Genomic DNA, 55,667 nt, shown 5'->3' with positions numbered 1-55,667 from the left:
CGAACCCGTTGATACAGTTCGTTTTCGGCGAGGTGGCTCGGCGCCAGGTTCCCGAGGTGCTGGTACACCCAGTACGACGCCAACGCGCCGACGATGCGCTCCTCCCACCACGACGTGGCCTCGAGTTCGTCGCGCCAGGATTCCGAGGTGTTCCAGTCGTCCCGGACGTCGTGGTCGTCGAAGATCATCGACGTCGGCACCGTGGACATCAGCCAGCGCACCTGGGGGTCCGACCACGACTCGGCGTAGAGCCAGGTGTACTCCTCGAAATTGCGCACCTGCGGCCCCGGCGGCTCGTTGATGTCGTGGATCTCGGCGACCCGGGCCTCGGTGTCGGGGGAGAGTTCGTCGGCGTACACCTGATCCCCGAGCAGCAGCAGGGCGTCGGGCCACCGATCCGGGGACTGTTCGGCCATCCGCACCGCGTACGCGTCCAGGGCGTCGGCGCCGAGGTGCCGGTTGTCCTCCGTCGTGGACATCGTCGCGAATCGGCACGACCCGAATGTCAGGACGAGCGTGTCGTCGTCCTCCCGGAGGGTGCGGATCATCGACGGGACTGTATTCGGCAACGGCCACACCGGGCGGCCGTCGAGGGTCACCTCGTACGGAGTGGTCGACCCGGGCTCCAGACCCTCCACGACGACGAGTGCGTAGTGGTGGCCCGACACGTTCCACGTGCGTTCCTCGTGGCCGAGGACCCTGACGGTGCACGCCTCCGACGTCTTGACCCACACCGTCGCATCGCACGTGCCGACATGTCTCAGCAGCGGTCCGAGAATCAGCTCCGCCACGACGTCACCCTGCCGGATTCTTCGCGCGTGACAGATACATGCGATCAGCCTACGGACCCCTGCGCGCCCGCGAGGACGCTTCTGCACGAGGAAGAACAATCAAGTCTACGAACTCGGTATCGTGATCGGCATGGTCCTGATCCTGCGACTCACGGACGAGCAGGAGCGTGCGCTCACGCTCCTCGCCGAGGCGCAGGGTGTCGGCAAGCGCGAGGCCGCAGTGCGCGCGATCAGCGAAGCCGCGGCACCGCATATCCATGATGCGCGCGTGCGAGCGCTCGCACGGCACGGCCGCGACCGGTTTGCTGGACCGCCTTGCGAGGTGACGGTGTGCTTGGCTCGCCTGAGCGCCGTCACCCCCGAAGATGCTTGTCGGACAGTATGTGTCGGCGGGTGCCGGTAACCTGTCGCGCATGGCTGAACCAGTGAAGGGTCCCGCGTCCTATTTCCCGTCGATCGAGAAGAAGCACGGTCGGCCGATCAGTGAATGGCAGACGCTCATCCGGTCGTCCGAGCTGACCAAGCACATGGAGTTGGTGAGCTGGCTGAAGTCCGAGCACGGCCTCGGCCACGGTCATGCCAACGCGCTGGTCGCGCACACCCTGAAGGAAGACGCCGCCGGCTGACGGTGTCGGTCCAGGTCGGCGCCGGAGGTGCCTCGCCGGCCTGGCGAGGCGGGATCCGGACCTCGCGCCGCGATGAATCGGGTATTCGGCCGCGGGCTATCATTCCGACGACGAATCTGGTGTCGAGGGTTCTGCTGTCGAAGGGAATCGAAGTGAGCACGAAAATCGAACAACTGGAGTTCCAGGCGGAGACCCGCCAGCTCCTGGACCTGATGATCCACTCGGTGTACTCCAACAAGGACTCGTTCCTGCGGGAGCTCATCTCCAACGCGTCGGATGCGCTGGACAAGTTGCGGCTCGAAGCCTTCCGCAACAAGGAGCTCCACGTAGACACGTCGGATCTGCACATCGAGATCGAGGTGGACGCGGAGCAGCGCACGCTCTCCGTCCGCGACAACGGCATCGGCATGTCGCACGAGGAAGTCGTCGACCTCATCGGCACGCTGGCCAAGTCCGGCACCGCAGACCTGCGCCGCAAGTTGAAGGAAGCGAAGGACGCCGCCGCCTCCGAGGAACTGATCGGACAGTTCGGTATCGGCTTCTACTCGACGTTCATGGTCGCCGACAAGGTCACCCTGCTGACGCGGAAGGCCGGCGAGAGCGAGGCGACGCGCTGGGAGTCGAGCGGCGAGGCCACCTACACGATCGAAGCGGTCGACGACGCCCCGCAGGGCAGCTCCGTCACCCTGCACCTCAAGCCCGAGGACGCCGAGGATCACCTGCACGACTACACGTCGGAACGGAAGATCAGGGAACTCGTCAAGCACTACTCCGACTTCATCGCGTGGCCGATCCGGATGAACGTCGAGCGCACGGTTCCCGCGGAGGGCGACGGCGAGGACGAGGTCACCACGACGTCCGAGACGATCAACTCGATGAAGGCGCTGTGGGCGCGCTCGAAGGACGACGTCTCCGAGGACGAGTACAAAGAGTTCTACAAGCACATCGCCCACGCCTGGGACGATCCGCTCGAGGTCATCCCGATGAAAGCTGAGGGCACGTTCGAGTTCCAGGCACTGCTGTTCATCCCGTCCCACGCCCCGTTCGACCTGTTCATGCGGGACGGGAAGACGGGTGTGCAGCTGTACGTCAAACGCGTCTTCATCATGGACGACTGCGACCAGCTGATGCCGGAGTACCTCCGCTTCGTCAAGGGTGTGGTCGACGCTCAGGACCTGTCCCTCAACGTGTCTCGTGAGATCCTGCAGCAGGACCGGCAGATTCGAGCCATCCGGCGCAGGCTCACCAAGAAGGTCCTCACCACGATCAAGGACCTGAAGGCCGAGCGGCCTGACGACTACCGCACGTTCTGGGCTGAGTTCGGCCGCGCGGTCAAGGAAGGCCTGATGTCGGACACCGACAATCGGGATGTGCTGCTCGGTATCTCGTCGTTCGCGTCGACCCACAGCGAGGAGGAGCCGACCTCGCTGGAAGACTACGTGGCACGGATGAGGGATGGTCAGGAGCAGATCTTCTACGCGACCGGCGAATCCCGGCAGCTGCTCGAGAGCTCACCGCACATGGAGGCCTTCCGCGCGAAGGGCTTCGAGGTGCTGCTGCTCACCGATCCCGTCGACGAGATGTGGGTCGGTGCCGTGCCGGAATTCGACGGCAAGTCGTTCCAGTCGATCGCCAAGGGTGAGGTCGATCTCGACACCGAGGAAGACAAGAAGGCGCACGAATCGGAGCGGGAGGAGCAGGAGAAGGACTTCGCAGGCCTGCTCTCCTGGATGGCCGACGCGCTGAGCGATCAGGTCAAGGAGGTGCGGCTGTCGACGCGGCTGACCACGTCACCGGCGTGCATCGTCGGCGACGCGTTCAGTATGTCGCCGGCACTCGAGCGGATGTACCGGGCGTCCGGGCAGCCCGTCCCCGTCACCAAGCGCATCCTCGAGCTGAACCCTGCCCACCCGCTCGTCACCGGGCTGCGGGAGGCGCACGGCGAACGCAACGAGGATCCGGCGCTGGGGGAGACCGCGGAGCTGCTCTACGGGATGGCGTTGCTGGCCGAGGGTGGCGAACTCGAGGATCCCGCCCGGTTCACCACCATGCTCGCCAACCGCCTCGCCAGGACGGTGTAGTTCAACTTGCTGGTATTGGTCACGGGGGGAACAGGTTTCGTCGGGGCGTGGAGCGCGAAGGCGGCGGTGGACGCCGGTCATCGGGTGCGCTTCCTCGTGCGGGATCCTGCTCGCCTCGTGACCAGTGCCGCGGCGCTCGGACTCGACACGTCCGATCACGTCGTCGGTGACATCACGGACGCCGAGTCCGTGCGCCGCGCGCTGGATGGCTGCGACGCCGTCATCCACGCCGCGGCCGTGGTCGCGGTCGACCCGCGGCGCGCGGAGGAGATGCTGCAGACCAACCTGGCCGGCGCGCAGAACGTGCTGGGAACCGCGGTCGAGCTCGCCCTCGACCCGATCGTCTACGTCTCGAGTATCGCCGCGCTGTTCCAGCCGGGGGCCCGGCTGCTCACTCCCGAACTGCCGGTGTGCGGGCCTCCCGACGCCTACGGCCGGAGCAAGGCCCGGGTGGAGCAGTACGCCCGCGACCTTCAGGCCGACGGCGCACCGATCGCGATCACCTATCCGGGCATGATCGTCGGTCCGCCCGCGGGGAACCAGTTCGGCGAAGCCGCCCAGGCCGTCGAGGCCGCCGTCCACCTGCGGGGTCTGCCCGGGCGGAGCGCCGCGTGGACGATGGTCGACGTCCGGGAGGTGGCGAGCGCGCACGCCGCCCTCCTCGAGCCGGGACGCGGAGCCCGCCGATACATGCTCGGTGGTCCGCGGATTCCGATTGCGGGGATCGCCGAGATGCTGGGCGTGATCACCGGCAAATGGATGGGGGTGTTCCCGGTTCCGGACGCCGCGTTGCGCCTGGTGGGCAGGCTGGTCGACGCCGTCGACCGGTTCGTCCCCATCGCCACCCCGATCTCGGAGGCCGCGATGGAGTACTACACGCGGATGCCGGACACGGACGACCGGCCGAGCGAGGGCGAACTGGGTGTGAAGTACCGCGATTCGGCGGAGACCTTGGCCGACACCGTCGCCGGGCTGACGGAGGCGGGCCGACTGTGAGTACGGAGACGGGCCGACTGTGAGTACGGAGGCGGGCCGACTGTGAGCTTTACTCGTGCGGAGTTGGAGTCGTTCCGCGACGCGGAGGTTGCGGACCTCCTCGGACCGGGCTGCCGACTGTTGTTCGTCGGTATCAACCCGGGACTGTGGACGGCCGCGACCGGGGCGCATTTCGCGCGCCCGGGCAACCGTTTCTACCCGGCCCTGCTGGCCGCCGGGATCATCGAGCGTCCGATCGATCCGACGGCAGGGATGTCGGACGCGGATCGCGATCACCTGATCGAGCGGGGCGTCGGCATCACTAATCTGGCCCCGCGCGCCACGGCAAAGGCGGACGAGTTGACCGGTGAGGAACTGGCCATCGGCGCCGAGCGCCTGCGCGCCGTGGTCCGCGACACGGCTCCCCGGGTGGTCGCCGTCGCCGGAATCACCGCCTATCGCACGGCTTTCGGGGAGCGTGCCGCGAAGAAGGGCAAGCAGCCGCGCGACCTCGAGGGCGCGGAGTTGTGGCTGGTGCCCAATCCCAGCGGGCTCAACGCCCACGAAACCGTCGCCACCCTGGCCGCGTCGTACCGGGAGGCGGCCATCGAGGCGGGAATCGTATCCGGCTGACCGGGCAGGTCGCTAGGCTGCGGAGATGACCGTCGTCTACAACCTCCTGTTCGTCTGCCACCTGCTCGGCATGGCTGCCCTCGTCGGCGGCTATTTCGCGGTGCTTGGAGCGCCGCGGATCTCCGAGGTGATGGTGTGGGGTGCGCGGCTCCAGTTCGTCACGGGACTGATCCTGGTCGGGCTCGGCGAGGCCGCACTGGACAAGGACTACAACCACGTCAAGATCGGCGTCAAGCTTCTGCTCTCACTGGTGGTGGTCGCGCTCGCCGAGATCGTGCGGGGCAAGCAGAAGAAGGGGCAGGAGAATCCGAACCTGGTCCACGTGGTCGGCGGGCTCGGCATCGTCACCGTGCTGGTGGCCGCCCTCTGGACATGACCACCCTCGGGTTTCACTTCTTCGGTGGGGCAAGGAGTTTCATCGCAAGTCGCTGCGCGGACTCGGGCATCCGGTCCTTCATCGACATCGCGAACTCGCCGGCCTTCGTGCGCACGGACGTGCCCCTGCCGAACCGCCTGTTGAAGGCGGATCCCTCGGTCGGCTGATCGAAGTGGAGGGGCGGGGCGCCGTCCGCGGCGCCGAGGGCACGCCCGATCACCATCCGCTGAATCTCGCTTGTGCCCTCGAAGATGGTGTAGAGCTTGGCGTCCCGGTACCACTTCTCGACGGGATGGTCGCTGATGTACCCCCACCCGCCCATCGTCTGCAGTGCGCGCTCCGTAGTCTTCACCGCGACCTCCGACGCCGCGAGTTTCGCCATCGAGCCCTCGCCGTGGCGGAACTCCACGCCCGCCGCAGCCATCCACGACGCCCGCCACGTGAGCAGCCGCGCCGCGTCGATCTGGGTCGCGAGGTCGGCCAGCGGAAACGCGATTCCCTGGTTGTCGATGATCGGACCGCCGAATGCCTCCCGACGGTTCGCGTACTCGGTGGCGTATTCGAGCGCGGCGCGGGCGATGCCCAGCGCCTGGGCGGCGACCATGGGACGTGTCTGCTCGAACGTGCCGAGGGTGGCCGATTTCCGCCGCGGCGCGCCGGTAGCCGCCTCCTCCTGCACCTCACGGGCCTTCCGCATACGGTTCTGCAGCTTGTCGTCGCCGCCGAGCAGATGGTCGGCGGGCACCCGGACCTGATGGAACTTCAGCTCCGCCGTGTGCGACGCGCGGCAGCCCAGCTTGTCGAGCTTGCGGACGAGTTCGATACCCGGACTTCCGCCGGGGACCACGAAGAGCGCCTGCCCGCGATGGCCCAGATCAGGATCGACGGTGGCGTTCACGACGTGCACGTCGGCGATGCCCCCGTTGCCGATCCACATCTTGTGCCCCTCGATGACCCACTCGTCGCCGTCGCGCGTCGCGGTGGTCCGCAAGTTGCGGACATCGCTGCCGCCCTCGGGTTCCGAGATGCACAGTGCGGCGAGTTTCAGGTTGCCTGGCTCGCCGAAGCATTCGGGCGCCCACCGCAGCATCTGCTCCGGCGTCGCGGCCTGCCCGATCGACGACAGCGCCAGCGCGGGCATCACGACGGCCAGCCCGATTCCGGCGCAACCCCAGAACAGCTCCTCCATGAACAGGGGGAGGGACAGACCGGTCGGGTCGCCGATGAGGTCGCGGTAGAACAGCGGACTGTAGAAGCCCTCCTCCGCGGCCTTCTCGAGAACGTCCCACGGAAACTCCTGCGCGCGGTCGTGCTCGGCCGCCACCGGCCGGATCACGTTCTCCGCGAAGGCGTGTGTTCGTTCGACGAGATCCCGCTGAGCCGGGGTGAGAGCGAGGCTGAAGGTCATGGCAGTCCCTCGGTTGCGGCGTTGCTGTGCACCAACGTAACACTCACGGGCTGATGGGACTCGCGATCCCGGTATCCTGATAGGTGAGATGATTGTCCCATTATCTGGTAGAGGTTGCTAGCGTCGGAGGTATGAACGGCGAGGAGACGGTCTACACCCACGGTCATGACGAATCGGTGCTGCGCAATCACCGATGGCGTACGGCGGAGAACTCCGCCGCGTATCTGCTCCCACACCTGCGCGAAGGCATGACACTGCTCGATGTCGGATGCGGGCCGGGCACCATCACCGCCGACCTCGCAGGACTCGTCGCACCCGGAGTCGTCACTGCCGTCGAGATGAACGACGAGGCGCTCTCCCTCGCCAGGAGCGAGTTCGCGAAGCGCGGAGTCCCGAACGCCCTGACCGTGGTGTCCGACGTCCACGCCCTGGACTTTCCCGACGACAGCTTCGACGTCGTGCACGCGCATCAGGTCCTGCAACACGTCGGTGATCCGGTGCAGGCACTGCGCGAGATGAAGCGGGTGTGCAAGCCAGGCGGGATCGTCGCCGCCCGCGACGCGGACTACGGCACCTTCACGTGGTTTCCGGCGACACCGGAACTCGACGACTGGCTGGCGCTCTACAAGGACATCGCGCGGGCGAACGGTGGCGAACCGGACGCGGGCCGTCGCCTGCGGGCGTGGGCGCACGAGGCGGGCCTCGGCGACGTCGCGAACACCGCGAGCACCTGGTGTTTCTCCTCCGACGAGGATCGCGAGTGGTGGGGCGGGTCCTGGGCCGATCGCTCGCTGCAGTCGAACTACGCGGACCGGGCGCTCGCGCTGGGGCTCGCCACCGAGGCGGACCTGGAACGCATCGCGGCGGGCTGGCGTTCGTGGGTGGGGCAGGACGACGGCTGGTTCGCGCTCCTGCACAGCGAGATCCTCTGCAGGGTGTAGCAGCGCGGAGGGAAATCTCGCGACAAGTGCCCGAGGATGGAACACTCGCCCCATGACGACGTTACGGGTGGGTCGACTGTGGTTGGCGGGATTGATGGTGGCGCTGATCGGGCTGGTACTCGCTCCCGGCGCCTCTGCGGCCCCGGACCGAGCGGTCTTCTCCAGCACCTCGGACCAGGTGATCACCGTCTACGCCCCGTCCGCGGGGGCAGTCGTGGCCGAACTTACCGCCTGGGAACGGAACGCGGACGGCACGTGGCAGGTGTTCGCGGGCCCCGTCCCCGCCGACGTCGGCGCGGAAGGACTCGGTGCGGCGAACGAATTCTCCACCCGCACGCCGACCGGTGTCTTTCCGCTGTCACAGGCGTTCGGCCGACAGCCCGCGCCCGAGTCGGCGATGCCGTACTTCCAGTCCGATCGACGTGACTGGTGGGATTCGAATCCGCTCTCGCCGACGTACAACACGCACGTACGGCAGGACGCGAGCCCCGGTGGTAACAGTGAGAACCTCTACGCGGCCGGACCGCTGTACGACTACGCGGTCGCGATCGGCTACAACGCCGCCCGCATTCCCGGCCTCGGTTCGGCAATGTTCCTACACGTCACGGACGGCACCACCACCGAAGGGTGCGTCGCGATCGACCGCGACACGCTGACCTCACTCCTCGGCCGGCTCGACCCGGCGAAGAATCCGGTGATCGAGGTCGCCGTAGGCGCGTAGCGCCCGTGCGCCTTTCTGGTAGCTGGAGCTACCAAAAAGGCGCACGGGCGGCGGAGCCGCCTAGAGGCCGGGGCGCTTGCCGATGGTGAGGGTGGGTGTGGAGACACCGGCGAAGAAGTCCTCGCCCTTGTCGTCGACCACGATGAACGCGGGGAAGTCCTCGACCTCGATCTTCCAGACCGCTTCCATGTCGAGCTCTTCGTACTCGACTATCTCGACCTTCTTGATGCAGTCGAGGGCGAGGCGCGCCGCGGGACCGCCGATGGACCCGAGGTAGAAGCCGCCGTACGACTTGCATGCGTCGGTGACCTGCTTGGAGCGGTTGCCCTTCGCGAGCATCACCATCGAGCCGCCCGCGGCCTGGAACTGCTCCACGTAGGAGTCCATGCGACCGGCTGTGGTGGGGCCGAAGGAACCGGACGCCATGCCGTCGGGGGTCTTGGCCGGACCGGCGTAGTACACCGGGTGATCCTTGAGGTATGGCGGCATGTCCTCGCCGGCGTCGAGCCGTTCCTTGATCTTGGCGTGGGCGATGTCGCGTGCGACGACGAGCGGGCCGGTGAGCGACAACCGTGTCTTCACCGGGTGCTTGGACAGCTCGGCGAGGATCTCGGGCATCGGCTTGGTGAGGTCGATCTTCACGGCGGCGCCCTTGCCGGTGCCGGAGACGCCGTCGGTCTCGGCGTCGAGCTGGGCGTCGGTGACCTCGGGGAGGAATCGGCCGGGGTTGAATTCGAGCTGCTCGAGGAAGACGCCCTCGGGGGTGATCTTCGCCTTGGCTTGGCGGTCCGCCGAGCAGGACACGGCGAGCGCGACGGGCAGCGACGCTCCGTGGCGGGGGAGACGGATGACGCGGACGTCGTGGCAGAAGTACTTGCCGCCGAACTGTGCGCCGATGCCGATCTGACGGGTCAGCTCGAGCACCTTCTCCTCGAGCTCCAGGTCGCGGAAGCCGCGGCCCGTGATCGCACCCTCGTTGGGGAGTTCGTCGAGGTAGTGCGCGGACGCGTACTTAGCCGTCTTGAGCGCGAACTCCGCGGACGTGCCGCCGACGACGATCGCGAGGTGGTACGGCGGGCAGGCTGCGGTGCCGAGGGCACGGATCTTCTCCTCGAGGAACCGCATCATGCCGTCCGGGTTCAGGATCGCCTTGGTCTCCTGGAACAGGTAGGACTTGTTGGCGCTGCCGCCGCCCTTGGCCATGTACAGGAACTTGTAGGCGTTCTCGTGGCCGGTTGCCGTGTCGGCGTAGAGCTCGATCTGGGCGGGGAGGTTGCTCCCGGTGTTCTTCTCGTCCCACATCGTGATCGGCGCGTTCTGCGAGTACCGCAGGTTGAGCCGGGTGTAGGCGTCGTAGACGCCCCGGGCGATGGCCTTCTCGTCGTCGCCGGGGGTGAGGACGTGCTGGCCGCGCTTGCCCATGACGATCGCGGTGCCGGTGTCCTGGCACATCGGCAGCACGCCTGCGGCGGAGATGTTGGCGTTCTTGAGCAGATCCAGAGCCACGAACTTGTCGTTGCCCGACGCCTCGGGATCGTCGAGGATGCTTGCGAGCTGCGTCAGATGGTCGCTGCGCAGGTAGTGCGAGATGTCGTGGAGTGCGGTCTCGGTGAGCAGGCGCAGCGCCTCGGGCTCGACGGACAGGAAGGTGCGGCCGTCGGGTCCTTCGACAGTCGACACCCCCTCGGTGGTCAGCAGCCGATACTCGGTGGGGTCCTCACCGATCGGCAGCAAGTCCTCGTAGAGGAAGTCGGCCATTCTATCTCCTGGACAGCGGGTTGTGTGAAGTTCGTATCCAAGGCTAGACGCGGGCTACGGCGGCCCTGTGACGCGGGGGCATGCTTCGACCTGCGCAGTGGCGTGGCTCACAGAGGTTTCGGCGGCGAATCCGTACACTTGACTTGATGCGTGCATACGAACCAGATCGGCCGGCCGAATGACCCTTGAAGTCCAGTACGCCGGAGCTGTCGACGGCGAGAAGTCCGGTGTACGCGCCAAGCGGCCCGTGCTCCACGCCTACCTCGACATCGCGATTGTGGTGGTCGTCCTCGCGGCCACGAATCTGATCGCGCACTTCACCACCGCGTGGGCGAGTATCGCGACCGTCCCCATCGCCGCCGTCGTGCTGCTCGTGCTCACCCGACGCCGAGGACTCGGCTGGGCCGAACTGGGGCTCTCGCCCCGGCACTGGCGAAAGGGTTCGCTGTACGCGCTGGCCGCGATGGGACTCGTGATCGGCGTCGTGGCGATCGGCGCGGCCCTGCCGATCACCCGCCCCTTCTTCATGGCCGACCGGTACGCCACCCTGTCCGGTGCGCTCATCGCGTCGATGATCGTCATCCCGTTGCAGACCGTCATCCCCGAAGAACTCGCGTTCCGCGGTGTGCTGCACGGCACCCTCGACCGGGTGTACGGCGCACGCGGTGTCTTCGCGGCCGGATCGCTGATGTTCGGTCTCTGGCACATCGCGTCTTCGCTGGGACTGACGTCGGGCAACAAGGGGCTGTCCAGCTTCCTCGGCGGCGGCGTCCTCGGTCAGGTGCTCGGCATCCTCGCGGCGGTGGTCGCCACCGCAGCCGCGGGCGTCGTGTTCACCTGGCTCCGTCGCCGCAGCGGCAGTCTGATCGCGCCCATCGCGCTGCACTGGTCGCTGAACGGCGCCGGTGCGCTCGCCGCCGCCATCGTGTGGCACACGACCATGGCCTGAATCCGGAAGTCAGCCGGCTTCCGGGGTGCCGAGCCATTCGAGCAGCTTCTCGTACACCGACTCGTGGTTGAGCATCGTGAAATGGTTCGCGGGCGCGAGGTGCATGCCGTCCTCGTCGCGGAAGCCGATCATCCGCGTCCTGTTCCGGCCGGACGCACTCGGCACCAGCACCATGCCGTCGCCGAGCAGGCGACCCAGCGGATGCCTCGGGCTGCGCGTGATGGTCGCGGAGACGAAGCAGTACATCACGCCGTCGAGGAGCGGGACCTCATTGCACGCCGCGGCGCGGAGCGCGTCCGGATCGCGATCGCGCCAGTCCTCGTCGACGAGCGAACCCTGGTTCAGATCGCGGATGCCGGCGCTCCTTCGGCGCAGGAGCCCGGAGATCGCGCGCGTCTCGGGCAGCGCGGCAAGGCCGGCACTCGCGTAGTGGACGGCCTGCTCCAGCGGGGCGCCGAGGTGGGGTGAGCCGAGGCTCACGACGTGCCGAACCCGCCTCACCCACGGGCGGTCGTCGAGGAAGGCGATCCGGCAGGCGCTGCGGGCGACGAGGCCACCCATGGAATGCCCGACGAGTGCGATCGACTCGACCTCGACCGGCCAGTTCTCGGTGACCGCGTCCAGAAGTTCGGACAGGCTCCTGCCGTTGTCCGAGATGTGCCTGCCGGAGTTGTACCGGATCTGCAGCGCCGTGTACCCGAGGTTCGCCCCGAGTCGTTCACCGTAGGTGGGACGGCCACCCAGCGTCCACGCGTCCTCGGTCTCGACGAGTCCGTGCAGGAAGACGACGATGCGGCCGCCGGCGCGCGGGAAGGCGTCGGCGAGCGTGGACGCGTCCGGCGCGAGCGCGACACCGTTCACCCGTATCGCCAGGGGCTCGGCGAGCGGCGACCCCTCGGATTCCAGTACGTCGCCGATCAGCCCCTGGATCGCGGCAATGGCCCGGGCTCCGCGGCGTGTCTGGGACGGGGCGACGTTCTCCGACGACGGGAGGTCGAGAAACCGTCCTGCGAGGGAACCACCGAGACGTGCGGTGTCGGCGACGAGTGCGTACACGGCGCCCGAGATCTCGTCGTGGAGCACCTTGGCGGGAAGGGCGCGGGGGCCGACGCCGAGCCGGATGCCGGCGAAGACGCGATCCGAGATCGCGCGGTGGATGCTGCCGATGCCGGTGGTGGCGCCCCCGATTTCCTCGAGGGCCAGCCGGGCGAGGGCCCGCACCTCGGAGCGGCGTCGGATCTGCGGGTCTGTCACGAGATTTGAGTGTACGCGTGTGCACTGAGATGCGCGCATGTTACGGAAGTGCCGAAAATGCGCACCGCAGTCGATTATTTCGAGAATAAATCAACGGTGAAGCGGAAAAGTTGATCTTCGAGGGTCGACTCAATTGGTCGACCGACCAATTCCGGAAAAATGCTGGTAACGCGGATTATGAACATGTTCACGTCAGGAAATTACTCATCGTGATAGATACGTGATCGAGTCGATCGAAGGGTGCTCACAACGCCGTGACGAGGTCCGCGCGCCTGAGCGTGCGAACCCCGTCACGGGTGTTCAAGTCTTGTGCCAGCGAAAATGCTAGCCAATCGTGGCCGCGGCCGCGGTTGCGGCGTCTGCGCCACCGCCCAATGCGTCGGCGGAACCCGAGAAGAAGTCCAGGGCACCGGCGAGGTCGGAGAAGGCGGAGAAGAATTCGGACAGGAAGGCGAGATCCATGCTTTTAACTCCTTGCTCGGTTGTGGGCATTTATGTCGGCGCTGAGCGGGCGCCGGATTCATTCCTACCGTTATTGAAATGAGATCGCAATCCGAGGGTTTAACCGAAATGAAACGCAGGACGAATTACCGGGTTCCGACCAGGTGAGAAGCCCGTGTCTGGATTCACATCCGACGCGCAGGATCCCACGATGTGGGAGCCGGGCAGTGCCCGAATACCGCCGTCGACGGGCGTCGGCGGGGCTATCCTCGTCCCACGACGTGTAGCGCCTTCCGGACATACCGACGTATAGGGGAATCCATCATGCGCAAGACCATCGTCACCGGTATCGCGGTCGCGGCAATCGCGCTGCTCGGCGCGGCCGGCTGCTCGGACGACAGCTCGAACGAGGCTCCGATCGCGACCACGACGACCTCGTCGGCGTCTGACCGGGTGGAAGGCGCGATAAGCAGCGTGCAAGCCACGGCGTCGTCCGCCGTGAACACCGCGCGCGAGGCCACGAAGAACGCGATCAACTCGGCCATCGCGGCGGTCCCGATCGGATTCGAGTCGGGAACCGCCGAGCTCAACGCTGTCTCGGACGTGACCGTCAAGGCGGTGGCCGCCGCGATGAAGGCCGGCGACAGCAAGATCGAGATCGAGGCGTACGCCAGCAACACGGACGAGGCGGCCGCCGAACTACTGGCCGATCAGCGCGCCCAGGCCGTCGCGAACGCACTCGAGGCGCAGGGTGTCGACAAGAGTCGCATCTCGGTCGACGGAACGGCCAACCCGCCCGAAGGTGTCAACGTCGATCAGGTGGAGATCACCGTCGAGGACAGCTGACCGGCCCGGTCAGCGCAGGACCGCCCGGTGCTCGTTGCTGTACGGGATGTGCTCGGCGGTTCGGCCTTCCCGGAGTTTGAGCACCCACTCGGGGTCGGACAGCAGCGCGCGGCCGACGACCACGAGATCGAACTCGCCGTTCTCGTACTGCGCGAGCAGGCGGTCGATACCGGCGGTGTTCGAGGCGCCGTCCGAGGTGAAGGCCGTCGTGAACACGTCGTCGAGACCCACCGAACCGACCGTGATGGTGGGTAGTCCGGTCAGCCGTTTGGTCCAACCGGCCAGACCGAGTGCCCCGTCGGCACCGGCAAGCTCGGCGAACGCCGGCTCCCAGTGCCTGCGGGTGGACGGGTGCAGCACGTCGACGCCGGCGGCGACGAGGGGCGCGAGCACGGCGGCGAGTTCGTCGGGGGACTGCGCGATCCGTGAGTCGTAGTGGTTCGACTTCCACTGGCTGAAGCGGTAGACGATCGCGAAGTCCTCGCCGACGGCCTCGCGGATCGCTGCGACCACCTCGGCGGGGAACCGGGTGCGGGCCTCGAGCGATCCGCCGTAGCCGTCGGAGCGGACGTTGGTGCGGTCCCACAGGAACTGGTCGAGAAGATAGCCGTGCGCACCGTGCAGTTCGATGCCGTCGAAGCCCACGTCGCGCGCGTTGACGGCGGCCGCCACCCAGGCCTCGCGCAGCGCGTCGACATCGGACGCGGTGAATTCGCGTCCCAGGCGGGTCCCGTCCAGGGCGATTCCGGACGGGCTGGCGGTGGTCACGTCGGGATTCATGCGGGGTTGCGGGCCGCGTTCGACGCCCAGGTGCCACAACTGCGGGATGATCTGCCCGCCCTCGTCGTGGACGGCGTCCACCACCGATTTCCAGCCCGCGAGACTGTCCTGTCCGTAGAGGAGCGGCACCCGGGTGTGGGATCCGGCGGCCGGGTCGGGAATGTACGTTCCCTCGGTGATGACGAGTCCGACCCCGCCCGCCGCGCGCCGGCGGTAGTACGCCGCCACATCGTCCCCGGGAATGCCGTCAGGGGAGAAAGCCCTGGTCATGGGCGCCATCGCGAAGCGGTTCCGGAGCTGGAGGGATTTGACGGCGAACGGCTCGAAGAGCCCGTCCACGGGCAGCGGTGTTTCGGTCATGCCTGTCTGCAACTGATCTTGGTTACGCACTATTCCTGCATACGACCTGTCGTGTAGTTGTAATCTGAAGTCACAGTCGACACTCGCTGCCGGCGCGTGGGTTCTCGCCCGCGCCCGGTCTGACGGGAGGGTGCACTGATGGGCGCGAACGACGGAAAACCTGCCGATTTGGTGCTGTTCGGTGACGTGGTCACCATGAACGACGCCGCGCCACGCGCTCGGGCGGTCGCGGTGCGCGACGGGCGGATCGCCGCCGTCGGCAACGATGCCGCGGTGTTTCCGCTGATCGGGCCGGCAACGATCACGGTCGACGTGCACCGCGCATGCATACTCCCGGGCTTCATCGAGGCGCACGGCCATCCGCTGAACTCCGCAGTCTTGCTCGGCGAACCGGTCGTGGACATCAGGCCGGTGACCATCGCGGACGCGGGGGAGGTGGTCGACGCCGTCCGCCGCGCCGTCGACGAACACCCAGACGGCGCCGTGCTCAACGGCTGGGACCCACTGCTCCAGAAGGGGCTGCCCGAACCGACCCGCGAATGGCTCAATTCCGTCGCTCCCGACACGTCCCTGGTGATCCTGCACAACACCGGCCACGTGGCCTACTTCAACGACGTCGCCGCGCGAGATTCCGGATTGACCAAGGACACGCCGGACCCCGAGGGCGGCAGTTTCGGCCGCGACGAGTCGGGTGAACTGGACGGTTCGGCGTTCGAGGCGCCCGCAGTGATGGCGGTGGCCGCCACGATCCTCGCCGGAGCCAGCACCCGGCTCCCCGAGCTCCTCGCAGCGGAATGCGCGCGGATGAACGCGGCAGGGATCACCACCGCCAGTGAGATGGCATTCGACCCACGCTTCCGGAGCGCCCTGACGGCGTTCGCCCGGTCCGGCGCTCTCACCACCCGACTGCGGCTGTACGAGATGTCGAACCCGGAGCGCACCTCCGAAGTTTCACCCGGAGTGGGCAACGACCTGCTGCGCCAGGTGGGCATCAAGATCTGGTCGGACGGCTCGCCGTGGGTGGGCAACGCGGCCACCAGCTTTCCGTACCTCGACACGGACGTCACCCGGTCACTCGGCCTTGCCGGAACCCGTGGGGAGGCCAATTACACGGAGGACGAGATTCTCGAGATCAGCAAGCCGTATTTCGAGAACGGCTGGCAGATTTCGTGCCATGCCAACGGTGACGCCGCGGTCACCCTGGTACTCGACGCGTGGCAGCGGATGCTCGCAGACTCCCCACGCGAAGATCACCGACTCCGACTCGAGCACGTCGGGGCGATGACCCCGGACCAGTTCCGCCGAGCGACCGAACTCGGCGTCACGTGCAGCATTTTCGTCGACCACCTCTACTACTGGGGCGACGTGCTCGTCGACGACCTGTTCGGTCCCGAGCGCGGAGCACGTTGGGCGGCTGCAGGTTCCGCGATCAAGGCGGGCCAGCGGATCTCGTTCCACAACGACGGCCCGGTCACCCCGACCAACCCGCTGCGCAACATCGCCGACGCCGTCACCCGCCGCACCCGGTCGGGACGTGTGCTCGCTCCCGAGGAACGGATTTCCGTCCCGGATGCCCTGCGCGCGGAGACGATCAACTCGGCGTGGCATCTCCGAAGCGAGGACGCGATAGGGGCGATCGTCCCCGGTATGCACGCCGATATCGTCGTGTTGTCGGCCAACCCACTTCTGGTGGATCCCGACGACATCGCGGACCTCGAGGTGCTCGCCACGATCCTGGAGGGTCGAACGGTCTTCGGAAAGCTGGAGTGATCCGGTTGGCGCCCGGGTCGAGGGCTCTGCGGTCGATCGGGACGTCAGCCGGAAACTGGATCCGGACTTCGGGTTACACCCGCAAATGGCTGGTTCTCGGCGTCGTGATCGGGATCGTCGCCGGGCTCGGAGCGGTCGTGTTCTACGTCGCGCTGAGGGAGGCGACGCAACTGCTGATCGTCGGCATCGGGGGCTACCACCCGCCGACCGCGGCGGGTGACGGAGGGGCGGTCGGCAGCCGGGAGTTCACGAGACCGTGGGCGATCCCGCTCGTGGTGTGTCTGGGTGGTCTGGTGTCGGGCATCATCGTGTTCACGCTGGCACCGGAGGCCGAGGGGCACGGCACCGACGCCGCGATCGACGCCGTGCACCGGGACCCCCGGATGATCCGCGTCCGCGTCGTCCTCGTGAAGCTGGTCGCGTCCGCGATCACGATCGGGTCCGGCGGGTCCGGCGGTCGCGAGGGACCCACCGCGCAGATCTCGGCGGGTTTCGGATCGCTCCTCGCCCGCAGGCTGGACCTGTCCCCACGGGACGGTCGGATCGCCGTGGCGATCGGGATCGGCTCCGGCATCGGTGCGATCTTCGGCGCCCCGCTCGGCGGCGCGGTGTTGTGCTGCACGATTCCTTACAAGGAAGACTTCGATTTCGAGGTGCTCGTGCCGGCGCTGGTCACGTCGATCGTCAGCTACACCGTGTTCGGTAGCTTCCTCGGTTTCGGTCCGCTGTTCGGCTACGCCGCTCAGGACTACGTCTTCGACACCCCGGTCCAGCTGGTGTGGTTCGCGCTCATCGGTGTGCTCGGCGGCCTGATCGGGTTGCTGTACAGCGGGACGTTCTACACGGCCGTCGATCTCACCCACCGTCTGCCCGGCAGCCGGATCGTCAAACCGGCGGTCGGCGGGCTGCTCGTCGGACTGATGGCGCTCCTGTTGCCGGAGGTGCTGGGCAGCGGCTACGGCTGGATCCAGCAGTCGATGGCCCGCGGCGACCTCACGGCCATCCCGTTGTGGGTGGTGCTGCTGTTGCCGTTCGCGAAGATCCTCGCGACGTCGCTGTCCATCGGTTCGGGGGGATCCGGCGGGATCTTCGGCCCGGGAATGGTGATCGGGGCGTTCACCGGCGCCGCGGTGTGGCGGCTGCTGGAACCGATCGCCCCGGGCGTCCCCGACAATCCGGCGCCCTTCGTCATCGTCGGCATGATGGCCTGCTTCGGGAGCATCGCCCGCGCTCCCCTCGCGGTGATGTTGATGGTCGCGGAGATGACGGGAAGCGTCGGTGTGCTGGTGCCGGGGATGATCGCCGTCGGGCTCGCCTATCTCATCGTGCGCCGATCGGGGAAGACGATCTACCGGGCGCAGCTCGAGAACCGTGCGGAGGCTCGGCTCGCCCCGGGATGATCGGATCGGGGTCCGTGTGCGGTGGGCCGGGTGGATTCCGGCATGCTTGTGGCCATGACTGTTCACGTTCCTCAGTACGTCGACCTCCTCTGGCCAGCGCTTCAGGCTGCCATTGCTCTCGGTGGTTCGGCGTCCAACGAGGAGCTCGACAGCGCCGTCGTTGAGCGAGAAGGGCTTTCGTTCGACGTGCAGGGCGTGCTGCACGGTGACGGTCCGAGCACCGAGATCGAGTACCGGTTGGCGTGGGCCCGCACCTACCTCAAGGGGATGGGTCTGCTCACGAACAGCCGGCGCGGGGTGTGGAGCGTGACGGAGAAGGGCCGCGAGGTCGCCGAGAGCGAGATCCGCCCGCTGCACGCCGAGTTCTCCGCCGAGAATCGCAAGAAGAATGCCGCCCGCAAATCGGCGAAGGCGGCGTCCCGCAGGAACGACGAACCGGATGCCAACATCGCCGAGGCCGAGAACGACGCGGACTGGAAGGACCTCCTGCTCGACACGGTCCTGAAGATGTCGCCGCCCGCGTTCGAGCGGCTGACCCAGCGGTTGCTGCGGGAGGCCGGATTTTCGAGCGCGTCCGTCACCGGTCGCGGCGGCGACGGGGACATCGAGGGCCTCGGCGTGTACCAGTTGTCGCTGCTCAGTTTCCCCGTGTTCTTCCAGTGCAAGCGCTACAGCGGCAGCGTCGGGGCGGGGGCGGTGCGCGATTTCCGCGGCGCGATGGCGGGCCGCGGCGAAAAGGGCCTGCTCATCACCACCGGAACATTCACCGGTGACGCCCGCACGGAGTCCAAGAGGGATGGGGCGCCGCCGATCGATCTGATCGACGGAGACCGGTTGTGCGACCTGTTGAAGGAGCATTCACTGGGTGTCCAGACCACTACGCGTCTCGTCGAGGACGTCGAGGTCAGGTCCGATTACTTCCACTCTCTGGAGCCCAAATGATCAGCGCCGGGTCACCGACCCGGCGCCTGGATACTCTTTCCCGTTGCGGTATGGCCACGAAGCGATCACGCAGGCCCTGAAGCGGTGCCGACAGCGTCTTCCCGTGTGTAAAGAGGAAGTTAAATACACATGTCACTGACGTGAAAAGCGACCGAGGGAAGTCGATATGACGACCACATCGCCGTGGCCGTTGATGGGCCGCACGGTACGGCCGCCGGCGGGGATGCTGGCGGACCGGCGGTTCGGGGTGCTCGTCGACCAGTTCTTCGGACTCTTCCACGACGCCAGCCAGGGCGGTGGCGCCCTGGCCGTCTACCTCCACGGTGAACCGGTCGTCGACGTGTGGGCCGGGTGGGCGAGCCGCGACACGTTCTGGCAGGACGACACCGTCACCCTCACGTTCTCCACGGGCAAGGGCGTCGCGTCCACCGTTCTGCACCGACTCGCCGGACGCGGGATCCTCGACTACGAGGCGCCGGTGGCGCAGTACTGGCCCGAGTTCGCCGCCGAGGGCAAGGACGAGATCACGGTGCGCGAACTGCTGTCGCACCGCGCCGGACTGCACCGGGTACGTGGGCTCGTGCCCGGACCGCTGAGTCTGATGGACCATTCCCTGGTCAGCGCCGCACTGGCCGCGGCGACCCCGGATCAGCGGCGGCTGAAGGTCCCCGGCTATCACGCGGTGACGTTCGGCTCGCTCGTCGCCGAACTGACGTCCCGCGCGGCCGGGAAACCCTTCACCGAGCTGGTGCGCACCGAGGTCGCCGAACCGCTCGGGGTGAAGGAATTCTGGTACGAGGTGCCGCCGGCCGAGCGTGCCCGGATCGCGAGGACCTTCCCCCACATCAACCCGTTCGGCGTTCCGTGGGGAGCCACGTCGTTCGCGATGTCGCGGCTGCCCGGTCTGCGCAACGTGGCCGACGCCGGCATGCCCGCCGGTTTCGACGCCCTCGTCCGCAACCCTGCGATCCACGACAGCGTGATGCCGGGGTGGAACGGCGTGTTCAGCGCCCGCGCGCTGGCGCGGATGTACGGGGCGCTGGCGAACGGCGGAACCGTCGGCGGTGTGGAGTTCCTCCCGCCGGACGTCGTGGCGCAGCTGAGCCAGGTACAGACGACGGCCCGCGACTACGTCCTGGGCATACCGATGAACTGGCGGCTCGGCTACCACGCGGGGATGGTGGCACGTCGCAGGCAGCCGTCGAATACCTTCGGGCACTACGGGTTGGGCGGGTCGGGTGCGTTCGCCGACGCCGACACCGGGCTGTCGATCGCATTCGTCACCAACCGGCTCGGCAACATGCTGACCCCCATCGCCGATCTCCGCCTGCCGAAGCTCGGCTCGACGGCGCTCGCCATCGCCGAGAGGCTGTAGCCGGGGCAGTTCCGGCCGTCGGTGGAACCAATTCGATTTCGACGCGCCGTTTTTCGATCGCCGCGAGCCGCAGGTCTGGAGGGCGGGGGACCGGTAGCATCGTGTCCGTGACCGACGCGACCGCCCACACCAGCCGTCCCGATCGGTTGCGTGTCCTCGTCTACAGCGACGATGCGACCACCCGCCAGAAGGTCGTTCTGGCACTGGGGACGCGTCCGCACCCCGACCTTCCGGAGTTGGAGTACGTCGAGGTGGCGACCGCGCCCGTGGTGATCCGGCAGATGGATGCAGGCGGTATCGACCTGGCCGTTCTGGACGGGGAGGCGGTGCCCGCGGGCGGGATGGGGATCGCGAAGCAGTTGAAGGACGAGATCGACGACTGTCCCCCGATCCTGGTCCTGACCGGGCGCCCCGACGACGCCTGGCTGGCCAGCTGGTCGCGGGCGGAGGCCGCCGTGCCGCATCCGCTGGACCCGATCCGGTTGTCCGAAGCGGTCATAGCGCTGCTGCGCACCCGCCTCTCAGCTTAGGCTCTCCTGACTCCGTTTCCTGCCGCGTGAAGGTGCATCGAGCGCCTGTGCCGCAGGGGTTTTCCGCACTTCGAGATCGCCTGGAACTCGCACGGTCAAATCGACCGGGCTCGACGACTTCCCTTGTACGCTGTGGCATAACTCACAAGAGCGTAGCTTCGGAAACGACCGTCCGGGAATCGGGCGGACAGGCTCGGGAAGAGGGGAGCTGAGACGGCATGAATGTGTACGTGCCGATCCTCGTGCTCGGGGCGATTGCGGTCGCGTTCGCGGTCTTCTCCGTGATCGTGGCGAGGATCGTCGGACCGAGGCGCTACAACCGTGCCAAGCTCGACGCCTACGAGTGCGGCATCGAGCCGACACTCTCGCCTCTGGGTGCGGGCCGCATCCCGGTGAAGTACTACCTCACGGCCATGCTGTTCATCATCTTCGACATCGAGATCGTGTTCCTCTATCCGTGGGCTGTTCATTTCGATGCTCTCGGCTTCTTCGGTCTCGGGGCCATGGCCCTGTTCATCTTCAACGTCTCCGTCGCCTATGCGTACGAGTGGCGGCGTGGCGGTCTCAGTTGGGACTGATCGGTCCCGCCAGCGATCCAAAAGCTAAGTCGGAAGAGAAGAGTCGGATATGGGCATCGAGGAGAAGCTGCCGAGCGGCTTCCTGCTGACCACGGTCGAGGGGCTCGCGGGTTACGTCCGCAAGGGTTCGCTGTGGCCGGCGAGTTTCGGGCTCGCCTGCTGTGCGATCGAGATGATGGCCACCGCCGGCGGACGCTTCGACATCGCCCGTTTCGGCATGGAGGCGTTCCGGGCGTCGCCGCGGCAGGCGGACCTGATGATCGTGGCCGGCCGGGTGAGCCAGAAGATGGCCCCGGTGCTGCGGCAGATCTACGACCAGATGGTGGAGCCGAAGTGGGTGCTGGCGATGGGCGTCTGCGCGTCGTCGGGCGGCATGTTCAACAACTACGCGATCGTGCAGGGCGTCGACCACATCGTGCCGGTGGACATCTATCTGCCCGGGTGTCCGCCGCGGCCGGAGATGCTGCTGAACGCGATCCTCACTCTGCACGAGAAGATCCAGCAGATGCCGCTCGGCGTTCACCGCGAGGAGGTGGCGCGGGCGGCGGAGCAGGCGGCGCTGGCCGCCACCCCCACCATCCAGATGAAGGGCCTCCTGAGATGACCGGCGTGGGAACGCGGGAGCGAACCGAGCCGAGATCCGGCGTCTGGGCCGTGCGGTCTGGACTGAGGAACGAGGGAGCGTAGCGAGTGAGTGACGAGGGAAGAGCGCACGAGACAGACCAGACGCCTGCGAGCGAAGCGAGCCATGTCCCCGCGAGCAATGTCCCAGAACAGATCGGTGTGCGCAAGGGTTTGTTCGGGGTGCGGGGTAGTGGGGATACGTCGGGGTATGGGCGGTTGGTGCGTCCGGTGTTGTTGCCGGGGAGCACGCCGCGGCCGTTCGGGGGGTATTTCGATGAGGTCGCGGATGGGCTGGAGGCGGCGTTGGCGGAGTCGGGTGTGGGTTTCGAGGTGGCGATCGAGTCGGTTGTGGTGTTTCGGGGTGAGGTGACGTTCGGTGTGCGGCGGGAGTTTTTGCCGTTGGTGGCGCGTGCGTTGCGTGATGAGCCGGATTTGCGGTTCGAGATGTGTCTGGGTGTGAATGGTGTGCATTTCCCGCAGGATGCGGGCCGGGAGTTGCATGCGGTGTATCCGTTGTTGTCGATTACGCACAATCGTCGGATTCGTGTGGAGGTGACGGCGCCGGATGCGGATCCGCACATCCCGTCGTTGTATGAGGTGTATCCGACGAACGATTGGCATGAGCGGGAGACGTACGACTTCTTCGGGATCGTGTTCGATGGTCATCCGTCGTTGACCCGGATCGAGATGCCGGATGACTGGCCGGGTCATCCGCAGCGGAAGGACTATCCGCTCGGCGGCATTCCCGTCGAGTACAAGGGCGCGGAGATCGCGCCGCCCGACGAGCGGCGGGGGTACAACTGATGAGCGAGGACACGGTTTTCACTGTCGCCGGTCAGGACTGGGACGAGGTCGTGGATGCGGTAAAGGCGTCGGATGCGGGTTCGGAGGGCGGCGAGGAGCGGATCGTCGTCAATATGGGTCCTCAGCATCCGTCGACGCACGGGGTGCTGCGGCTCATTCTGGAGATCGAGGGTGAGACGGTCACGGAGGCCCGGTGCGGCATCGGTTATCTGCATACGGGGATCGAGAAGAACCTCGAGTATCGGACGTGGACGCAGGGCGTGACGTTTGTGACGCGGATGGATTACCTGTCGCCGTTCTTCAACGAGACGGCGTATTGCCTCGGTGTGGAGAAGTTGCTCGACATCACGGATCAGGTGCCGGAGCGGGCGAGTGTCATCCGGGTGATGTTGATGGAACTCAATCGCATCTCCTCGCATCTGGTGGCGTTGGCCACGGGTGGCATGGAGTTGGGCGCGGTCACGGCGATGTTGTTCGGTTTCCGGGAACGTGAGCTGGTTCTGGACGTGTTCGAGATGATCACGGGACTGCGCATGAATCATGCGTACATCCGGCCGGGCGGTTTGTCGCAGGATCTGCCGGAGGGTGCGGTGGAGAAGGTGCGCGAGTTGCTCACGTTGATGCCGGAACGGCTGCGGGACATGGAGAATCTGCTCAACGACAACCGCATCTGGAAGGGGCGCACGAAGGGCATCGGGTATCTCGACCTCACGGGGTGCATGGCGCTCGGTATCACGGGTCCGATGCTGCGTGCGACGGGTCTGCCGCACGATCTGCGTAAGTCGCAGCCGTATTGCGGTTACGAGAATTACGAGTTCGCCGTCAGCACCGATACGGGGTGTGACGCGTACGGCCGCTACTTGATCCGGGTCGACGAGATGAAGGAGTCGCTGAAGATCGTCGAGCAGTGCCTCGACAAGTTGCGGCCGGGCCCGATCATGGCGGAGGACAAGAAGATCGCGTGGCCGGCGGATCTGACGTTGGGTCCCGACGGTCTGGGAAATTCGCCCGGGCACGTCCGCGAGATCATGGATTCCTCGATGGAGTCGCTGATTCATCACTTCAAGTTGGTGACGGAGGGTTTCCGGGTGCCGCCGGGCCAGGTGTATGTGGCGGTGGAGTCGCCGCGGGGTGAGCTCGGTATGCACATGGTGAGTGACGGCGGTACCCGCCCGTACCGGGTGCATTTCCGGGATCCGTCGTTCACGAACCTGCAGTCGGTGGCGGCCACGTGTGAGGGCGGCATGGTTGCGGATGTCATTGCCGCGGTCGCGAGCATCGATCCTGTGATGGGGGGAGTGGACCGATGACCGAGCAAGCAGCACCAAAGCAAACACCCATCTTCATCGAGTTCGGCCCCCGGCCGGAGGAGAACGGGCTGCTGGTGCGGCCGGGTGCGCGTGAGGAGTATCCGCCGGAGGTCCGTGCGCGGCTGGACGCCGACGCCGACGTCGTCATCGCGCGTTACCCGAATTCGCGTTCCGCGCTGCTGCCGCTGTTGCATCTGGTGCAGGCGGAGGACGGGTGCATCACGCCGGCGGGGATCGAGTTCTGTGCCGGCCGGCTCGGGTTGACCGGCGCGGAGGTGGCTGCGGTGGCGACCTTCTATTCGATGTACCGGCGCGACCCGACGGGCGACTACTACGTCGGAGTGTGCACCAACACGTTGTGCGCGATCATGGGCGGCGACGCGATCCTCGCCGCGCTGGAGGAGCATCTCGACCTGCCGCACGGTGGCACGTCCGCCGACGGCACGGTCACGCTGGAGCACATCGAGTGCAATGCGGCGTGCGATTACGCCCCGGTGGTGATGGTCAATTGGGAGTTCTTCGACAACCAGACCCCGGAGTCGGCTCGCTCACTCGTCGATTCGCTGCGTTCGGGGGAGCGGGTGACGCCGAGCCGCGGTGCGGCGCTGTGCACGTTCCGGGAGACCGCCCGCATTCTCGCCGGGTTCCCCGACGAGCGTCCCGGTGCGCTGGCGGAGGGTGGTACCGCGGGCGACGCCACACTGGCCGGCCTGCGCGTGGCGCACGAACGGGGCATGGCGGCACCGGATCCTGCGGAGACCTCGCTGATCCCGGAGCCGCAGTCGCGGGACACCGAGCCGGTGGCGGCGGAATCGGCGAAGGACCAGCCGGCGCCGGCCCCGTCCGCGACGGTGCCTCCGGAACGGTCCACCTCCGAGACGGATCCGGCGGCCACCGACCCGGGTCGAAAGGGAGACTGACATGCCGCTGACCCCTGTCCTCAGCCGTTACTGGGACGAGCCCGAATCCTGGACCCTCGACACGTACCGTCGCCACGACGGGTACGAGGGGCTGCAGAAGGCGCTGCGTATGGACCCGGACGAGGTCATCTCGACGGTCAAGGAGGCCGGACTACGCGGTCGTGGTGGTGCCGGGTTCCCGACCGGAATGAAGTGGTCGTTCATCCCGCAGGGCGACGACAAGCCGCATTACCTCGTGGTCAACGCCGACGAGTCCGAACCGGGAACCTGCAAGGACATGCCGCTGCTGCTGGCCACGCCGCACGCGCTCGTCGAGGGCGTCATCATCGCGGCGTACGCGATCCGCGCCGGGCACGCCTTCATCTATGTGCGCGGGGAGGTGGTGCCGGTGCTGCGCCGGCTGCAGGCCGCGGTCGCGGAGGCGTATGCGGCGGGCTACCTCGGGAAGAACATCCTGGGCATCGGTTTCGACCTCGAGCTGGTCGTGCACGCGGGTGCGGGGGCGTACATCTGCGGGGAGGAGACGGCGCTGCTCGACTCGCTGGAGGGTCGCCGCGGCCAGCCTCGGTTGCGTCCGCCGTTCCCCGCGGTGGCCGGTCTCTACGCGTCACCGACCGTCGTCAACAACGTCGAGTCGATTGCGAGTGTCCCGCCGATCATCGTGAACGGCATCGAGTGGTTCCGGTCGATGGGGAGCGAGAAGTCGCCGGGCTTCACCCTGTACTCCCTGTCCGGGCACGTGACGAAGCCCGGACAGTACGAGGCCCCGCTCGGAATCACCCTGCGGGAGTTGCTCGAGTACGCGGGGGGAGTCCGCGCCGGGCATCGATTGAAGTTCTGGACCCCGGGCGGTTCCTCGACACCGATCTTCACCGACGAGCATCTCGACGTCGCCCTCGACTACGAGGGCGTCGGCGCCGCCGGATCGATGCTGGGCACCAAGGCCCTGCAGATCTTCGACGAGACCACGTGTGTGGTGCGTGCCGTGCTCCGCTGGACCGAGTTCTATGCGCACGAGTCGTGCGGCAAGTGCACGCCCTGCCGGGAAGGCACCTATTGGCTGGTGCAGATCCTGGAGCGTCTCGAGAGAGGGGAGGGGACCGATGCCGATCTGGAGAAGCTGCTCGACATCGCCGACAACATCCTCGGCAAGTCGTTCTGCGCTCTCGGTGACGGTGCGGCCAGCCCGATCATGTCCTCCATCAAGTACTTCCGAGACGAATACCTCGCACACTTCGAGCAGGGTGGCTGCCCGTTCGACCCGCATCAGTCCACGCTCATGGCTGGGGTTCACGCATGATGCCTGCGAAAGAAGTGAACAACCAAGTGAGCAATCACGTGAGCGTTGTCATCGACGGCGTCGAGGTCAGTGTCCCCAAGGGCACGTTGGTGATTCGTGCCGCGGAGATGATCGGCATCCAGATCCCGCGGTTCTGCGACCATCCGCTGCTCGATCCGGTCGGTGCGTGCCGTCAATGTCTCGTCGATGTGGAGGGGCAGCGCAAGCCGCTCGCCTCCTGCACCACGACTGTCACCGACGGCATGGTCGTCCACACCCAGCTCACGTCGCCCGTCGCCGACAAGGCGCAGAAGGGCGTGATGGAGTTGCTGCTGATCAACCATCCCCTGGACTGCCCGGTGTGCGACAAGGGCGGCGAGTGCCCCCTGCAGAACCAGGCGATGTCCAACGGACGCGCGGAGTCGCGCTTCGGTGAGGTCAAACGCACGTTCCCCAAACCGATTCCGCTGTCCACGGAGGTCCTGCTGGACCGTGAGCGGTGCGTGCTGTGCGCGCGGTGTACCCGGTTCTCCCAGCAGGTCGCCGGGGACCCGTTCATCGAACTCATGGAACGGGGCGCGCTGCAGCAGGTCGGGATCTACGCGAAGGAACCGTTCGAGTCGTACTTCTCCGGCAACACCGTGCAGATCTGCCCGGTGGGTGCGCTGACGGGTTCCGCGTACCGCTTCCGGGCCCGCCCGTTCGACCTGGTCTCCAGCCCCAGCGTGTGCGAGCACTGCGCGAGCGGGTGCGCCCAGCGCACCGACCACCGGCGGGGCACAGTGCTGCGCCGGCTGGCGGGCGACGATCCCGAGGTCAACGAGGAATGGAATTGCGACAAGGGGCGGTGGGCATTCGCCTACGCCACCGAGCGCGACCGAATCAGCACCCCTCTCGTCCGCGGCGACGACGGCACGCTGGCACCCGCCTCCTGGTCGGAGGCTCTGGCGGTCGCGGCGCGGGGACTGGCCGGTGCGCGGGGCAACGCGGGTGTTCTCGTCGGGGGCCGGTCCACGTGGGAGGACGCCTACGCCTACGCGAAGTTCGCGCGAACAGCGCTCGGCACCAACGACATCGACTTCCGCACTCGCGCACACTCCGGCGAGGAGGCCGAGTTCCTGGCCGCCCGGGTGGCGGGGCAGCGACTCGCGGTCACCTACGAGGACCTCGACGCCGCGCCGGTCGTCCTACTCGTCGCGTTCGAGCCGGAGGAGGAGTCGCCGATCGTGTTCCTCCGGCTGCGCAAGGCCGCGCGTGCGAAGGCCGTTCCGGTCTACTCGGTCGCCCCGTACACGTCCCGTGGCCTGGAGAAGATGTCCGGCAGGCTGCTGCGGTCCGCGCCGAATGCCGAGCCGGAGCTGCTCGACGGACTCCGCACGGGTGATTTGGAGCCGGGTGTCACCGAGCTGCTGCGCCGGCCGGGTGCGGTCATCATGGTCGGGGAGAGACTCGCCGGGGTGCCGGGGGCGCTGTCCGCCGCGGTCCGCCTGGCCGACGACACCGGGGCCCGGCTGGCCTGGGTGCCGCGACGTGCAGGCGAACGCGGTGCACTCGAGGCGGGCGCGCTGCCCGGACTGCTGCCGGGTGGCAGACCGGTGGGCGATCCCGAGGCTCGGCGGCAGGTCGCGTCGGCGTGGAACGTCGCGGATCTGCCGGATGCCGCGGGCCGGGATACCGCGGGCATCCTCGCCGCGGCCGAGGCGAAGACGCTCGGGGCGCTGGTGATCGGTGGTGTCGAGGCCGACGATCTTCCCGACCCGCAGGCCGCGTTGGCCGCGGTCGAGGCGGCAGGGTTCGTCGTGAGTCTGGAACTGCGCCACAGTGCGATCAGCGAGCGCGCGGACGTGGTGTTCCCCATCGCGCCGGTCATGGAGAAACCGGGCACCTTCCTCGACTGGGAAGGGCGCGCACGCGATTTCGACGCCGCCCTCCGAGCCAGCGGGTCGATGCCCGATCAGCGGGTGCTCCACGCGATCGCCGGCGAAATGGGTGTCCCGCTGGGTCTTCCGGACGCCGCGACCGCACGGCGCGAACTCGAGAGGCTCGGCGCCTGGGACGGGGAGTTCCCGGATCCGCCCGACCACCCGCAACCGCCGCGGCGGGAACCCGGGCCGGGGGAAGCGGTGCTCGCCACCTGGCGGATGCTGCTCGACTCGGGACGGCTGCAGGACGGGGAACCGCACCTGGCGGGCACTGCCCGGACGCCGGTCGCGCGGATGTCCGCGGCCTCGGCGGCCGAGACGGGTGCCGGTGACGGAGATCCGGTCACCGTCACGACGGAACGGGGCGCCGTCACCCTGCCGTTGGTGATCACCGACATGCCGGATCGGGTGGTGTGGCTGCCGCTCAACTCGCTCGGATCCGCCGTCTACCGGCAACTGGCCACCCGGGCGGGGAGCGTCGTGAACGTCCGCCGTGCGGCCGGCACCAACGGGATCGTCCCGGGAGGTGCGCTGTGACGATCGAGGCCGTCTACCCCGACCCGGCGCTGTTCGGTCACGACCCGTGGTGGCTGGTTCTCGGCAAGGCCCTGGCCATCTTCGTGTTCCTCGTCCTCACCCCGCTTCTGACGATCCTGGCCGAACGGAAGGTCATGGCGTGGATGCAGATGCGCGTCGGCCCGAACCGGGTGGGCCCGCGGGGCATGCTGCAGAGCCTCGCCGACGGCATCAAGCTCGCGCTGAAGGAGGGGATCGTCCCGAAGGGTGTGGACAAGCCGATCTACATCCTGGCGCCGATCATCGCCGCGGTACCGGCGTTCATGGCGTTCGCCGTGATCCCGTTCGGCCCGGCGGTGTCGATCTTCGGGCACTACACGCCGTTACAGCTGACGGACCTCCCGGTCGCCGTCCTCTACGTCCTCGCGGCCACGTCGATCGGCGTCTACGGCATCGTGCTCGCCGGCTGGGCGTCCGGCTCCACCTACCCGTTGCTGGGTGGGCTGCGCTCGACGGCACAGGTGATCTCGTACGAGATCGCGATGGCGTTGTCGTTCGCGGCCGTCTTCCTGGACGCCGGAACGATGTCCACGTCGGGCATCGTCGCCGCCCAGGAACACACCTGGTACGTCTTCCTGCTGCTGCCGTCGTTCCTGATCTACGTCACGTCGATGGTCGGCGAGACCAACCGGGCGCCCTTCGACCTGCCCGAGGCCGAAGGCGAACTGGTCGGCGGGTTCCACACCGAGTACTCCTCTCTGAGCTTCGCGATGTTCATGCTCGCCGAGTACGTGAACATGGTGACGGTTTCAGCGCTCGCCACCACGCTGTTCCTCGGTGGCTGGCACGCCCCGTTCCCGCTCAGCCTGTGGGACGGCGCGAATTCCGGCTGGTGGCCGGTGCTGTGGTTCACGCTGAAGGTCTGGGGCTTCCTGTTCGTGTTCGTCTGGCTGCGCGCCACGCTGCCCAGGCTGCGGTACGACCAGTTCATGGGTCTCGGCTGGAAGATCCTGATCCCGATCTCGCTGGTGTGGGTCATGATCGTCGCCACCGTCCGGGCCTTCCGCAACGAGGGTTACGACGCCCGGTCGATCGCGCTCGTCGTCGCGGGCCTCGTCGTGGCCCTCGTCGTGGTGGTGCTCCTGTGGAAGCGCCTGCGTCCGGGCCGTGTTCCCGCACCCGAGAAGCCGGTCGAGCCGCGGGGACGGGCCGAGCTGTCCCCGGAGACACTCGAACCGTTCGACCCCATGGCCGGTGGATACCCGGTTCCGCCGATGCCGGGTCAGACGCTGCCTGCGTTCCGGCGCACGCCCGTCTCCGTCACCGGCGCGCACTCCACCGGCTCGACCCAGGAGAACAGTGATGACTAAATTCCTCGGCCCCATAGCGGGTTTCGGCGTGACCTTCTCGACGATGTTCAAGAAATCGAACACCGAGTTCTACCCGGAGGAGAAGGTGCCGACGGCGCCCCGCTACCACGGCAGGCACCAGCTCAATCGTTACGCGGACGGGCTGGAGAAGTGCATCGGGTGCGAACTGTGTGCCTGGGCGTGCCCCGCCGACGCCATCTTCGTGGAGGGTGCCGACAACACCGACGAGGAACGCTTCTCGCCCGGCGAGCGGTACGGCCGGGTGTATCAGATCAACTACCTGCGCTGCATCGGGTGCGGGCTGTGCATCGAGGCGTGCCCGACGCGGGCGCTGACCATGACCAACGAGTACGAGATGGTCGACGACAACCGGGCCGGCCTGATCTACGAGAAGGACCGGCTGCTGGCCCCGCTCGAGTCCGGCATGGTCGAGTCGCCGCACCCGATGGCTCCGGGCGCCACCGCCGAGGACTACTACCGCGGCACGGTGACCGGGGGAGCGGCGGCTGCGTCGCAGGACGGGTCCGAGGTCGAAGAGTCGGCGGGGGACAGGCCGTGATCGAGGGAGGAGAGCCGACGTGGTGAACACGATGCCGTCCGCGGTCCAATTGGTCGCGGAACCCTTCACCCAGACCTCGACGGGCGAGGGCGTGCAGTTCTGGGTCCTCGCGACCGTGGCGGTGATCGGCGCGCTCGGAGTAGTCAGCGCAACCAAGGCCGTCTACTCGGCGATCTTCCTCGCGACGACCATGATCATCCTGGCCGTGTTCTACATCGCCCAGGGCGCGCTCTTCCTCGGCGTCGTGCAGATCGTGGTGTACACCGGCGCGGTCATGATGCTGTTTCTGTTCGTGCTCATGCTCATCGGCGTCGATTCCTCCGAATCCCTCGTGGAGAACCTCCGCGGTCAGCGCGTGGCCGCGATCGCGGCGGGACTGGGATTCGGACTGCTGCTGATCGGCGGCATCGGGAGTGCGTCCGTCTCCGCGTTCACCGGTCTCGATCAGGCCAACGCGGCGGGTAACGTCGAGGGGCTGGCCGAGCTCGTCTTCCTCCGGTACGTGTGGGCTTTCGAACTGACCGGTGCGCTGCTGATCACCGCGACCATCGGTGCCATGGTGCTCGCCCACCGGGAGCGTTTCGAGCGGCGGAAGGACCAGCGCGAGCTGTCCCAGGACCGCGTCCGCGAGGGTGCCCGTGTGACACCGCTGCCCAGTCCGGGGGTCTACGCCCGGCACAACGCGGTCGACATACCGGCGTTGCTGCCCGACGGCACGTTCTCCGAGCTGTCCGTCAGCCGGTCGCTCGAACGGCGGCCGAGCCTGCCCGCCCGGGCGCTCGGCACCGCGGACGTCGCGACCCCCGAACCCGAAGCGGCCGACGAGGGCGGTCGGCGATGAACCCCGAGAACTACCTCTACCTGTCGGCGCTGCTGTTCACGATCGGCGCGGCCGGGGTGCTGATCCGCCGCAACGCGATCATCGTGTTCATGTGCATCGAACTGATGCTCAACGCCTCGAATCTGGCGTTCGTGACGTTCGCCCGGATGCACGGCAACCTCGACGGCCAGGTCTTCGCATTCTTCACGATGGTCGTCGCGGCCGCCGAGGTCGTCGTCGGTCTGGCGATCATCATGACCATCTTCCGTTCCCGCCGTTCGGCTTCCGTCGACGACGCCAACCTCCTCAAGAACTGACGGGTCCCCGATGACGCACATCCTCGAGAAGGTGACTTTGCCCGACGACGACACCCCGATCGGCGGTGCGGCATGAGCGGAACGCTCTCGTCGGCCGTGTGGCTGCTGCCGGTTCTGCCCCTCCTCGGCGCCGCCGTGCTCCTGCTGGCGGGCCGGCGCAGTGATGCGTGGGGCCATCTCCTCGGCTGCGCGACGGCGCTGGTCTCGTTCGCGCTCGGCGTCGTCTTCTTCGTCGACATGCTGGGCCGGGACGCAGCCGAGCGGGTCGTGCACCAGACCCTGTTCAGCTGGGTGCCGGTCGGCGAACTCCAGGTGGATTTCGGTCTCCAACTCGACCAGCTGTCCGTGTGCTTCGTGCTGCTGATCACCGGGGTGGGTTCGCTGATCCACATCTATTCGATCGGGTACATGGCACACGATCCGGAGCGCAGGCGATTCTTCGCCTACCTCAATCTGTTCCTCGCGGCGATGCTGCTGCTGGTGCTGGCCGACAACTTCCTGGGCCTGTACGTCGGGTGGGAGGGCGTCGGTCTCGCCTCGTACCTGCTCATCGGGTTCTGGCAGTACAAGCCGTCCGCGGCGGCGGCCGCGAAGAAGGCGTTCGTGGTCAACCGCGTCGGCGACATGGGCCTGGTCCTCGCGATCATGATCATGTTCTCGACCTTCGGCTCGATCGAATTCGCCGACGTGTTCACGCGTGCCGGCGCCGCGAGCGAGGGGGTGCTCACCGCGATCGGGCTCGCACTGCTGCTCGCCGCCTGCGGCAAATCGGCGCAGGTCCCCCTGCAGTCCTGGCTCGGTGACGCGATGGAGGGTCCGACACCGGTGTCGGCGCTCATCCACGCCGCGACCATGGTCACGGCGGGTGTGTATCTGATCGTCCGATCCAACGCGATCTTCGATCTGGCCCCGGGTGCCCAGCTCGCTGTCGTGATCGTCGGTGCGGTGACCCTGCTGTTCGGCGCGATCATCGGCTGCGCGAAGGACGACATCAAGAAGGCGCTGGCGGCATCCACGATGAGCCAGATCGGGTACATGGTGCTGGCCGCCGGTCTCGGGCCGGCCGGGTACGCGTTCGCGATCATGCTGCTGCTCACCCACGGCTTCTTCAAGGCCGGTCTGTTCCTCGGCGCAGGATCGGTGATGCACGGCATGAACGACGAGGTGAACATGCGCCGCTACGGTGGTCTGCGCACCTTCATGCCGATCACGTTCGTGACGTTCGGGTTGGGATACCTGGCCATCATCGGGATTCCGCCGTTCTCCGGCTTCTTCTCCAAGGACAAGATCATCGAAGCGGCATTCGCCGCCGAGGGCGTCCAGGGCGTCGTCCTCGGAACGGTCACGCTGCTCGGCGCGGGACTCACCGCCTTCTACATGACCAGGGTGATGCTGATGACCTTCTTCGGACAACCGCGGTGGGCTTCCGGGGCCAGCGACGCGAAGGGGAATGTTCTCGTCGCCGACCCACACGAATCGCCAGGGGTGATGACGGTGCCGATGATCCTGCTCGCGGTGGGCTCGGTCGCCGCCGGCGCCCTCCTCGCTGTCGGCTCCTCCCTGCAGCACTGGCTGGAACCGGTCGTCGGCGCCCACCACGGCGAGCCCGCCCTGCCCGTGTGGGCGATCACCGCACTCACGCTGGTGGTGGTGCTCGCGGGAGTCGCGGTGGCCTACCGGCAGTACGCTCGGCAGCCGATCCCCGAGGTCGCGCCGGCGGACGTCACCGCGTTCACTGTTGCGGCCCGGAAGGACCTGTACGGCGACGCGTTCAACGAGGCGGCGCTGATGCGTCCCGGGCAGGAGCTGACGCGAACACTCGTGACCGTCGACGGCAGGGGAGTCGACGGTGCCGTCAACGGGTTCGCCGCGCTCGTCGGCGGAACGTCGATGCGGGTGCGGCGCCTGCAGACCGGGTTCGTCCGTTCGTACGCGCTGTTCATGTTCGCGGGTGCGGCCCTTCTGGTCGCCACGATGCTGGTGAGGCTGTGGTGAGCGGCTTCCCGTGGCTGACCGCCCTCTGGGTGCTGCCACTCGTCGGTGCCGGTGTGGTCCTGGCATTGCCCGTCCACAGGCGCGCGCTCGCGAAATCCGTCGCCGTGGGTGTGTCCGTGGTGGTGCTGTGCCTGGCGGTCGTGCTGGCGATCCGGTTCGATCCGACCGGCGAGCAGTACCAGTTCGTCGAATCTCACGCCTGGATCCCGGCGTTCGGCACCCGGTACATCCTGGGCCTGGACGGCATCGCGCTCGTCCTGGTGCTCCTCACCACCGTTCTGGTGCCGCTGCTGTTGCTGGCGGGGTGGAACGACGGTGACACCGCGCCCGACTACGGGCAGCGGCGGATGGCCCACACGTACGTGGCGCTGACGCTGATGGTCGAGGCGATGGTGATCATGTCGTTCACCGCCCTCGACGTCCTGCTCTTCTACATCTTCTTCGAGGCCATGCTCATCCCGATGTACTTCCTGATCGGAGGATTCGGCGGGGCGGGGAGGTCGTATGCCGCGGTGAAGTTCCTGCTCTACAACCTGTTCGGCGGCCTGATCATGCTGGCTGCGGTCATCGGGGTGTACGTGGTGACGGCGCGTCAGGACGCCTTCGGCGGCGGCACCTTCGACTTCCGGGTGATCGTCGCCGAAGGGCTGGACGCCGACCCCGGCGTGCTGAAGGCGCTGTTCCTCGGTTTCATGTTCGCGTTCGCGGTCAAGGCGCCGTTGTGGCCGTTCCACACGTGGCTGCCGGGCGCCGCGGTGGAAGCCACCCCGGCCAGCGCGGTGCTCATGATGGCCGTCGTCGACAAGGTCGGGACGTTCGGCATGCTGCGCTACTGCCTGCAGATGTTCCCCGAAGCGTCCGCGTACTTCGCACCGTTCGTCACGGTGCTGGCGGTGATCGGAATCATCTACGGCGCGGTACTGGCCATCGGCCAGACCGACGTGATGCGACTGATCGCCTACACGTCGATCTCGCACTTCGGGTTCATCATTCTCGGCATCTTCGCCATGACGAGCCAGGGACAGGCCGGATCGACGCTGTACATGGTCAACCACGGCATCTCGACCGCGGCGCTGTTCCTGATCGCGGGGTTCCTGGTGTCCCGCCGCGGCACCCGCCTCATCGCCGACTACGGCGGCGTGCAGAAGGTCGCGCCGGTGATGGCAGGGACGTTCCTCGTGGCGGGACTCGCCACGCTGTCGCTGCCGGGCCTGGCGCCGTTCATCAGCGAGTTCCTCGTCCTGGTCGGCACGTTCTCGCGCTACCAGATCGCTGCCGTGGTCGCGACTTTCGCGCTCGTCCTCGCCGCGATCTACGTGCTGTGGCTCTATCAGCGGATGATGACCGGACCGCTGAAGGAGGGCAACGAGACCGTCCGCGACCTCGTGCGCCGTGAGATCGCGGTCGTGGCGCCGCTGATCGCCCTGCTGCTCGTCCTCGGCGTCTACCCCAAGCCCGTGCTGGACGTCATCACCCCCGCGGTGAGCCACGTCCTCGTCACCGTCGGTCAGCACGATCCCGCACCCACCGTCGCCGGGCAGGACCCAGAGGGAGGCACACACCGATGAGTACCTCCGAACTCGTACTCGCCCAGTCCACGACGTTGCGCGCGCCGGACATCGAATACGGCCAGCTGGCACCCATGTTGATCGTGTTCGGCGTGGCCGTCGCCGGTGTGCTCGTCGAGGCGTTCCTGCCCCGGCGCGGCCGCTACTCGAGCCATCTCGTTCTCGCGCTCGGAGGACTCACCGCCGCGTTCGTGGCCGTCGTCATGCTCGCCGGAACCCGCGACTCCACCGTCGCGGGCGCGGTGGCCGTCGACGGTCCGACACTGTTCCTCCAGGGAACGATCCTGCTGATCTCGATCCCCGCGATCCTGCTCATCGCCGAGCGGAGCGTCGACAGCGGGGTCGCCGCGGCGACCGCGGAGGTAACAGCCGCGAGTGCAGCCGAGCCGGAAGGCGGAACCGACGCCTTCACCCCCCAGGCGTTCGCTGTCCCCGGCAGCGTCGCCGAACGGGAGGCCACCAAGAGCGCCCCAGGGCATACCGAGGTCTTTCCCCTCACCCTGTTCGCGGTCGGCGGGATGCTCCTGTTCCCGGCGTCCAACGACCTCCTCACCATGTTCGTGGCGCTCGAGGTCCTCTCGCTGCCGCTCTACCTGCTGTGCGGGCTGGCGCGGCGTCGCCGTCTCCTGTCGCAGGAGGCGGCCCTCAAATACTTTCTGCTCGGGGCGTTCTCGTCCGCCTTCTTCCTGTTCGGTGTGGCCCTGCTGTACGGCTACGCCGGCACGGTCGAGTTGCCGCGGATCGCCGACGCGCTCGCCCGGGGCACCGACGACAAGACGCTGGCGCTGATCGGAACCGCGCTCCTGTCGGTGGGCCTGCTGTTCAAGATCGGTGCCGTCCCGTTCCACTCCTGGATTCCCGACGTCTATCAGGGTGCGCCGACTCCGATCACCGCTTTCATGGCGGCGGCCACCAAGGTCGCGGCCGTCGGCGCGATGCTGCGCATCTTCTACGTGGCACTGCCCGACCTGCGCGCGGACTGGCGGCCGGTGATGTGGGGCATCGCCATCCTCACCATGGTGGTCGGTGCGGTCATGGCGGTCACGCAGAACGACGTCAAGCGGATGCTCGCGTATTCGTCGGTCGCGCACGCCGGATTCATCCTCACCGGTCTGATCGCGGCCAACCGGGCGGGCCTGTCGTCCACGATGTTCTATCTCCTGGCGTACGGGTTCAGCACGCTCGGCGCGTTCGCCGTCGTCACCCTGGTGCGGGACAGCCGGGGCGAGGCGACGGACCTGTCCCGCTGGGCGGGACTGGGGCGTCGTTCGCCACTGGTCGGCGGCGTCTTCGCGCTGTTCCTGCTCGCGTTCGCCGGAATCCCCTTGACGAGTGGGTTCGTCAGCAAGTTCGCGGTCTTCCAGGCCGCCATCGAGGGCGGTGCCGTTCCGCTCGTCCTCGTCGGTGTCGTCAGCAGCGCGATCGCGGCGTTCTTCTACGTCCGCGTCATCGTCCTGATGTTCTTCTCGGAGCCGCAGAGCGACGCCCCGACGATCGTGGTGCCCAGCATGTTCACCGCCGCGGCCATCGCGGTCGGAGTGGTGGTGACGGTGGTTCTCGGAATCCTGCCGCAGGGGGCACTCGATCTGGCCGACCAGGCTGCGGTGTTCTTCCGCTGACTCGTGGCGCCGCCGGTTCGGCGCGGGTCGCGAGTGTCCGATGTGACGGATGTAGTCCAAGTGGCTGGCGGGACCCGTGTGAGTGTGGTGGAATGCAAACCGGACAACATACCGACTGAGCGAGAGTGAATGTCGGAGACACGCCGGAGCGCGACCGATCGGATATGGGGGCCACAGTGCAGATTTCTCGGAGAGACCTGTTCCGGTACGCGGCAGCGGGATCCGCTGTGGCCGGGATCGCGGCACTCACGTCCACCACGTCCTCGGTCGCCGTCGCGAAGGCGGACAGCCTCGGCATCCTGATCGACTACGCCGGTGGGGTGCCTTCGGCGGACGCGATCCTCGAGGCCGGCTATGCCGGCGCCATCCGCTACGTGTCCGACCGCCGGCCCGGCGCCGAGTGGATGGAAGGCAAGCCGATGCTCGCCGACGAGGCGCAGGCGTTGCTCGACGCCGGACTGTCGGTCGTCTCGTGTTATCAGTTCGGCAAGGGGTCGACGGCCGATTGGCGCGGCGGTCTCGAGGCCGGCAAGCGGCACGCGGAGCGCGGACTCGAATTGCATCTCGCCGCAGGCGGTTCCGAGGACCGACCCATCTACGCGTCCATCGACGACAATCCTTCGCCCGCCGATTTCCTCACCATGATCGCCCCGTACCTCGCCGGGTGGGAGTCGGTGGTCGGCAAGGCCAACACCGGCATCTACGCCAACTCCAAGACGCTGGATCTGGCGGTCCTCGCCGGGCTCGGGTCGTGGTATTGGCAGCACGATTGGGGCACACCCGAGGGGTACGTTCACCCGTCGGCGCACCTGCACCAGTACGAGATCGACGCGAGCAACGTCGCCGGGGTCGGCATCGATCTCAATGACATCCTGAAGCCCGACTACGGCCAGTGGTGACCGCTAGGCCGCCGGTTTGCCCGCCCATCCTGATGAGCCACTCCCGGGCGTCGTCGGGTAGCTTGCCGGCGGCTTCCGCTGCGCGGCACCACTTCTTGGCCGCGGCGAGAAAATTCATCGGGTTGTACGCGTCTTCCTCGCGTGACCACAGGTTGTCGCCGGCGTAGTGCAGGATCGTGATGTTCGCTGCGGCGTGCTCCGAACCGTCGCCGGGATCCTCCATCGGGTTGTCGATCTCGCAGATGACCCATCCGCGGTCCTCGTCGATCACGTACCAGTTCGCCGGGAACGCGGTCATCCGGCTTCCGGGGAAGGCGGACATGGTGCGCGTGACCCATTTCCGAATGGCCTCGCGGCCGTCGAAGTGGCCGAAGGCGTGCTCGACGTACGTGGCGTCCGCCGTGAAGAGGTCGGCGAAGCCGTTCCAGTCCCCGAGTTCGACGCAGCGGCTGACGGTTCGCTGATAGTGCGCGAAGGCCTCTTCGAGCTCGGCTCGACTCCACGGCATGTGTGCATCCCCTTCTCTTGTCGGCGCCCCGAGTGTGAGCGCCTCGGAAAATGAGAACACGTTTCATTTCTCGTGTGGGGCGTTTTCCGGTGGATGGGACGGCGTGAAACGCTCCTCGGGGCAACTCCGATTACCTGTTGTCACTCTCTTCACTCTGGACCCGGAGGTTCTCCCATGGAGCTGCTCGTCAATTTCGTGTACACCGTCGCCTCGGTCCTCTATACCGCGCTGTTCGTCAACGGATCCTGATCCCCGTCTGCGCGCCCTGGCGGAGACATTCGAACGCCGGCAGTGAATGTGGACACTACACATCATGTGTATGGTGCATAACAGTGCCTCGGGCAGAATGACGGTAACTACTGGAGGTGTCGGTGTCCGATCGTGACGAGGTGGCGGCAGATGTCGAGAACGAATTGACATTGCTGTCGCGCTACCACGCCCATGCGCAACGGGCGGGATTCCAACTCGACCGTTCCGCCTACCTCCTCCTCGGACGCCTGGAACTGGAACATCCCCTCAGCCTGAAACAGCTCGCCGAGGCATTCCGGCTCGACATCTCGACGATCAACCGGCAGATCGGCGCGCTACTGAAGCGCGGCCTCGTCGAACGCGTCCCCGACCCGGACGGGGGAATGGCCCGCAAGGTCGAGGCCACCGCGCTGGGGCTCGAACAGCTTCACGCCGACCGGGCGCTGGGCCGAAAAGGAGTCGAGCGCATCATCGCCGAGTGGAGTGACCACGACCGGGACGAGCTGCGCCGGTTGCTGACGAAGTTCAACGGCGAGATCGAGAAGTACGACGGCAACTCCTGGCCGCGCGCCGAACGGAAGTCCTGACCGGACCGCGTCAGGACTGGACGTGCGCCGTCGCGTCCCGGGCGAGGTCCGGTTCCTCGGCGATGATCGTGAGGTGAGGGTGTTCCGGCGGCGAGTCGTGCCACCCTTTCCATGCCATCAGGGACCACCGCGACAACCCGGACAGCGCAGACCCGAGGCTGGCGAACGAGGCGGTGCTCAGGGCCGAGCCGGCCGACCCGACCGACCCGATCGAGAGCACCGAGCCGACACTCCCGATGGACAGGATGGAGTAGGCGGAACCGATCGACAGGATCGACCCCTCCGAACGGATCGACAATATGGAACGCCGGGCGTGTCGCGATCGCAGTGAGTGGTCTGGTGTGTGATGCGTCGAGGGCATTCCTCGGTCTACCACGGCGGTGCCGTCGGCGAACAGAGAAGCGGTGCAGACATGAGCGAAGGGCCCTCCGGAAGTCCGGAGGGCCCTTCGCTCGTCAGCTGTACGGAGTTACGCGACCTGGAACATGCCGACGGTGGGGAGGAAGCTGCACGTGATCGGCGCGGCACCCTCCTTCTGCGTGGTCAGTCCACCCGACACGACCGCGAGGACGCGGCCCGGGCCGGTGTCCGCGATCGCCGACAGGGTTGCCGGACCGTCGGGGTTGATCTTGGCCTCGTTGGTGAGGTTCTGGGTGGCGCGCCGCTGGTTGTCCAGGTTGATCCACGTCACAGTCAGTGGATTGGGCTGTTCGGCGGCAACGGAACTGGTTCCGAGGGCGGTGAACACGAAACCGGCCTGACCTGCCTTGGGTCCGGGCGGGGGCAGCTGGGCCGGACCAGGGACCGCGAGTGCGGTGCCCACGGAGTCGGCGCCCTCTCCGATGCAGCCCTTGCCGATGGTCGGGTAGAGGAACTGCGCGATGACGGGTGCGTTCTCCTGCGGGATCTCGGGACCGCCGCCGCCACTGCCGTCGAGGAACGTGATGACGCGCTCGAGGGTGGACTTGAGTTCCGGCGGGATGCCGGGGGACTCGAGAAGGATGCGGGCCTGGTCCAGGATCGCGTCCTGGGGTCCTGCGGCGATGTCTTCGGTACCAGCGGCTGCGCCGATGATCGCGGGTGCGAACGATGCGAGCATCTCCACGGGGATGCCTTCGGGCACGGGCGGCGGCGTCGGCTGCGCATTCGCCTGGGCCGGCACTGCCATAGCGGCTGCTGCGGCAACAGCGAGAGCAGTAACTGCTCTGCGCACACCTCGGGTTCGAAGCACAGTCTCCCCATCCTTGGTCATAACAGCGTGGACGACAACTCAATCCACGTCTGACGGCTCGGGGGGTCACTCTATGTACAGCGCCCCCGGGTTGTACAGCTCAACGAGTTCGTTCACCGATAGCTGCGGCATCCCGGTGGGAGTGTATGGCATACAGACCCCGACGGTGATCTTCCGGTGACCATAGCTTGTGGCACGTGTGGTTCGTGTGATTGGTGATGCAACTGTTACGCGCGGCTACGGACACCTCGGGGCCCGCGGACGCCGCCGTCTACGCTGTGCGGGATCGTTTCGGGATCGGCTGAGACATCTACACACCTCACGGGGAGAGCACCACACTGTGTCCGACCATGCAGCGTCCGACGACGGAGCAGCCTCCGACGACCCGTCATCCGAGCGTTCTCCCACGTCGTCCCGGGGAGCGTCCGCCCTGCACGGCCTGTTGCGGTGCGCGCCTGTGCTTCTCGTGCTGTCGGTGCTCGGGCGCATGGCGTGGACTCTGTTGAGTCCCAACGGGATGAACCTCGTCGACCTGCACGTCTACGTCGACGGTTCCGAGGCGCTCCGCGGCGGCAGTCTCTACGACTTCACCTATTCGGAAGTGACACCGGACTTTCCGCTGCCGTTCACCTACCCGCCGTTCGCCGCGCTGGTCTTCTTTCCCCTGCACTACCTGCCGTTCCCGCTGGTCGGGGTCGGCTGGCAACTGCTCACCATCCTCGCCCTGTACGCGCTGGCACGAATGAGCCTCGGGCTCGTGCTCGGTGACGCCGCGCGCAGCCCGCACTGGCGGGCGGTCGCGGTGCTGTGGACCACGGTGGGGGTGTGGGTGGAACCGGTGCGCACCACGCTGGACTACGGCCAGATCAACGTGTTCCTCGCGCTGCTCGTGATGACCGCGGTCCGCAGCTCCCGGTGGTGGCTGTCCGGTGCGCTCGTCGGTTTCGCCGCCGGGATCAAACTGACCCCGGCGATCACCGGCCTCTACTTCCTGATGCAGCGCCGGTGGAAGGCCGCCGTCTTCTCGGGCGTCGCCTTCGCCGCGACCGTCGGAGTCAGTTACCTCCTGATCGGCTCGGAGGCGCGGGAGTACTTCACCCACCTGCTCGGTGACGCCGATCGCATCGGGCCGGTCGGCTCGGTGTGGAATCAGTCCCTGCGCGGCGCGTTGTCGCGGCTGCTCGGGTACGACGTCGAGACGGGCGCCCTCTGGCTGCTGTCCGTGGCGGTCACGGTGGTCCTCGCCGTCCTGGCCTGGCGCGCGATCGCCCGGGACGATCGGCTCGGCACCCTCGTCATCGTCGAGTTGCTGGGGCTGCTCGTCTCACCGATCTCGTGGTCACACCACTGGGTGTGGGTCATTCCGATGCTGATCTGGTTGCTGCACGGCCCCTACGGATCGATGCTGGGCACCCGGATCCTCGCCGGATACTGGCTCGTCACCACCCTCATCGGCGTGCCGTGGGTGCTCAGCTTCTTCCAGGACTCGATCTGGCTGATCTCCCGGCCCGCGGTACTCGCGTGGCTGGGCACGGTCGACGTCGTCGGCGCGTTCGGTGTCTACGCCTGGGTGGCCTACGCCGGGCGCCGCACGAAGCATGCCGCGGCCGCCGCCGCGGTCAGCCCGCCAGTGAGTCGATCTGCGCAGCAAGATCCAGATCCAGCTGCGTGAGCCCGCCGGCGGAATGCGTCGACAGCGTGTAGGTGACCTTGCGCCACCTGATGTCGATGTCCGGATGGTGGTTCGCTGTTTCCGCCGCCTCCGCGACCTTCCGGACCAGCTCGACGGCTTCGGGGAAACTCGGCGACTCGACGGTGCGGACGAGGGAATCACCCGCCCGCCGCCACCCGGGCAGTTCTGCGAGCGCGGTGTCGATCTCTCCGTCTGACAGCAACTCGGCCATACCCCATGATGGTGCGGTGCCAGTGGAACGTGCAAGGCCTGTCGACCACGCCGGCGAGGTGGTGGCGGCCGCGATCATCGTCGACGGCCGGCTGTTGCTCGCGCAACGGACGCGGCCCCCGGAACTCGCGGGACTGTGGGAGCTGCCCGGGGGCAAGGCGGAGGCGGGGGAGACCGCCGAGGATGCGCTGCGCCGCGAACTGCGGGAAGAACTCGGGGTCGAGGTGTCGGGCGGCGACCGGATCGGTGACGACGTGCCGCTGCCCGACGGCCGGGTGCTCCGCGCGTACCGGGTCGAACTGGTGTCGGGAACCCCCGTCGCGCTCGACCACGCGGAACTGCGGTGGGTGGACGGACGAGAACTGGGGGAGATCGAGCTCGTCGGCAACGACCGCGGGTGGGTGCCGGACCTGCGACTGCACCTGAACGGCTGGGGCTGACCTCAGGCCGCGCGGGCCTTCTTGAGCCCCTTCTTCAGTTCCTTCTTGGAAGCGCCCTCGTTCTCGAGCTTCTTCATGCGCATGATGACCACCGGGCACTTGATGCAGCGCGTCTTGCTGCGGCAGCACTTCTTCTTCGGCTTGAGACCCGAGACCTTGCCGGCCTTCACCTTGCCCATACTCGGCTCGGCCTTCCTACTACGGTGAACACCGGTATCGCCGGCTCCACCCAGGTTAGCGTCCCCTCAGCTTTCGGCCCCGACCCACACGCGCGACAGGCCGAATTCGACGTGGCGCAGATCACTTTACGCTGGTCGGGCACGCCCCGGGCAGCCGGCGATGCGCGAAGTAGGCGCTCGGGCGGGTAGTATTCACGTGGCCGCGATGCCTGCACTGGGCGATTTACCATCGCCTCGACGAGGATTCTGAATCGAGATGACAAGGCGGCCGCCAGAAAGCCGTGCGAGGGAACTTTCGCGTGGCCGAATCAACTCAGCCAGGAGAGCCACCGCGTGACCATCACCAGCTTCCGTAACGTTGCCATCGTCGCACACGTCGACCACGGCAAGACCACTCTCGTCGACGCCATGTTGCGCCAGTCGGGGGCATTCGAGGAGCGCGCCGAACTGGTCGATCGCGTCATGGACTCCGGCGACCTCGAACGCGAGAAGGGCATCACCATCCTCGCGAAGAACACCGCCGTCCACAAGCATCACGGCGACGGCAGTGTCACGGTCATCAACGTCATCGACACCCCCGGTCACGCCGACTTCGGTGGCGAGGTCGAGCGCGGCCTGTCCATGGTCGACGGTGTCGTCCTGCTCGTCGACGCGTCCGAGGGCCCGCTGCCGCAGACCCGCTTCGTGCTGCGCAAGGCGCTCGCCGCGTCGCTGCCCGTCATCCTCGTGGTCAACAAGACCGACCGTCCCGACGCCCGCATCGAAGAGGTCGTCTCCGAGAGCCACGACCTGCTGCTCGACCTGGCCTCCGACCTCGACGACGAGGCCGCGGAAGCCGCCGAGCTCGCCCTCGACCTCCCCGTCCTGTACGCCTCCGGCCGTGAGGGCAAGGCGTCCAAGATTCAGCCCGAGAACGGTCACGCCCCGGACGCCGAGAACCTCGACGCCCTGTTCGACGTGCTCCTCAACTACGTGCCCGCGCCCAAGGGCAACGTCGACGCGCCGCTGCAGGCTCACGTCACCAACCTCGACGCCTCCGCGTTCCTCGGCCGCCTCGCGCTGGTCCGTATCCACAACGGCGAGCTGACCAAGGGCCAGACCGTCTCCTGGTGCCGCGAGGTGGACGGCGAGCCCGTCGTCACCAAGGCCAAGATCACCGAACTGCTCGCCACCAAGGGTGTCGAGCGTCAGCCCGCCGAGAAAGCCGTCGCCGGTGACATCGTCGCCGTCGCCGGTTTCCCCGACATCATGATCGGCGACACCCTCGCCGACCTGGAGAACCCGGTCCCGTTGCCGCGGATCACCGTCGACCAGCCCGCCATCTCGGTGACCATCGGCACCAACACCTCGCCGCTCGTCGGCCGCGTCAGCGGGCACAAGCTGACGGCCCGCATGGTGAAGTCGCGCCTCGACCAGGAACTCGTCGGCAACGTCTCGCTGAAGGTCCTCGACATCGGCCGCCCCGACGCCTGGGAGGTCCAGGGTCGTGGTGAGCTCGCGCTCGCCATCCTGGTCGAGCAGATGCGCCGCGAGGGCTTCGAGCTGACCGTCGGCAAGCCGCAGGTGGTCACCCGTCAGGTCGACGGCAAGGTCCACGAGCCCTTCGAGGAGCTCACCATCGACAGCCCCGAGGAGTACCTCGGCGCCATCACCCAGCTCCTCGCCAACCGCAAGGGCAAGATGGTGCAGATGGCCAACCACGGCGCGGGCTGGGTCCGGATGGAGTTCATCGTCCCGTCGCGCGGCCTGATCGGCTTCCGCACCGACTTCCTCACCGAGACCCGCGGCACCGGCATCGCCAACGCCGTCTTCCACGGTTACGCGCCGTGGGCCGGCGAGATCCGCGCCCGCCACACCGGCTCGCTCGTCTCGGACCGCACCGGTTCGGTCACCCCGTTCGCGATGATCCAGCTCGCCGATCGCGGAACCTTCTTCGTCGAGCCCGGCGCCGACACCTACGAGGGCATGGTCGTGGGCATCAACCCGCGCCAGGAGGACCTCGACATCAACGTCACCCGCGAGAAGAAGCTGACCAACATGCGTCAGTCCTCCGCCGACGTGATGGAGACCCTCGCCAAGCCCATCAAGCTGGAGCTCGAAGGCGCGATGGAGTTCTGCGCCGGCGACGAGTGCGTCGAGGTCACCCCGCAGGTCGTGCGTGTGCGCAAGGTGCACCTGTCGGCCACCGACCGTGCCCGTGAGCGTTCGCGCTCCAAGGCCCGTGACAAGGCGGCCCTGTAGTCGGCACGTCCGACCACGTCATACACAACCGGGCGGATGTACCTTCGGTCGATCGTCGGCCGAAGGTACATTCGCTCGTGGGTTTCCGGAGCCTTCCGGTATCTCTGAGGAAAGGCGGCGCGGTGGTTGCTGGGGGTGGACTCGCGAGAGGTCGAGGAGTTCGGGGCCGAAGGCGTGGGGCAGCGGTGACCGCGCTCCTGCTGGCAGTGACGACGACGGTACTCACGTCGTGCACCGCCGATCCGCCCCCACCGGTCGAGAGCACCGACAGTCCCAAGCCGACGGTGTCGCCGACCGAGAAGCAGCCCGTCGTCGTCGCGATCGACGACGTGGGCAGCGGATTCAACCCGCACCTGCTGTCGGACCAGTCGCCGGCGAACTCCGCGGTCAGCGCCCTCGTGCTGCCGAGCCCGTTCCGGCCGGTGCCCGACCCCGCCCGCCCGGGCGGCAGCAACTGGATTCCCGACTCCTCGCTCGTGATCTCCGCGGACGTCACGTCGCAGGAGCCGTTCACCGTCACGTACCAGCTGCGGAACGAGGCGCAGTGGTCCGACGGCGCGCCCATCGCCGCCGAGGACTTCCGCTACCTGTGGCAGCAGATGATCAGTGCCCCCGGCGTGGTCGACCCCGCAGGCTACGAAATGATCGAGGACGTCAGGTCGTCCGGTGGCGGCAAGACGGTCACCGTCGTGATGAAGGCCGCCTACCCGGCGTGGCGTGAACTCTTCACCGACCTGTTGCCGTCACATCTCATCAAGGATTCCCCGGGTGGCTTCGCGACCGGACTGTCCGAGAACATCCCGGTATCGGGCGGGCACTTCCACATCAAGTCGATCGACCGTGGCCGCGACGAGATCCTGCTCGAACGCAACGACCGGTTCTGGGACAAACCGGCGACCCCCGACCAGATCCTGATGCGCCGCGACGGCACCCCGTCGCAGCTCGCCGACTCGATGCGCAACAACGACACCCAGATCGTCCAGGTTCACGGGGGCACAGCCACATCCGCCCAGCTCGCGGCGATCCCCACGGTGCGGACGGGTTCGTCGTTCCAGCCGCGCGGACTCGACCTCACACTGAACGGCCGGGTTCCCGAACTCGCGGACGTCCGGGTGCGGAAGAGCCTTCTGCAGCTGCTGGACACCGAACTGCTCGCCGTCGTCGGGGCCGGCAGCGAGGCGGCGGCGGTCCCGGCGCGCTCACAGGTCTACGCCCCCTCCGATCCCGGTTACACCTCGACCGCACCCGCGCGGCCGAGTCGCGAACAGGTGCTGGCGCAGCTGGCCGAGTACGGATACGTCGCCGAAACGCCCACGGACACCGTCGTTCCCGCAGGCACGGCGCCGTCGACCCGGCTCGTCCGCGACGGCATCCCGTTGACGCTCGTCATCGGGACACCCGAGGGTGACGACACCGCGGGCGCGGTCGCCAACACAGCCGCCGACCAGTTGCGCGGCGCCGGCGTCGACGCCACCGTGACGTCCCTGCCTGCCGAGGAGTTGTACGGGGAGTCGTTGAGCAAGGGCGACATCGGGGCAGTCGTGGGTTGGTCGCGCGCCGGGTCCGACCCGGCGACGGCGCTGGCCTCCCGTCACAGCTGTCCGCCCGCGGTGGTCGCGGCAACCCAGCAGCCGAACACCGAAACCACCGGCCCCGAACGTGATCCGGTCGCGGAGGCCGAGGCTCCGTCGAACCTGTCGGGAGTCTGCGACCCCACCCTTCAGCCGTCCATCGACGCCGCGCTGCGGGGGGTCGGTGATGTGCCGCAAGCTCTCGCCGACGCCGACCGCAAACTCTGGGATCTGGCCGCGGTGCTGCCGATCATGCAGGACCGCACGCTGGTCGCGGCGGGACCCGGCGTCGACGGGGTGTCACTGTCGGGCGCCGTGCAGGTCGGAATATTCAGTGACGCAGCGGGCTGGAGCAGGATCAAGGAATGAGTGAGCGGCGACTACTGCTGGTTCATGCCCATCCCGACGACGAGACCCTCACCACCGGCGGCACCATCGCGCGCTACGCCGCCGAGGGTGCCGACGTTCACGTCCTGACGTGCACGCTCGGCGAGGAAGGCGAGGTGATCGGCGCGGAGTGGGCGCAGCTGGTCGCCGACGCCGCCGATCAGCTCGGTGGCTTCCGAATCGGTGAGCTGACGTCCGCGCTGTCGTGTCTCGGTGCGGGAAGGCCACGGTTCCTTCTGGGGGCGGGGCATTTCCGTGATTCCGGCATGGCCGGCACGGCGTCGGCGGCCGACCCGCGCGCTTTCGTCAACGCCGACCGCGACTCCGTGACCGCCGCGATGGTGGCGGTCATCCGGGAGCTGCGGCCGCACGTCGTGGTCACCTACGACCCGGACGGCGGGTACGGGCACCCCGACCACATCCAGGCGCACACGATCACCACCGCGGCCGTCGAGGCGGCGGGTTCGGCGCAATACCCGGACTGCGGCGAAGCGTGGGAAGTCGCGAAGCTGTACTGGACGGTGACCGAGGCGAGCGCGCTGGAGTCGGGAATCTGCCGTATCGGCGACATCCCCGACGGCTGGCGGCTGCCGGAGCCCGGCGAATTGCCGAGCGTCCCGGACGCCGACGTGACGACGGTGATCGACGTGCGGGGCGTGCTCGACGCGAAGAGGGATGCGCTGTCGGCGCACGCCACCCAGGTGACGGTGGCGCCGAGCGGCACCGAGTACGCGCTCTCCAACGACATCGCACAGCCGATTCTGGCGGAGGAGCATTTCGTGCTGGTCCGTGGCGCCGTCGGGGATCGGGACGCCGAAGGCAGGGAACGGGACCTCTTCGGTGGCATCGGTCGCTGACCGCAGGTATCTGTGACCGGCGTTGCGTATTACACTGTGGCCCACGTCACGCAGCGACCCCGGTCGAGTCCGCGTGGCACCCGTCAGGAGAGGCGATAGATGTACAACTGGGATGTTCAGAACGCCATCGTCGCGTTCGTCGACACGCTTCGGCCTTCGTGGCCGGCCCAGCACGACCTGTACTACAGCGTGCTGTACGGATTCGCCGACATGCAGAGCCATTTGCTGACCCTGCTGGGCTACCCGCCCGTCGCCTGATCCACTATTGACACATGACCGTCGGCACCGCAGCGAAACCCCGGCACCTCGATGTTCTGGGGAGGGTCACCCTCGCGCTGCTGGTGTTCGACGGTTTTCTGTGTGCCGTCCTCTCGGTGCTCTTTCTGCCCACCTACCTCGGGGCCACACCGTTTCCGATCAGCATCCTCGCCGCCGCGGTCGCCAACCTGGCGCTGGTGATCGCTGCCCGGTCGACGACCGGCCGGGTGAGGACGGGGGTGCTGCCGCTCGTGGGGTGGGGGTTCGGTTTCCTGCTCTGCATGTTCGGCGGTCCGGGCGGCGATGTGCTCATGCTCGCGTCCGTCTGGACGCTCCTGCTGCTGTTCGGCTCCCTTGTCCCGGCGGCGGTCTACCTGTGGAAAGTCAGCGCGAAGGACGCCTTCGGATCTGTTTCGCCGACGGAGGGCGAGGGTACGCGGTAGCGACCAGCAGTCTGCTGAAGGAGCACCGCGATGACAGATCAGAACTTCACGACCGACGACGCCGGCATCCCCGTATCGAGTGACGAGCACTCGCTCACCATCGGGACGGACGGGCCGATCCTCCTCCAGGATCACTATCTGATCGAGAAGATGGCCCAGTTCAACCGCGAACGGGTAGCGGAGCGTCAACCGCACGCCAAGGGGGGCGGGGCGTTCGGACGGTTCGAAGTCACCGAAGATGTCTCCGCCTACACGAAAGCCGATCTCTTCCAGCCCGGCAAGAAGACGGACATGCTGATCAGGTTCTCGTCCGTGGCCGGTGAGCGCGGCAGCCCGGACACGTGGCGCGACCCACGCGGGTTCGCCGTCAAGTTCTACACCGACCAGGGCAACTACGACATGGTCGGGAACAACACGCCCGTCTTCTTCATGCGCGACCCGATGAAGTTTCAGGACTTCATCCGTTCGCAGAAGCGGCGTGCCGACAACAACCTCCGCGACCACGACATGCAATGGGACTTCTGGACGTTGTCTCCGGAGTCGGCGCACCAGGTCACGTGGCTCATGGGCGACCGCGGCATCCCACGCACCTGGCGGCACATGAACGGGTACTCGAGCCACACGTACATGTGGGTGAATGCCGCGGGCGACAAGTTCTGGGTGAAGTACCACTTCAAGACCGACCAGGGCATCGAGTTCTTCACGCAGCACGAGGGCGACCAGATGGCGTCCATGGACACCGATTACCACATGCGAGACCTGTGGGAGCACATCGAGGGCGGCGAGTACCCGAGCTGGACCTTGAACATGCAGATCATGCCGTTCAAGGACGCCGACGGCTACCGGTTCAACCCGTTCGACCTCACCAAGGTGTGGCCGCACAGCGACTACCCGCTGATCCCCGTCGGCAGGATGACGCTCGACCGCAACCCCACGGACTACCACTGTGAGATCGAGCAGGCCGCGTTCGAGCCCAGCAACCTGGTCCCCGGCATCGGCCCGAGCCCGGACAAGATGCTCATCGGCCGGCTGTTCTCCTACCCGGACGCCCACCGCTACCGGATCGGAGCCAACTACAAGGAGTTGCCCGTCAACAGGCCGCACGTCCCCGTCCGCTCGTACTCGAAGGACGGCAACATGCGCCACCACAACCCCGGGGATCCGGTTTACGTGCCGAATTCCAAGGGTGGCCCGCACGCCGACCCGTCGCAGGTGGGGGAGACCGCCACCTGGTACAGCGCCGGCGACATGGTGCGCTCGCCGTACGCGCTCCACAAGGAGGACGACGACTGGGGTCAGGCCGGGACGATGGTCCGTGAAGTGCTCGACGACGCCGCCCGGGACCGCCTGGTGGACAACATCGTCGGGCATCTGCTGAACGGTGTCAGCGAACCGGTTCTGGCGAAGGCGTTCGAGTACTGGCGGAACGTCGACAAGGCCCTCGGCGATCGGATCGCCGACGGGGTCGGGAAGAAGCAGTCGGAGGCCGACCCCAAGGCGGGCGAACAGGCCAATGCGGCGCGCAGCAGCGCGCAGGCGAAGGCTTAGCTCTCGAACGCCACCGGGTGCCGAGGCTGGTACAGCGTCATCTCGCCCGCGCCGGGAATCTTCAGGGACGTGGTGAGGCCGTACCCGTCGTCGCGGATTCCTCGGGTGAACTCGGCACCCTTGGCTTCGAGTTCCGCGACGGTCGACTCGATGTCGTCGCACATCAGCGAGATCTCGTGATGCGGCCGAGTCGACCACGGCTCACCGCCCCGATCGTCCGAGGTGGGGTGCACACCCATCTCGGACGGTCCGGTGCGGAAGATCAACCACCCGCCGCCGGCATCGACGTGTGACCAGCCGAGCACGTCGCGGAAGAAGTCGCGGGCGGACTCGGCGTCGTCGGCATAGACCAGTGTGTGCACAGCAGTGATCATGTGGGCAGCTTAGTGCGATTCGTCCGTCACACTGGGAGGATGTCGAACGACGAACTTTCCGGACTGACCATCGCCGTCACCGCCGAACGCCGGGCCGCCGAGTTCATCACGCTCCTCGAACGGCACGGGGCCGCCATCGTCCACACACCGGCCATCCACGTGCTGCCGCTCGTCGACGACACCGATCTGCGATCCCGCACCGCCGACATCATCGCGTCGCCGCCGGACCTCCTCGTCGTCAGCACCGCCGTCGGATTCCGGGGATGGCTGGACGCGGCGCGGGCCTGGGACGAGGAGGACGCACTGCTCGCCGCCCTGCAGTCGGCACGGATCATCACCCGCGGTCCCAAGGCGAAGGGCGCGGTCCGCGGCGTCGGCTTACGCGAGGAGTGGTCGCCGGAGACGGAATCCTCCGAGGAGGTGCACGAACACCTCGTCGCCGAGGGGGTGCGCGGTCTGCGTGTCGCGGTCCAGTTGCACGGCACCATCACCGAATGGGAACCGATGACCGACCTGAGCGTCTCCCTCGCCGGCGCCGGGGCCGAGACGACGGCCGTGTCGGTGTACCGGTGGATCAGACCCGAGAATCAGCAGCCGCTGCTGACGCTGCTCGATCAGATCATTCGAGCCGACGTCGACGCCGTCACCTTCACCAGCGCACCCGCCGTGGCGTCTCTCCTCAGCACCGCGAAGGACACCGACCGCGTCGAGGCCCTCCTGCACGCGTTCCACGGTCCGGTCGCGCCCATCTGCGTCGGCTCGGTGACGGCCTCGCCCCTCACCGCCCTCGGCGTCGACACCATGCAACCCGCCCGCCCCCGGCTCGGCAGCATGGCCAAATACATCATCGAGGAACTCCCCAGGCGGCGGCACGCGGGGTGAACGGCACTTTCGGCGCCTCAGATCGGTCGGATGTACCGTTCGCCCGGGGTCACTCGATCAGCCCGGCCGCGTGCGCGGCGTCGGACAGCACCGACTCGAGCATGGCAGGGGTGAGGCGGCCGGTGAAGGTGTTCTGCTGGCTGACGTGGTAGCACCCGAACAGGTGCAGGGGACGTTCGGTACCGGGGAGTTCGACGTGCGCGCCGTGCCCGAACTTGGGTCGCGGCCGGGGGACGGCCCAGCCGGCGTCGTCGAGGACGGGGAGCAGCGACTGCCAGCCGAATCCGCCGAGCACGATCACCGACCGAAGGTGGGGTTGCAGAATGCGCAGTTCGGCGTCGAGCCAGTGGCGGCAGTGGTCGCGTTCGTCCGGGGTGGGTTTGTTCGCTGGCGGCGCGCAGTGCACCGGGGACGTGATGCGAACGCCGGACAGTTCGAGGCCGTCGCCGATGTGGGTGGCGGTGGGCTGGCTCGCGAGACCCACGGCGTGGAGTGCGGCGTAGAGGAAGTCGCCGCTGCGGTCGCCGGTGAACATGCGCCCGGTGCGGTTCGCGCCGTGGGCGGCGGGGGCGAGACCGACGATCAGCAGGGGTGCATCGGGTGGACCGAACCCGGGAACCGGACGCCCCCAATAGGTTTCGTCTCGGAACGATGCACGCTTCTCGCGTGCGACCCTTTCCCGCCACTCGACGAGGCGGGGGCAGGCTCGGCATTCGATCAGCTGGGCGTCGAGACCGGCGATGTCGGTCAGCGCCGCGCCCACACGTCACCTCCGCCGGGTGTCACCGACTCGACGAGCGACCACGCCTGGTCGGCAGGCAGATCGATCACCAGGTATTTTCCGGTGCCCGCGGGGGTGGCGGCGATGACGGTCGCCACCCCGGCCCGCCGTTGGAAGAACGTCTGACGGACGGTCCACCCGATGATCCCGTCGGCTTCGAGGCTGTCCCGGGCGCGGTCGAGGGAGCCGCTGCGGGTGATCAGCCACCCGGGCAGCACCGCATGGCCGAGGCCGCGGTACCGATCCCACGCCAGCATCACGCCGCCGACGGCGAGCGCGACGATCGCGGCCCACGCGGCCCAGAACACGGACCGATCGACGATCACGAAGACCAGGGCGACGGCGAGCGCGATCTCGGCGGGGATCAGGGCCCGCGTGTAGCGCCGCCGCTGGGCGACCGGCCCGTGCGGGGTGAGCGGGGCCGCGGCCTGACGGTGGTCGCCGATGACGGTGGCCATCACCCGCTCCGCTTCCGTACGCGGCGCCTGGGGGAGCAGCAGTGACGACTCCCGTCTCTCGGCGCTGACGCCGGTCATGACGGCATCCAGTCGGGCGCCGCCTGCGAGCCGGAGGAGGAGCGGTTCCTTGAGGGTCGTACCGCGCAGACGGGCGCGGTCCAGGGTGGTCTGGCGGGTCTTCAGCAGGCCGTGGCTGACGTGCAGGGTGCGGCCGTTGTCCGTCAGTGTCATGTTGCCGTACGTCAGGAGGTACCGGATGCAGGCCAGGGCGCTGGCGGCGATCAGGAGGACGACGATCCCGACGACGACGGCGATGGCGATGCCGACGCGCTCGGCGGATTCGATGCCCTCGGCCACCGTCGACGAGCGGGCGATCTTCGCGCCGATTCCGTACTGGAACGCGAGACCGACGATCGCCGCGATGGTCACCACGCCGGTCGCCGAGAACGGGGCGTAGCGCACCCAGGCCGGTGTCCAGTGGCCGATCTCGGTGACCGCGGGCTCCTGCGTGACCGCGGTCTGCTCGATGTCGTGGGAGGGCTGGCGGGCGAGGAGTGCGGCCCGCAGGTCGGGAACCAGCCCGGTGGAGAGGGCGTTGAGTTCGAACTTCGCCGCGTCGGGTTTGGAACCCACCTGCTGGCCGGTGCCGATGCGCACGATCGACAGCCCGAGCAGGCGATGCAGAACCCCCGCCTCGACATCGACGGACCGGATGCGGTTGCGCGGTACCGACAGCAGGCGTTTGCGGAACAGGCCCTGCCGCAGTTGCACGTGGACCGGGCCGATGCGGTAGCTCGTCGTGAACCAGCGCGAGATGCCGAACACCACGAACACGACGATGGCGACGAGACTCCAGACGTGATTGCCGCTCTGGGTGCCGATCACCAGCGAAATCAGCAACACGGGCAGAAGTTTGACGATCTCGTCGACCGGGTGGACGAGCAGCATCCGGCGGTCCAGACGCAACCAGGGCTGCTCTTCCTCGGCGGCGACCGCGGCCTCGCCGTGCGCGATGGGGGGAGCGATTCCCGGTTCCGGTGCCGCACTCATGTGGCGTCACCGACATTGGTGCCCGCGATCTCGGTGAGCTGCGCGACGGTGCGGTCGGCGGTGTCCTGATCGAGGGCGGAGATCTTGACGGCACCGGCGGACGACGCCGTCGTGACGGTGACGGTCGCCAGCCCGAGCATGCGGTCGATGGGTCCGCGTTCGGTATCGACGGTCTGGATGCGCGAGATGGGCGCGATGCGTCGTTCCTGGGTGAACCAGCCGCTGCGGGTGTAAACCGCGGTGTCGCTGATCTCCCAGCGGTGCACCCGGTACCGCCAGAGCGGGACGACGGCGACGTGGAGGATCGCGAGAACGACGGTGATCGCGAGGACCGTGACGTGCACCCACAGGGGCCACCAGTGGAAGACGAGAGCGACCGCTTGCACGACGAAGAGCGGAAGCCAGAGTAGGGCGGCGTTGATCGCCCACAGTTGCTTGGCCTTGGGGCTGGGCCGCCACAGCGGGTCCGCCATCGTGACGGTGGTGGGCACACTCATGCCCCTACTTTGGCCGTGCCCCGGCATTCTGTCGAGAACCGACCTATCGTGGGAGAACCCCCCGAAGTGAAAGGAGCGCAGACATGACGTCATTCGATGCGGCCGATTCTCCGGAGGTTCCCGAGGCAGACCGGCTGGAGCAAGAACTCGCCGTGGACGACGACAGTTCCGACGAGGTCGCAGAAGTGTCGTCGCTGGAGGTGAACGAGGCGGACGTGGCCGAACAGAGCCGGGCGGTTCCGGTCGACGAGGACTACCCCCGCGGATAGCGATTCGCACGGCTTGCGGGAGTCTGGGTGGCAGTGGTCGTCGTCGATGGCGCATGATCGCTGGGTGACCCATTCAGGTGAAGAATCCGGCCGGCCCACGATGCTTCCCATGCCCGGTGTTCCGGCACCAGCTCCGTCCGGCGCATCTGCGCAGGAAGTGGCCCCCTCCGCCTCCGCCATGCGGCGGGTGCTGCGCCGTGCCCGCGACGGCGCCACTCTGAACGTGGACGAGGCGACGATCCTGCTGCAGGCCCGCGGCGACGACCTGGCCGATCTGTGTTCGTCGGCGGCGAAGGTCCGGGATGCCGGGTTGCTGGCGGCGGGCAGACCCAAGGCGGTCACGTACTCACGCAAGGTATTCATCCCGCTGACGCGGTTGTGCCGGGACAAGTGCCACTACTGCACGTTCGTCACCGTGCCGGGTAAGTTGCGGGCCGAGGGGCGCGGGGCGTATCTGGAGCCGGACGAGGTGCTGGAGATCGCCCGGCAGGGCGCCGAATTGGGCTGCAAGGAAGCCCTCTTCACCCTCGGTGACCGTCCCGAGGATCGGTGGCCGGAGGCCAAGCAGTGGCTGGACGAGCGGGGCTACGATTCGACGCTGGACTACCTGCGGGCGATGTCGATCCGGGTCCTCGAGGAGACCGGACTACTGCCGCACCTGAATCCGGGTGTGATGAGCTGGGAGGAGATCTCCCGCCTCAAGCCGGTGGCCCCGTCGATGGGCATGATGCTCGAGACGACGTCCACCCGGTTGTTCACCGACAAGGGCGAGTGCCACTACGGCAGCCCGGACAAGGATCCGGCGGTGCGGTTGCGCACGCTCACCGACGCCGGCCGGCTGAGTGTGCCGTTCACGACGGGCATTCTGGTGGGCATCGGCGAGACCGTGCGGGAACG

At 67.5% G+C, this 55,667-nt stretch carries 57 protein-coding genes (2 of these 57 only partly in view); 42 read left to right on the top strand and 15 right to left on the bottom strand.

Annotated elements, in window-relative coordinates; genetic code table 11:
• Positions 1-791, bottom strand: partial view of an alkaline phosphatase D family protein gene (locus ACFVJ3_RS08380; RefSeq protein WP_378451624.1) — the start only. It extends 856 nt beyond the left edge of the window; 791 of the gene's 1,647 nt are visible here — the first part of the coding sequence; the start codon lies at positions 789-791; the stop codon falls past the left edge of the window.
• Between the two features lie 130 nt (positions 792-921).
• Here ACFVJ3_RS08380 and ACFVJ3_RS08375 point away from each other — a divergent pair, with 130 nt between their 5' ends.
• The 6 genes from ACFVJ3_RS08375 to ACFVJ3_RS08350 all read left to right on the top strand — a co-directional run bounded on the left by ACFVJ3_RS08375 (position 922) and on the right by ACFVJ3_RS08350 (position 5,482).
• Entirely contained in the window at positions 922-1,194 is a 273-nt protein-coding gene (locus ACFVJ3_RS08375; RefSeq protein ID WP_378451623.1) for a hypothetical protein, read from the top strand.
• A gap of 10 nt (positions 1,195-1,204) precedes the next feature.
• Positions 1,205-1,417: a DUF4287 domain-containing protein gene (locus tag ACFVJ3_RS08370; RefSeq protein WP_378451622.1), complete on the top strand. Its 213-nt coding sequence runs from the start codon at positions 1,205-1,207 to the stop codon at positions 1,415-1,417.
• A gap of 152 nt (positions 1,418-1,569) precedes the next feature.
• A complete protein-coding gene (gene htpG / locus ACFVJ3_RS08365) occupies positions 1,570-3,498 on the top strand; it encodes a molecular chaperone HtpG (protein ID WP_378451621.1) in 1,929 nt (642 codons plus the stop codon).
• A gap of 6 nt (positions 3,499-3,504) precedes the next feature.
• Complete coding sequence (locus ACFVJ3_RS08360) at positions 3,505-4,494, top strand: SDR family NAD(P)-dependent oxidoreductase (protein WP_378451620.1); 990 nt, start codon at positions 3,505-3,507, stop codon at positions 4,492-4,494.
• Positions 4,495-4,536: 42 nt separating this feature from the next.
• Entirely contained in the window at positions 4,537-5,106 is a 570-nt protein-coding gene (locus ACFVJ3_RS08355) for a mismatch-specific DNA-glycosylase (RefSeq protein ID WP_378451619.1), read from the top strand.
• Positions 5,107-5,131: 25 nt separating this feature from the next.
• Positions 5,132-5,482: a hypothetical protein gene (locus ACFVJ3_RS08350; RefSeq protein WP_378451618.1), complete on the top strand. Its 351-nt coding sequence runs from the start codon at positions 5,132-5,134 to the stop codon at positions 5,480-5,482.
• A 13-nt stretch (positions 5,483-5,495) separates the two neighbouring features.
• Here ACFVJ3_RS08350 and ACFVJ3_RS08345 read toward each other — a convergent pair whose 3' ends face one another.
• Complete coding sequence (locus tag ACFVJ3_RS08345) at positions 5,496-6,890, bottom strand: acyl-CoA dehydrogenase family protein (protein ID WP_378451617.1); 1,395 nt, start codon at positions 6,888-6,890, stop codon at positions 5,496-5,498.
• Between the two features lie 131 nt (positions 6,891-7,021).
• Between ACFVJ3_RS08345 and ACFVJ3_RS08340 the strand changes: the two genes are divergently transcribed.
• Entirely contained in the window at positions 7,022-7,831 is an 810-nt protein-coding gene (locus tag ACFVJ3_RS08340; RefSeq protein ID WP_378451616.1) for a class I SAM-dependent methyltransferase, read from the top strand.
• 52 nt (positions 7,832-7,883) lie between these two features.
• Positions 7,884-8,552, top strand: a complete 669-nt coding sequence (locus tag ACFVJ3_RS08335; RefSeq protein WP_378451615.1) for a L,D-transpeptidase — start codon at positions 7,884-7,886, stop codon at positions 8,550-8,552.
• Between the two features lie 60 nt (positions 8,553-8,612).
• On the opposite strand, the gene ACFVJ3_RS08330 is transcribed toward ACFVJ3_RS08335, so the two are convergent.
• Positions 8,613-10,310 (bottom strand): fumarate hydratase, encoded by a 1,698-nt coding sequence (locus ACFVJ3_RS08330; protein ID WP_378451614.1) that lies wholly within the window; start codon positions 10,308-10,310, stop codon positions 8,613-8,615.
• 178 nt (positions 10,311-10,488) lie between these two features.
• On the opposite strand from ACFVJ3_RS08330, the gene ACFVJ3_RS08325 reads away from it, so the two are divergent.
• Entirely contained in the window at positions 10,489-11,259 is a 771-nt protein-coding gene (locus ACFVJ3_RS08325) for a type II CAAX prenyl endopeptidase Rce1 family protein (protein WP_378451613.1), read from the top strand.
• Positions 11,260-11,268: 9 nt separating this feature from the next.
• Here ACFVJ3_RS08325 and ACFVJ3_RS08320 read toward each other — a convergent pair whose 3' ends face one another.
• Together ACFVJ3_RS08320 and ACFVJ3_RS08315 are read right to left on the bottom strand one after the other, a co-directional pair.
• On the bottom strand, positions 11,269-12,513 hold the full coding sequence (locus tag ACFVJ3_RS08320) for an esterase/lipase family protein (protein ID WP_378451612.1): 1,245 nt from the start codon (positions 12,511-12,513) through the stop codon (positions 11,269-11,271).
• Between the two features lie 324 nt (positions 12,514-12,837).
• Complete coding sequence (locus ACFVJ3_RS08315) at positions 12,838-12,975, bottom strand: hypothetical protein (RefSeq protein WP_009479155.1); 138 nt, start codon at positions 12,973-12,975, stop codon at positions 12,838-12,840.
• Positions 12,976-13,278: 303 nt separating this feature from the next.
• On the opposite strand from ACFVJ3_RS08315, the gene ACFVJ3_RS08310 reads away from it, so the two are divergent.
• The gene (locus tag ACFVJ3_RS08310) at positions 13,279-13,800 is read left to right on the top strand and encodes an OmpA family protein (protein ID WP_378451611.1); all 522 of its coding nucleotides are present in this window, start codon (positions 13,279-13,281) and stop codon (positions 13,798-13,800) included.
• Between the two features lie 9 nt (positions 13,801-13,809).
• On the opposite strand, the gene ACFVJ3_RS08305 is transcribed toward ACFVJ3_RS08310, so the two are convergent.
• On the bottom strand, positions 13,810-14,940 hold the full coding sequence (locus tag ACFVJ3_RS08305; protein ID WP_378451610.1) for an NADH:flavin oxidoreductase: 1,131 nt from the start codon (positions 14,938-14,940) through the stop codon (positions 13,810-13,812).
• Positions 14,941-15,078: 138 nt separating this feature from the next.
• Between ACFVJ3_RS08305 and ACFVJ3_RS08300 the strand changes: the two genes are divergently transcribed.
• From ACFVJ3_RS08300 to ACFVJ3_RS08205, 20 genes are all read left to right on the top strand, one after another.
• Positions 15,079-16,710 (top strand): amidohydrolase, encoded by a 1,632-nt coding sequence (locus ACFVJ3_RS08300; RefSeq protein ID WP_378451609.1) that lies wholly within the window; start codon positions 15,079-15,081, stop codon positions 16,708-16,710.
• Positions 16,707-18,110, top strand: coding sequence for a chloride channel protein (locus ACFVJ3_RS08295; RefSeq protein ID WP_378451608.1), 1,404 nt, complete (start codon positions 16,707-16,709; stop codon positions 18,108-18,110). The genes ACFVJ3_RS08300 and ACFVJ3_RS08295 overlap by 4 nt, the downstream gene beginning before the upstream one ends.
• Positions 18,111-18,152: 42 nt before the next feature.
• Positions 18,153-19,052, top strand: a complete 900-nt coding sequence (locus tag ACFVJ3_RS08290; RefSeq protein ID WP_378451607.1) for a restriction endonuclease — start codon at positions 18,153-18,155, stop codon at positions 19,050-19,052.
• A 166-nt stretch (positions 19,053-19,218) separates the two neighbouring features.
• The gene (locus tag ACFVJ3_RS08285) at positions 19,219-20,427 is read left to right on the top strand and encodes a serine hydrolase domain-containing protein (protein WP_378451606.1); all 1,209 of its coding nucleotides are present in this window, start codon (positions 19,219-19,221) and stop codon (positions 20,425-20,427) included.
• A gap of 107 nt (positions 20,428-20,534) precedes the next feature.
• Positions 20,535-20,957, top strand: coding sequence for a hypothetical protein (locus ACFVJ3_RS08280; protein ID WP_378451605.1), 423 nt, complete (start codon positions 20,535-20,537; stop codon positions 20,955-20,957).
• A 218-nt stretch (positions 20,958-21,175) separates the two neighbouring features.
• Positions 21,176-21,535 carry an NADH-quinone oxidoreductase subunit A gene (locus ACFVJ3_RS08275; RefSeq protein ID WP_005239104.1) on the top strand — a complete coding sequence of 120 codons (360 nt, stop codon included), beginning with the start codon at positions 21,176-21,178 and terminating at the stop codon, positions 21,533-21,535.
• 49 nt (positions 21,536-21,584) lie between these two features.
• Positions 21,585-22,139, top strand: a complete 555-nt coding sequence (locus ACFVJ3_RS08270; RefSeq protein WP_005239105.1) for an NADH-quinone oxidoreductase subunit B family protein — start codon at positions 21,585-21,587, stop codon at positions 22,137-22,139.
• 86 nt (positions 22,140-22,225) lie between these two features.
• The gene (locus tag ACFVJ3_RS08265; RefSeq protein WP_378451604.1) at positions 22,226-22,963 is read left to right on the top strand and encodes an NADH-quinone oxidoreductase subunit C; all 738 of its coding nucleotides are present in this window, start codon (positions 22,226-22,228) and stop codon (positions 22,961-22,963) included.
• Positions 22,963-24,273 (top strand): NADH dehydrogenase (quinone) subunit D, encoded by a 1,311-nt coding sequence (gene nuoD, locus ACFVJ3_RS08260; protein ID WP_378451603.1) that lies wholly within the window; start codon positions 22,963-22,965, stop codon positions 24,271-24,273. Before ACFVJ3_RS08265 ends, nuoD begins: the two co-directional genes overlap by 1 nt.
• A complete protein-coding gene (gene nuoE / locus ACFVJ3_RS08255) occupies positions 24,270-25,193 on the top strand; it encodes an NADH-quinone oxidoreductase subunit NuoE (protein WP_378451602.1) in 924 nt (307 codons plus the stop codon). Before nuoD ends, nuoE begins: the two co-directional genes overlap by 4 nt.
• 1 nt (position 25,194) lies before the next feature.
• A complete protein-coding gene (nuoF, locus tag ACFVJ3_RS08250; RefSeq protein ID WP_378451601.1) occupies positions 25,195-26,493 on the top strand; it encodes an NADH-quinone oxidoreductase subunit NuoF in 1,299 nt (432 codons plus the stop codon).
• On the top strand, positions 26,490-28,931 hold the full coding sequence (locus ACFVJ3_RS08245; RefSeq protein ID WP_378451600.1) for an NADH-quinone oxidoreductase subunit G: 2,442 nt from the start codon (positions 26,490-26,492) through the stop codon (positions 28,929-28,931). Before nuoF ends, ACFVJ3_RS08245 begins: the two co-directional genes overlap by 4 nt.
• The gene (gene nuoH, locus ACFVJ3_RS08240) at positions 28,928-30,280 is read left to right on the top strand and encodes an NADH-quinone oxidoreductase subunit NuoH (protein ID WP_378451599.1); all 1,353 of its coding nucleotides are present in this window, start codon (positions 28,928-28,930) and stop codon (positions 30,278-30,280) included. Before ACFVJ3_RS08245 ends, nuoH begins: the two co-directional genes overlap by 4 nt.
• Positions 30,273-30,839 (top strand): NADH-quinone oxidoreductase subunit NuoI, encoded by a 567-nt coding sequence (gene nuoI, locus ACFVJ3_RS08235; RefSeq protein ID WP_378451598.1) that lies wholly within the window; start codon positions 30,273-30,275, stop codon positions 30,837-30,839. Before nuoH ends, nuoI begins: the two co-directional genes overlap by 8 nt.
• Positions 30,840-30,870: 31 nt before the next feature.
• Positions 30,871-31,680, top strand: a complete 810-nt coding sequence (locus ACFVJ3_RS08230; RefSeq protein WP_378451731.1) for an NADH-quinone oxidoreductase subunit J — start codon at positions 30,871-30,873, stop codon at positions 31,678-31,680.
• Positions 31,677-31,976 (top strand): NADH-quinone oxidoreductase subunit NuoK, encoded by a 300-nt coding sequence (gene nuoK, locus ACFVJ3_RS08225; RefSeq protein ID WP_005239116.1) that lies wholly within the window; start codon positions 31,677-31,679, stop codon positions 31,974-31,976. Before ACFVJ3_RS08230 ends, nuoK begins: the two co-directional genes overlap by 4 nt.
• A gap of 72 nt (positions 31,977-32,048) precedes the next feature.
• Positions 32,049-33,971: an NADH-quinone oxidoreductase subunit L gene (nuoL, locus tag ACFVJ3_RS08220; RefSeq protein WP_378451597.1), complete on the top strand. Its 1,923-nt coding sequence runs from the start codon at positions 32,049-32,051 to the stop codon at positions 33,969-33,971.
• Complete coding sequence (locus ACFVJ3_RS08215) at positions 33,968-35,539, top strand: NADH-quinone oxidoreductase subunit M (protein WP_378451596.1); 1,572 nt, start codon at positions 33,968-33,970, stop codon at positions 35,537-35,539. Before nuoL ends, ACFVJ3_RS08215 begins: the two co-directional genes overlap by 4 nt.
• Positions 35,536-37,158: an NADH-quinone oxidoreductase subunit NuoN gene (nuoN, locus tag ACFVJ3_RS08210; protein ID WP_378451595.1), complete on the top strand. Its 1,623-nt coding sequence runs from the start codon at positions 35,536-35,538 to the stop codon at positions 37,156-37,158. Before ACFVJ3_RS08215 ends, nuoN begins: the two co-directional genes overlap by 4 nt.
• Before the next feature lie 164 nt (positions 37,159-37,322).
• On the top strand, positions 37,323-38,057 hold the full coding sequence (locus ACFVJ3_RS08205; RefSeq protein WP_378451594.1) for a DUF1906 domain-containing protein: 735 nt from the start codon (positions 37,323-37,325) through the stop codon (positions 38,055-38,057).
• Here the strand turns inward: ACFVJ3_RS08205 and ACFVJ3_RS08200 are convergent.
• Positions 38,020-38,565 (bottom strand): nuclear transport factor 2 family protein, encoded by a 546-nt coding sequence (locus tag ACFVJ3_RS08200; protein WP_378451593.1) that lies wholly within the window; start codon positions 38,563-38,565, stop codon positions 38,020-38,022. The two genes, ACFVJ3_RS08205 and ACFVJ3_RS08200, sit on opposite strands and share 38 nt — an antisense overlap.
• 365 nt (positions 38,566-38,930) lie before the next feature.
• Here ACFVJ3_RS08200 and ACFVJ3_RS08195 point away from each other — a divergent pair, with 365 nt between their 5' ends.
• Positions 38,931-39,401, top strand: a complete 471-nt coding sequence (locus ACFVJ3_RS08195; RefSeq protein WP_378451592.1) for a MarR family winged helix-turn-helix transcriptional regulator — start codon at positions 38,931-38,933, stop codon at positions 39,399-39,401.
• A 10-nt stretch (positions 39,402-39,411) separates the two neighbouring features.
• Here ACFVJ3_RS08195 and ACFVJ3_RS08190 read toward each other — a convergent pair whose 3' ends face one another.
• Both ACFVJ3_RS08190 and ACFVJ3_RS08185 read right to left on the bottom strand, forming a co-directional pair.
• Positions 39,412-39,762, bottom strand: coding sequence for a hypothetical protein (locus ACFVJ3_RS08190; RefSeq protein WP_378451591.1), 351 nt, complete (start codon positions 39,760-39,762; stop codon positions 39,412-39,414).
• A gap of 108 nt (positions 39,763-39,870) precedes the next feature.
• Complete coding sequence (locus tag ACFVJ3_RS08185; RefSeq protein WP_378451590.1) at positions 39,871-40,653, bottom strand: hypothetical protein; 783 nt, start codon at positions 40,651-40,653, stop codon at positions 39,871-39,873.
• Between the two features lie 319 nt (positions 40,654-40,972).
• Here ACFVJ3_RS08185 and ACFVJ3_RS08180 point away from each other — a divergent pair, with 319 nt between their 5' ends.
• On the top strand, positions 40,973-42,304 hold the full coding sequence (locus ACFVJ3_RS08180; RefSeq protein WP_378451589.1) for a mannosyltransferase: 1,332 nt from the start codon (positions 40,973-40,975) through the stop codon (positions 42,302-42,304).
• On the opposite strand, the gene ACFVJ3_RS08175 is transcribed toward ACFVJ3_RS08180, so the two are convergent.
• Positions 42,252-42,536, bottom strand: a complete 285-nt coding sequence (locus ACFVJ3_RS08175) for a 4a-hydroxytetrahydrobiopterin dehydratase (RefSeq protein ID WP_378451588.1) — start codon at positions 42,534-42,536, stop codon at positions 42,252-42,254. The genes ACFVJ3_RS08180 and ACFVJ3_RS08175 overlap by 53 nt on opposite strands.
• Positions 42,537-42,594: 58 nt before the next feature.
• Between ACFVJ3_RS08175 and ACFVJ3_RS08170 the strand changes: the two genes are divergently transcribed.
• Complete coding sequence (locus ACFVJ3_RS08170) at positions 42,595-42,975, top strand: (deoxy)nucleoside triphosphate pyrophosphohydrolase (RefSeq protein ID WP_378451730.1); 381 nt, start codon at positions 42,595-42,597, stop codon at positions 42,973-42,975.
• Between the two features lie 2 nt (positions 42,976-42,977).
• On the opposite strand, the gene ACFVJ3_RS08165 is transcribed toward ACFVJ3_RS08170, so the two are convergent.
• Positions 42,978-43,154, bottom strand: a complete 177-nt coding sequence (locus ACFVJ3_RS08165; protein ID WP_005239152.1) for a hypothetical protein — start codon at positions 43,152-43,154, stop codon at positions 42,978-42,980.
• A gap of 333 nt (positions 43,155-43,487) precedes the next feature.
• Between ACFVJ3_RS08165 and typA the strand changes: the two genes are divergently transcribed.
• The 6 genes from typA (at position 43,488) to ACFVJ3_RS08135 (ending at position 50,459) form a co-directional block, all read left to right on the top strand.
• Positions 43,488-45,395, top strand: a complete 1,908-nt coding sequence (typA, locus tag ACFVJ3_RS08160; RefSeq protein WP_378451587.1) for a translational GTPase TypA — start codon at positions 43,488-43,490, stop codon at positions 45,393-45,395.
• A gap of 122 nt (positions 45,396-45,517) precedes the next feature.
• On the top strand, positions 45,518-47,335 hold the full coding sequence (locus ACFVJ3_RS08155; RefSeq protein ID WP_378451586.1) for an ABC transporter family substrate-binding protein: 1,818 nt from the start codon (positions 45,518-45,520) through the stop codon (positions 47,333-47,335).
• Positions 47,332-48,210 carry an N-acetyl-1-D-myo-inositol-2-amino-2-deoxy-alpha-D-glucopyranoside deacetylase gene (gene mshB, locus ACFVJ3_RS08150; protein WP_378451585.1) on the top strand — a complete coding sequence of 293 codons (879 nt, stop codon included), beginning with the start codon at positions 47,332-47,334 and terminating at the stop codon, positions 48,208-48,210. Before ACFVJ3_RS08155 ends, mshB begins: the two co-directional genes overlap by 4 nt.
• Before the next feature lie 99 nt (positions 48,211-48,309).
• Positions 48,310-48,468: a hypothetical protein gene (locus ACFVJ3_RS08145; protein WP_005239161.1), complete on the top strand. Its 159-nt coding sequence runs from the start codon at positions 48,310-48,312 to the stop codon at positions 48,466-48,468.
• Positions 48,469-48,482: 14 nt separating this feature from the next.
• Complete coding sequence (locus ACFVJ3_RS08140) at positions 48,483-48,911, top strand: hypothetical protein (protein ID WP_378451584.1); 429 nt, start codon at positions 48,483-48,485, stop codon at positions 48,909-48,911.
• A gap of 30 nt (positions 48,912-48,941) precedes the next feature.
• Positions 48,942-50,459 carry a catalase gene (locus ACFVJ3_RS08135; protein WP_378451583.1) on the top strand — a complete coding sequence of 506 codons (1,518 nt, stop codon included), beginning with the start codon at positions 48,942-48,944 and terminating at the stop codon, positions 50,457-50,459.
• Here the strand turns inward: ACFVJ3_RS08135 and ACFVJ3_RS08130 are convergent.
• Positions 50,456-50,833: a VOC family protein gene (locus ACFVJ3_RS08130; protein ID WP_378451582.1), complete on the bottom strand. Its 378-nt coding sequence runs from the start codon at positions 50,831-50,833 to the stop codon at positions 50,456-50,458. The two genes, ACFVJ3_RS08135 and ACFVJ3_RS08130, sit on opposite strands and share 4 nt — an antisense overlap.
• 39 nt (positions 50,834-50,872) lie before the next feature.
• Between ACFVJ3_RS08130 and ACFVJ3_RS08125 the strand changes: the two genes are divergently transcribed.
• A complete protein-coding gene (locus tag ACFVJ3_RS08125; RefSeq protein ID WP_378451581.1) occupies positions 50,873-51,715 on the top strand; it encodes a uroporphyrinogen-III synthase in 843 nt (280 codons plus the stop codon).
• A gap of 49 nt (positions 51,716-51,764) precedes the next feature.
• On the opposite strand, the gene ACFVJ3_RS08120 is transcribed toward ACFVJ3_RS08125, so the two are convergent.
• From ACFVJ3_RS08120 to ACFVJ3_RS08110, 3 genes are read right to left on the bottom strand one after another with little or no spacing between them, the layout of a single operon-like run.
• Positions 51,765-52,478, bottom strand: a complete 714-nt coding sequence (locus ACFVJ3_RS08120) for a uracil-DNA glycosylase (protein ID WP_378451580.1) — start codon at positions 52,476-52,478, stop codon at positions 51,765-51,767.
• Complete coding sequence (locus ACFVJ3_RS08115; RefSeq protein WP_378451579.1) at positions 52,463-54,004, bottom strand: PH domain-containing protein; 1,542 nt, start codon at positions 54,002-54,004, stop codon at positions 52,463-52,465. The genes ACFVJ3_RS08120 and ACFVJ3_RS08115 overlap by 16 nt, the downstream gene beginning before the upstream one ends.
• On the bottom strand, positions 54,001-54,501 hold the full coding sequence (locus ACFVJ3_RS08110) for a PH domain-containing protein (RefSeq protein WP_378451578.1): 501 nt from the start codon (positions 54,499-54,501) through the stop codon (positions 54,001-54,003). The genes ACFVJ3_RS08115 and ACFVJ3_RS08110 overlap by 4 nt, the downstream gene beginning before the upstream one ends.
• Positions 54,502-54,584: 83 nt before the next feature.
• Here ACFVJ3_RS08110 and ACFVJ3_RS08105 point away from each other — a divergent pair, with 83 nt between their 5' ends.
• Together ACFVJ3_RS08105 and ACFVJ3_RS08100 are read left to right on the top strand one after the other, a co-directional pair.
• Positions 54,585-54,770 carry a hypothetical protein gene (locus tag ACFVJ3_RS08105; RefSeq protein WP_378451577.1) on the top strand — a complete coding sequence of 62 codons (186 nt, stop codon included), beginning with the start codon at positions 54,585-54,587 and terminating at the stop codon, positions 54,768-54,770.
• Between the two features lie 46 nt (positions 54,771-54,816).
• Positions 54,817-55,667 carry the start of a bifunctional FO biosynthesis protein CofGH gene (locus ACFVJ3_RS08100; protein ID WP_378451576.1) on the top strand. 1,768 nt of this gene lie beyond the right edge of the window, so the window shows 851 of its 2,619 coding nt (coding positions 1-851); its start codon is at positions 54,817-54,819; the stop codon falls past the right edge of the window.

Source organism: Rhodococcus sp. NPDC127593 (genome assembly GCF_042671975.1).
Taxonomy (GTDB): Bacteria; Actinomycetota; Actinomycetes; order Mycobacteriales; family Mycobacteriaceae; genus Rhodococcus_F.
The sequence above is the reverse complement of the archived record's forward strand: the minus strand, read 5'-3'. Positions and strand labels throughout refer to the sequence as shown.

What these genes read in the sequence shown, in the direction of transcription:
- ACFVJ3_RS08245 (WP_378451600.1), top strand. Translation starts at nt 26,490, where the DNA reads ATGATGCCTGCGAAAGAAGTGAACAACCAAGTGAGCAATCACGTGAGC.
- ACFVJ3_RS08140 (WP_378451584.1), top strand. Translation starts at nt 48,483, where the DNA reads ATGACCGTCGGCACCGCAGCGAAACCCCGGCACCTCGATGTTCTGGGG.
- ACFVJ3_RS08300 (WP_378451609.1), top strand. Translation starts at nt 15,079, where the DNA reads ATGGGCGCGAACGACGGAAAACCTGCCGATTTGGTGCTGTTCGGTGAC.
- ACFVJ3_RS08305 (WP_378451610.1), bottom strand. Translation starts at nt 14,940, where the DNA reads ATGACCGAAACACCGCTGCCCGTGGACGGGCTCTTCGAGCCGTTCGCC.
- nuoK (WP_005239116.1), top strand. Translation starts at nt 31,677, where the DNA reads ATGAACCCCGAGAACTACCTCTACCTGTCGGCGCTGCTGTTCACGATC.
- ACFVJ3_RS08175 (WP_378451588.1), bottom strand. Translation starts at nt 42,536, where the DNA reads ATGGCCGAGTTGCTGTCAGACGGAGAGATCGACACCGCGCTCGCAGAA.
- ACFVJ3_RS08105 (WP_378451577.1), top strand. Translation starts at nt 54,585, where the DNA reads ATGACGTCATTCGATGCGGCCGATTCTCCGGAGGTTCCCGAGGCAGAC.
- ACFVJ3_RS08200 (WP_378451593.1), bottom strand. Translation starts at nt 38,565, where the DNA reads ATGCCGTGGAGTCGAGCCGAGCTCGAAGAGGCCTTCGCGCACTATCAG.
- ACFVJ3_RS08370 (WP_378451622.1), top strand. Translation starts at nt 1,205, where the DNA reads ATGGCTGAACCAGTGAAGGGTCCCGCGTCCTATTTCCCGTCGATCGAG.
- ACFVJ3_RS08270 (WP_005239105.1), top strand. Translation starts at nt 21,585, where the DNA reads ATGGGCATCGAGGAGAAGCTGCCGAGCGGCTTCCTGCTGACCACGGTC.
- nuoI (WP_378451598.1), top strand. Translation starts at nt 30,273, where the DNA reads ATGACTAAATTCCTCGGCCCCATAGCGGGTTTCGGCGTGACCTTCTCG.
- ACFVJ3_RS08190 (WP_378451591.1), bottom strand. Translation starts at nt 39,762, where the DNA reads ATGCCCTCGACGCATCACACACCAGACCACTCACTGCGATCGCGACAC.
- ACFVJ3_RS08135 (WP_378451583.1), top strand. Translation starts at nt 48,942, where the DNA reads ATGACAGATCAGAACTTCACGACCGACGACGCCGGCATCCCCGTATCG.
- ACFVJ3_RS08110 (WP_378451578.1), bottom strand. Translation starts at nt 54,501, where the DNA reads ATGAGTGTGCCCACCACCGTCACGATGGCGGACCCGCTGTGGCGGCCC.
- ACFVJ3_RS08205 (WP_378451594.1), top strand. Translation starts at nt 37,323, where the DNA reads ATGGGGGCCACAGTGCAGATTTCTCGGAGAGACCTGTTCCGGTACGCG.
- nuoN (WP_378451595.1), top strand. Translation starts at nt 35,536, where the DNA reads ATGAGTACCTCCGAACTCGTACTCGCCCAGTCCACGACGTTGCGCGCG.
- nuoF (WP_378451601.1), top strand. Translation starts at nt 25,195, where the DNA reads ATGCCGCTGACCCCTGTCCTCAGCCGTTACTGGGACGAGCCCGAATCC.
- ACFVJ3_RS08345 (WP_378451617.1), bottom strand. Translation starts at nt 6,890, where the DNA reads ATGACCTTCAGCCTCGCTCTCACCCCGGCTCAGCGGGATCTCGTCGAA.
- ACFVJ3_RS08325 (WP_378451613.1), top strand. Translation starts at nt 10,489, where the DNA reads ATGACCCTTGAAGTCCAGTACGCCGGAGCTGTCGACGGCGAGAAGTCC.
- ACFVJ3_RS08375 (WP_378451623.1), top strand. Translation starts at nt 922, where the DNA reads ATGGTCCTGATCCTGCGACTCACGGACGAGCAGGAGCGTGCGCTCACG.
- ACFVJ3_RS08310 (WP_378451611.1), top strand. Translation starts at nt 13,279, where the DNA reads ATGCGCAAGACCATCGTCACCGGTATCGCGGTCGCGGCAATCGCGCTG.
- ACFVJ3_RS08165 (WP_005239152.1), bottom strand. Translation starts at nt 43,154, where the DNA reads ATGGGCAAGGTGAAGGCCGGCAAGGTCTCGGGTCTCAAGCCGAAGAAG.
- ACFVJ3_RS08275 (WP_005239104.1), top strand. Translation starts at nt 21,176, where the DNA reads ATGAATGTGTACGTGCCGATCCTCGTGCTCGGGGCGATTGCGGTCGCG.
- ACFVJ3_RS08130 (WP_378451582.1), bottom strand. Translation starts at nt 50,833, where the DNA reads ATGATCACTGCTGTGCACACACTGGTCTATGCCGACGACGCCGAGTCC.
- ACFVJ3_RS08330 (WP_378451614.1), bottom strand. Translation starts at nt 10,310, where the DNA reads ATGGCCGACTTCCTCTACGAGGACTTGCTGCCGATCGGTGAGGACCCC.
- ACFVJ3_RS08230 (WP_378451731.1), top strand. Translation starts at nt 30,871, where the DNA reads ATGCCGTCCGCGGTCCAATTGGTCGCGGAACCCTTCACCCAGACCTCG.
- mshB (WP_378451585.1), top strand. Translation starts at nt 47,332, where the DNA reads ATGAGTGAGCGGCGACTACTGCTGGTTCATGCCCATCCCGACGACGAG.
- ACFVJ3_RS08335 (WP_378451615.1), top strand. Translation starts at nt 7,884, where the DNA reads ATGACGACGTTACGGGTGGGTCGACTGTGGTTGGCGGGATTGATGGTG.
- nuoD (WP_378451603.1), top strand. Translation starts at nt 22,963, where the DNA reads ATGAGCGAGGACACGGTTTTCACTGTCGCCGGTCAGGACTGGGACGAG.
- ACFVJ3_RS08285 (WP_378451606.1), top strand. Translation starts at nt 19,219, where the DNA reads ATGACGACCACATCGCCGTGGCCGTTGATGGGCCGCACGGTACGGCCG.
- ACFVJ3_RS08115 (WP_378451579.1), bottom strand. Translation starts at nt 54,004, where the DNA reads ATGAGTGCGGCACCGGAACCGGGAATCGCTCCCCCCATCGCGCACGGC.
- ACFVJ3_RS08290 (WP_378451607.1), top strand. Translation starts at nt 18,153, where the DNA reads ATGCTTGTGGCCATGACTGTTCACGTTCCTCAGTACGTCGACCTCCTC.
- ACFVJ3_RS08185 (WP_378451590.1), bottom strand. Translation starts at nt 40,653, where the DNA reads ATGACCAAGGATGGGGAGACTGTGCTTCGAACCCGAGGTGTGCGCAGA.
- ACFVJ3_RS08145 (WP_005239161.1), top strand. Translation starts at nt 48,310, where the DNA reads ATGTACAACTGGGATGTTCAGAACGCCATCGTCGCGTTCGTCGACACG.
- nuoL (WP_378451597.1), top strand. Translation starts at nt 32,049, where the DNA reads ATGAGCGGAACGCTCTCGTCGGCCGTGTGGCTGCTGCCGGTTCTGCCC.
- ACFVJ3_RS08315 (WP_009479155.1), bottom strand. Translation starts at nt 12,975, where the DNA reads ATGGATCTCGCCTTCCTGTCCGAATTCTTCTCCGCCTTCTCCGACCTC.
- ACFVJ3_RS08350 (WP_378451618.1), top strand. Translation starts at nt 5,132, where the DNA reads ATGACCGTCGTCTACAACCTCCTGTTCGTCTGCCACCTGCTCGGCATG.
- ACFVJ3_RS08125 (WP_378451581.1), top strand. Translation starts at nt 50,873, where the DNA reads ATGTCGAACGACGAACTTTCCGGACTGACCATCGCCGTCACCGCCGAA.
- nuoE (WP_378451602.1), top strand. Translation starts at nt 24,270, where the DNA reads ATGACCGAGCAAGCAGCACCAAAGCAAACACCCATCTTCATCGAGTTC.
- ACFVJ3_RS08340 (WP_378451616.1), top strand. Translation starts at nt 7,022, where the DNA reads ATGAACGGCGAGGAGACGGTCTACACCCACGGTCATGACGAATCGGTG.